The organism is Mesorhizobium sp. M1163 (genome assembly GCF_040318415.1).
Lineage (GTDB): Bacteria > Pseudomonadota > Alphaproteobacteria > Rhizobiales > Rhizobiaceae > Mesorhizobium.
In genome coordinates this window covers 1-55962 of the sequence record NZ_JAMYMF010000002.1, presented here as the reverse complement: position 1 = coordinate 55962, position 55962 = coordinate 1, and the positions used below count along the sequence as shown (strand labels likewise).

General features: G+C 63.6%; 52 protein-coding genes and 2 pseudogenes. 26 read left to right on the top strand and 28 right to left on the bottom strand.

Translation table 11 applies throughout. The features are described from left to right. Positions 1–67: 67 nt before the first annotated feature. Together NKH43_RS02320 and NKH43_RS02315 are read right to left on the bottom strand one after the other, a co-directional pair. Positions 68–1162: an ABC transporter ATP-binding protein gene (locus tag NKH43_RS02320; RefSeq protein ID WP_352494433.1), complete on the bottom strand. Its 1095-nt coding sequence runs from the start codon at positions 1160–1162 to the stop codon at positions 68–70. A gap of 123 nt (positions 1163–1285) precedes the next feature. After that, entirely contained in the window at positions 1286–2176 is an 891-nt protein-coding gene (locus NKH43_RS02315; RefSeq protein ID WP_352641004.1) for a LysR substrate-binding domain-containing protein, read from the bottom strand. Between the two features lie 75 nt (positions 2177–2251). Here NKH43_RS02315 and NKH43_RS02310 point away from each other — a divergent pair, with 75 nt between their 5' ends. Continuing rightward, positions 2252–3844: a zinc-binding metallopeptidase family protein gene (locus NKH43_RS02310; RefSeq protein ID WP_352856630.1), complete on the top strand. Its 1593-nt coding sequence runs from the start codon at positions 2252–2254 to the stop codon at positions 3842–3844. 33 nt (positions 3845–3877) lie between these two features. Next, positions 3878–4810, top strand: coding sequence for a dimethylarginine dimethylaminohydrolase family protein (locus NKH43_RS02305; protein ID WP_352856390.1), 933 nt, complete (start codon positions 3878–3880; stop codon positions 4808–4810). 80 nt (positions 4811–4890) lie between these two features. Here NKH43_RS02305 and NKH43_RS02300 read toward each other — a convergent pair whose 3' ends face one another. Then, a complete protein-coding gene (locus tag NKH43_RS02300) occupies positions 4891–5898 on the bottom strand; it encodes an ornithine cyclodeaminase family protein (protein WP_023720585.1) in 1008 nt (335 codons plus the stop codon). A gap of 158 nt (positions 5899–6056) precedes the next feature. On the opposite strand from NKH43_RS02300, the gene NKH43_RS02295 reads away from it, so the two are divergent. After that, complete coding sequence (locus NKH43_RS02295; RefSeq protein WP_352856388.1) at positions 6057–6518, top strand: Lrp/AsnC family transcriptional regulator; 462 nt, start codon at positions 6057–6059, stop codon at positions 6516–6518. Positions 6519–6624: 106 nt separating this feature from the next. On the opposite strand, the gene NKH43_RS02290 is transcribed toward NKH43_RS02295, so the two are convergent. Both NKH43_RS02290 and NKH43_RS02285 read right to left on the bottom strand, forming a co-directional pair. Next, complete coding sequence (locus tag NKH43_RS02290; RefSeq protein ID WP_352856386.1) at positions 6625–7008, bottom strand: YybH family protein; 384 nt, start codon at positions 7006–7008, stop codon at positions 6625–6627. A 160-nt stretch (positions 7009–7168) separates the two neighbouring features. Further along, positions 7169–7918, bottom strand: a complete 750-nt coding sequence (locus tag NKH43_RS02285; RefSeq protein ID WP_352856384.1) for an SDR family NAD(P)-dependent oxidoreductase — start codon at positions 7916–7918, stop codon at positions 7169–7171. A gap of 97 nt (positions 7919–8015) precedes the next feature. Between NKH43_RS02285 and NKH43_RS02280 the strand changes: the two genes are divergently transcribed. After that, a complete protein-coding gene (locus tag NKH43_RS02280) occupies positions 8016–8909 on the top strand; it encodes a LysR family transcriptional regulator (protein WP_352856382.1) in 894 nt (297 codons plus the stop codon). Positions 8910–8981: 72 nt separating this feature from the next. Here the strand turns inward: NKH43_RS02280 and NKH43_RS02275 are convergent, their stop codons facing one another. After that, entirely contained in the window at positions 8982–9413 is a 432-nt protein-coding gene (locus tag NKH43_RS02275) for a VOC family protein (RefSeq protein WP_352856628.1), read from the bottom strand. A gap of 208 nt (positions 9414–9621) precedes the next feature. Between NKH43_RS02275 and NKH43_RS02270 the strand changes: the two genes are divergently transcribed. Next, positions 9622–10824 carry an MFS transporter gene (locus NKH43_RS02270; RefSeq protein WP_352856381.1) on the top strand — a complete coding sequence of 401 codons (1203 nt, stop codon included), beginning with the start codon at positions 9622–9624 and terminating at the stop codon, positions 10822–10824. A 95-nt stretch (positions 10825–10919) separates the two neighbouring features. Here NKH43_RS02270 and NKH43_RS02265 read toward each other — a convergent pair whose 3' ends face one another. Further along, positions 10920–11822 (bottom strand): sigma-70 family RNA polymerase sigma factor, encoded by a 903-nt coding sequence (locus NKH43_RS02265; RefSeq protein ID WP_352856379.1) that lies wholly within the window; start codon positions 11820–11822, stop codon positions 10920–10922. A 206-nt stretch (positions 11823–12028) separates the two neighbouring features. Between NKH43_RS02265 and NKH43_RS02260 the strand changes: the two genes are divergently transcribed. Next, positions 12029–13435 carry a DHA2 family efflux MFS transporter permease subunit gene (locus tag NKH43_RS02260; protein WP_352856377.1) on the top strand — a complete coding sequence of 469 codons (1407 nt, stop codon included), beginning with the start codon at positions 12029–12031 and terminating at the stop codon, positions 13433–13435. 56 nt (positions 13436–13491) lie between these two features. On the opposite strand, the gene NKH43_RS02255 is transcribed toward NKH43_RS02260, so the two are convergent. Then, positions 13492–13716, bottom strand: coding sequence for a hypothetical protein (locus tag NKH43_RS02255; RefSeq protein WP_352856376.1), 225 nt, complete (start codon positions 13714–13716; stop codon positions 13492–13494). A 270-nt stretch (positions 13717–13986) separates the two neighbouring features. Here NKH43_RS02255 and NKH43_RS02250 point away from each other — a divergent pair, with 270 nt between their 5' ends. From NKH43_RS02250 to NKH43_RS02225, 6 genes and pseudogenes are all read left to right on the top strand, one after another. Continuing rightward, entirely contained in the window at positions 13987–15180 is a 1194-nt protein-coding gene (locus tag NKH43_RS02250) for an acyltransferase family protein (RefSeq protein WP_352856374.1), read from the top strand. Between the two features lie 3 nt (positions 15181–15183). After that, entirely contained in the window at positions 15184–16287 is a 1104-nt protein-coding gene (locus NKH43_RS02245; RefSeq protein ID WP_352856372.1) for a glycosyltransferase family 2 protein, read from the top strand. 63 nt (positions 16288–16350) lie between these two features. Then, positions 16351–17322, top strand: a complete 972-nt coding sequence (locus NKH43_RS02240; RefSeq protein ID WP_031195092.1) for a glycosyltransferase family 2 protein — start codon at positions 16351–16353, stop codon at positions 17320–17322. A gap of 9 nt (positions 17323–17331) precedes the next feature. Next, positions 17332–19116, top strand: a complete 1785-nt coding sequence (locus NKH43_RS02235) for an ABC transporter ATP-binding protein (RefSeq protein WP_502895814.1) — start codon at positions 17332–17334, stop codon at positions 19114–19116. A gap of 1075 nt (positions 19117–20191) precedes the next feature. Beyond that, on the top strand, positions 20192–20410 hold the full coding sequence (locus NKH43_RS02230) for a hypothetical protein (protein WP_051409764.1): 219 nt from the start codon (positions 20192–20194) through the stop codon (positions 20408–20410). Positions 20411–20522: 112 nt separating this feature from the next. After that, positions 20523–20677, top strand: a pseudogene (locus NKH43_RS02225) (SOS response-associated peptidase); the annotation flags it as partial. A gap of 326 nt (positions 20678–21003) precedes the next feature. On the opposite strand, the gene NKH43_RS02220 reads toward NKH43_RS02225, so the two are convergent. From NKH43_RS02220 to NKH43_RS02180, 9 genes are all read right to left on the bottom strand, one after another. Continuing rightward, on the bottom strand, positions 21004–21153 hold the full coding sequence (locus NKH43_RS02220) for a hypothetical protein (RefSeq protein WP_023722376.1): 150 nt from the start codon (positions 21151–21153) through the stop codon (positions 21004–21006). A 3-nt stretch (positions 21154–21156) separates the two neighbouring features. Beyond that, positions 21157–21486 (bottom strand): DUF2934 domain-containing protein, encoded by a 330-nt coding sequence (locus NKH43_RS02215; RefSeq protein ID WP_023722375.1) that lies wholly within the window; start codon positions 21484–21486, stop codon positions 21157–21159. Positions 21487–21635: 149 nt separating this feature from the next. Then, positions 21636–22265 carry a BA14K family protein gene (locus NKH43_RS02210; protein WP_023722374.1) on the bottom strand — a complete coding sequence of 210 codons (630 nt, stop codon included), beginning with the start codon at positions 22263–22265 and terminating at the stop codon, positions 21636–21638. A 174-nt stretch (positions 22266–22439) separates the two neighbouring features. Next, on the bottom strand, positions 22440–23201 hold the full coding sequence (locus NKH43_RS02205) for an ABC transporter ATP-binding protein (RefSeq protein ID WP_023722373.1): 762 nt from the start codon (positions 23199–23201) through the stop codon (positions 22440–22442). A gap of 32 nt (positions 23202–23233) precedes the next feature. Next, positions 23234–24232 (bottom strand): ABC transporter substrate-binding protein, encoded by a 999-nt coding sequence (locus tag NKH43_RS02200; protein WP_352856370.1) that lies wholly within the window; start codon positions 24230–24232, stop codon positions 23234–23236. 60 nt (positions 24233–24292) lie between these two features. Then, positions 24293–25141, bottom strand: a complete 849-nt coding sequence (locus NKH43_RS02195) for an ABC transporter permease (RefSeq protein WP_023722371.1) — start codon at positions 25139–25141, stop codon at positions 24293–24295. A gap of 40 nt (positions 25142–25181) precedes the next feature. Further along, a complete protein-coding gene (locus NKH43_RS02190; RefSeq protein WP_352494425.1) occupies positions 25182–26546 on the bottom strand; it encodes an LLM class flavin-dependent oxidoreductase in 1365 nt (454 codons plus the stop codon). 52 nt (positions 26547–26598) lie between these two features. After that, on the bottom strand, positions 26599–27156 hold the full coding sequence (gene msuE, locus NKH43_RS02185; RefSeq protein ID WP_023722369.1) for an FMN reductase: 558 nt from the start codon (positions 27154–27156) through the stop codon (positions 26599–26601). A 722-nt stretch (positions 27157–27878) separates the two neighbouring features. Next, a complete protein-coding gene (locus NKH43_RS02180) occupies positions 27879–29171 on the bottom strand; it encodes an Nramp family divalent metal transporter (RefSeq protein ID WP_023722368.1) in 1293 nt (430 codons plus the stop codon). Positions 29172–29407: 236 nt separating this feature from the next. Between NKH43_RS02180 and NKH43_RS02175 the strand changes: the two genes are divergently transcribed. Together NKH43_RS02175 and NKH43_RS02170 are read left to right on the top strand one after the other, a co-directional pair. After that, positions 29408–29713, top strand: coding sequence for a hypothetical protein (locus tag NKH43_RS02175; protein ID WP_352856368.1), 306 nt, complete (start codon positions 29408–29410; stop codon positions 29711–29713). 468 nt (positions 29714–30181) lie between these two features. Next, positions 30182–32293, top strand: a complete 2112-nt coding sequence (locus tag NKH43_RS02170) for an alpha/beta fold hydrolase (RefSeq protein ID WP_352856366.1) — start codon at positions 30182–30184, stop codon at positions 32291–32293. Between the two features lie 120 nt (positions 32294–32413). Here NKH43_RS02170 and NKH43_RS02165 read toward each other — a convergent pair whose 3' ends face one another. After that, positions 32414–33268: an aldo/keto reductase gene (locus tag NKH43_RS02165; protein ID WP_352451452.1), complete on the bottom strand. Its 855-nt coding sequence runs from the start codon at positions 33266–33268 to the stop codon at positions 32414–32416. Positions 33269–33497: 229 nt separating this feature from the next. On the opposite strand from NKH43_RS02165, the gene NKH43_RS02160 reads away from it, so the two are divergent. From NKH43_RS02160 to NKH43_RS02145, 4 genes are all read left to right on the top strand, one after another. Continuing rightward, on the top strand, positions 33498–34133 hold the full coding sequence (locus NKH43_RS02160) for an ankyrin repeat domain-containing protein (protein WP_352856364.1): 636 nt from the start codon (positions 33498–33500) through the stop codon (positions 34131–34133). Between the two features lie 145 nt (positions 34134–34278). After that, complete coding sequence (locus NKH43_RS02155; protein WP_352856626.1) at positions 34279–34668, top strand: ArsR/SmtB family transcription factor; 390 nt, start codon at positions 34279–34281, stop codon at positions 34666–34668. Next, on the top strand, positions 34665–35198 hold the full coding sequence (locus NKH43_RS02150) for an SRPBCC family protein (RefSeq protein ID WP_352592691.1): 534 nt from the start codon (positions 34665–34667) through the stop codon (positions 35196–35198). The genes NKH43_RS02155 and NKH43_RS02150 overlap by 4 nt, the downstream gene beginning before the upstream one ends. A 101-nt stretch (positions 35199–35299) precedes the next feature. Then, a complete protein-coding gene (locus tag NKH43_RS02145; protein ID WP_352856363.1) occupies positions 35300–35875 on the top strand; it encodes a dihydrofolate reductase family protein in 576 nt (191 codons plus the stop codon). 112 nt (positions 35876–35987) lie between these two features. Here NKH43_RS02145 and NKH43_RS02140 read toward each other — a convergent pair whose 3' ends face one another. Continuing rightward, a complete protein-coding gene (locus tag NKH43_RS02140; RefSeq protein WP_352856361.1) occupies positions 35988–36788 on the bottom strand; it encodes a class I SAM-dependent methyltransferase in 801 nt (266 codons plus the stop codon). A gap of 157 nt (positions 36789–36945) precedes the next feature. Next, on the bottom strand, positions 36946–37935 hold the full coding sequence (locus NKH43_RS02135) for a DUF930 domain-containing protein (RefSeq protein WP_352856359.1): 990 nt from the start codon (positions 37933–37935) through the stop codon (positions 36946–36948). A 202-nt stretch (positions 37936–38137) separates the two neighbouring features. Here NKH43_RS02135 and NKH43_RS02130 point away from each other — a divergent pair, with 202 nt between their 5' ends. Then, positions 38138–39571, top strand: a complete 1434-nt coding sequence (locus NKH43_RS02130) for a coiled-coil domain-containing protein (RefSeq protein ID WP_352481675.1) — start codon at positions 38138–38140, stop codon at positions 39569–39571. Between the two features lie 172 nt (positions 39572–39743). Further along, complete coding sequence (locus NKH43_RS02125) at positions 39744–41267, top strand: serine hydrolase (RefSeq protein ID WP_023722354.1); 1524 nt, start codon at positions 39744–39746, stop codon at positions 41265–41267. 30 nt (positions 41268–41297) lie between these two features. Here the strand turns inward: NKH43_RS02125 and NKH43_RS02120 are convergent, their stop codons facing one another. After that, positions 41298–42233, bottom strand: coding sequence for a hypothetical protein (locus NKH43_RS02120; RefSeq protein WP_023722353.1), 936 nt, complete (start codon positions 42231–42233; stop codon positions 41298–41300). A 285-nt stretch (positions 42234–42518) separates the two neighbouring features. Between NKH43_RS02120 and NKH43_RS02115 the strand changes: the two genes are divergently transcribed. After that, positions 42519–42959, top strand: a complete 441-nt coding sequence (locus NKH43_RS02115) for a lipid-binding SYLF domain-containing protein (protein ID WP_023677323.1) — start codon at positions 42519–42521, stop codon at positions 42957–42959. Positions 42960–42977: 18 nt separating this feature from the next. Here the strand turns inward: NKH43_RS02115 and NKH43_RS02110 are convergent, their stop codons facing one another. Beyond that, positions 42978–43610: a TetR/AcrR family transcriptional regulator gene (locus NKH43_RS02110; protein WP_023722352.1), complete on the bottom strand. Its 633-nt coding sequence runs from the start codon at positions 43608–43610 to the stop codon at positions 42978–42980. 670 nt (positions 43611–44280) lie between these two features. Between NKH43_RS02110 and NKH43_RS02105 the strand changes: the two genes are divergently transcribed. Genes NKH43_RS02105 through NKH43_RS02095 form a run of 3 tightly spaced genes read left to right on the top strand, consistent with a single transcriptional unit; the run spans position 44281 to position 48064 of the window. Further along, positions 44281–44766, top strand: a complete 486-nt coding sequence (locus NKH43_RS02105; protein WP_023722351.1) for a (2Fe-2S)-binding protein — start codon at positions 44281–44283, stop codon at positions 44764–44766. After that, complete coding sequence (locus NKH43_RS02100; RefSeq protein ID WP_352856356.1) at positions 44763–45746, top strand: FAD binding domain-containing protein; 984 nt, start codon at positions 44763–44765, stop codon at positions 45744–45746. The genes NKH43_RS02105 and NKH43_RS02100 overlap by 4 nt, the downstream gene beginning before the upstream one ends. Further along, complete coding sequence (locus tag NKH43_RS02095; protein ID WP_352856354.1) at positions 45743–48064, top strand: xanthine dehydrogenase family protein molybdopterin-binding subunit; 2322 nt, start codon at positions 45743–45745, stop codon at positions 48062–48064. Before NKH43_RS02100 ends, NKH43_RS02095 begins: the two co-directional genes overlap by 4 nt. Before the next feature lie 235 nt (positions 48065–48299). Here NKH43_RS02095 and NKH43_RS02090 read toward each other — a convergent pair whose 3' ends face one another. Further along, complete coding sequence (locus NKH43_RS02090; RefSeq protein ID WP_352856352.1) at positions 48300–49310, bottom strand: zinc-dependent alcohol dehydrogenase family protein; 1011 nt, start codon at positions 49308–49310, stop codon at positions 48300–48302. 106 nt (positions 49311–49416) lie between these two features. Here NKH43_RS02090 and NKH43_RS02085 point away from each other — a divergent pair, with 106 nt between their 5' ends. After that, positions 49417–50346: a LysR family transcriptional regulator gene (locus NKH43_RS02085; protein ID WP_352856350.1), complete on the top strand. Its 930-nt coding sequence runs from the start codon at positions 49417–49419 to the stop codon at positions 50344–50346. Positions 50347–50387: 41 nt separating this feature from the next. On the opposite strand, the gene NKH43_RS02080 is transcribed toward NKH43_RS02085, so the two are convergent. The 4 genes from NKH43_RS02080 to NKH43_RS02065 form a co-directional block, all read right to left on the bottom strand. Then, positions 50388–51146 (bottom strand): slipin family protein, encoded by a 759-nt coding sequence (locus NKH43_RS02080; RefSeq protein WP_023722913.1) that lies wholly within the window; start codon positions 51144–51146, stop codon positions 50388–50390. Continuing rightward, positions 51143–52534, bottom strand: a complete 1392-nt coding sequence (locus tag NKH43_RS02075; RefSeq protein ID WP_352856348.1) for an NfeD family protein — start codon at positions 52532–52534, stop codon at positions 51143–51145. Before NKH43_RS02075 ends, NKH43_RS02080 begins: the two co-directional genes overlap by 4 nt. A 101-nt stretch (positions 52535–52635) precedes the next feature. Further along, complete coding sequence (locus NKH43_RS02070; protein ID WP_352856347.1) at positions 52636–53400, bottom strand: pseudouridine synthase; 765 nt, start codon at positions 53398–53400, stop codon at positions 52636–52638. Between the two features lie 93 nt (positions 53401–53493). Continuing rightward, a complete protein-coding gene (locus tag NKH43_RS02065) occupies positions 53494–54933 on the bottom strand; it encodes a LuxR C-terminal-related transcriptional regulator (RefSeq protein WP_352856345.1) in 1440 nt (479 codons plus the stop codon). Between the two features lie 132 nt (positions 54934–55065). Between NKH43_RS02065 and NKH43_RS02060 the strand changes: the two genes are divergently transcribed. Then, positions 55066–55374: a hypothetical protein gene (locus tag NKH43_RS02060; protein WP_352856344.1), complete on the top strand. Its 309-nt coding sequence runs from the start codon at positions 55066–55068 to the stop codon at positions 55372–55374. A 407-nt stretch (positions 55375–55781) separates the two neighbouring features. On the opposite strand, the pseudogene NKH43_RS02055 reads toward NKH43_RS02060, so the two are convergent. Further along, positions 55782–55962, bottom strand: a pseudogene (locus NKH43_RS02055) (AhpC/TSA family protein); the annotation flags it as partial.

Genomic DNA, 55962 nt, shown 5'->3' with positions numbered 1-55962 from the left:
GTCAGTTCCCCTTTTTTGTCGTTGGTATTTCCTGAAAGTCAGCTTGGCGAATTCGCCACGCCGATCGTCATTGTCCTCCATCCGGAAGGAGGAAACCTTTCTCCGCCGGCCAGGTCAGCCAGACGGAATTGCCTTGGCTGAGCGCGGAAGCGGCAACCTCGTTCGGCACCGAGACCGTCATCTTGGCGCCTTGGCGCGTCGTCAGATCGAGCCGCGTTGCAGCGCCGAGATAGGTCGAGGCGACGGCAGTCGCGGCAATGCCGTTCTCGCCTGCGGCGGCTTCGCGGGCGATCGACATGTATTCGGGCCGGATCGCCAGGATGGCGTCGCCCCGGACCTTCTCGGCCTTGCAGCGCATGCTGATCGCGCGGTCTTCGCAGAGGCCCGTCGAGCCATTGTCGGCCGGGCGCACGCCCTTCAGCGGCAGCATGTTGATCTCGCCCAGGAACTCGGCGACGAAGCGGTTGTCCGGCCGATCATAGACCTCGTCCGGCGCGCCGACCTGCAGCAGTTTGCCATGGTTGAAGATGGCGACGCGAGACGACAACGCCAGCGCCTCGCTCTGATCATGGGTGACGAAGACGAAGGTGGTGCCGGTCTCCTGGTGCAACCGCTTCATCTCGGCCTGCATCTGGCCGCGCAGGCCCTTGTCGAGTGCCGAAAACGGCTCATCGAGCAAAAGTACGCCCGGCTCGAACACCAGCGCCCGCGCCAACGCCACGCGCTGCTGCTGGCCGCCGGACAATTGCGACGGCAGTTTCTTCTCGTGGCCCTTGAGCCCGACGCGCTCGATCATTTCGCCGACGCGGCGTTTGATCTCGGCCGCCGGTTTCTTGCGCACCTTGAGCGGGAAGGCGATGTTGGCCTCGACGCTCATATGCGGGAACAATGCGTAGCCCTGGAAAACCATGCCGGCGGCACGCTGCTCGGCCGGCCGCTCGGTGATGTCGACGCCGTCGCTGTAAAGGCGGCCGTCGGTCGGCTGAATGAAGCCGGCAAGGATCATCAGGAAGGTGGTCTTGCCGGAACCGGAGGGGCCGAGCAGGGTGAGGAACTCGCCACGGCCGATATCGAGCGTCAGATCATCCAGCGCACGGAACGAGCCGAAGCTCTTGCCGATCCCGATTGCCTTGATCTCTGCGGCCCGGCCGGGTTGCTGCATCCTGCCCTTTCCTTAGCGTAGGCGAAATCGTAGGCAGGGCGGCGGCTCACCGCAACCGAATAGTTTTCGCCTGATCGGCAAATTTGATTCATCTATGCGCCAATCTCCTCCTCAAGGGGGAGATTAGCGCTCCTTGTTCTCCGACAGCTTCGACCTCAGCCATCGCCCAAACGCCTCCAGCACCGGATGCGCTGCCTTGGCGTGCTCGGAAACCAGAAAATACGAGCGCGGCGAATTGATCGCGATGTCGAAGGGACGCACCAGCCGGCCTTCGCTCAGCGCCCGGCGACTGGTCAGCTCGTCGCCCATGGCGATGCCCTGGCCGGCAATCGCCGCCGAAAAGACCAGGTTCATGTCGGAAAAGAAGATGCCGCCTTCCGGGTCGGGGTTCTCGACCTTGGACAGGGCCAGCCAGCGCGCCCAGTCCTCGGTGTCACCGAGATGCAGGAGATTGGCGCGCAGCACGTCTGCCGGCTTGGAGAAGCCGCCGATCTTGTTGAGCAGCGTGGGGCTGCACAGCGGCGTGAAGGAGATTTCGCACAATGGTTCGACCACGCGGTTCGGCCAGTTGCCGACGCCGAAGGCGATGAAGGCGTCGGCCTCGGCATTGCTGACGTCGTCGAGGCGCCGCGGCGTCAGGATGCGCAGTGCGACATCGGGGTACATCTGCCGGAACTCGCCGATATGGGTGCACAGGAACAGCGAGGCGAAACCCGGCGTACAACTGACACTGAACGAGCCGCCGATGCCGGTGCCGGCATGGCGTGTCACCGCGTCGCCTAGCACCGTCAGCGCCTTGCGCACGTCGCTGGCATAGCGTTGGCCGCGTGGCGTCAGCGCCACGCCCTTGCCGATGCGCGCGAGCAGGTCGAAGCCGAGATCGCGTTCGAGCAGGCGCAATTGATGACTGACCGCACTGCGGGTCAGATGCAGTTCGTCAGCGGCGCGCCAGACGCTGCCGTGGCGGGCAAAACTGTCGAGCGCGCGCAGCGCCTGCGTCGAGGGAATTCTCAAGAGGTGAACCGAATTTGCATGAGTCGGGAAAACATATCACTTTTTGGCGAGGCGCTTCACTGCTTTCTTTCCGCCATGGAGAAACCGGTGACCTCGGCGCAAGCGACCGCGCTTGCCTGTCTGGACGACATCCAGCCGTCGCTGTCGGCGTGGACGCGGACCATCTTCGACTTCGGCGAGACCGCCTGGCGCGAATACCAGTCGGCCGCCTGGTATGTCGAGCGCCTGAAGCACGAAGGCTTTACCGTTGAAGAGGGCTCTGGCGGCATGCCGACCGCCTTCTGCGCCCACTGGACCAACGGGACCGGCCCGACAATCGGCATGTATGCCGAGTACGACGCGGTGCCTGGCAATTGCCAGGATGCGGCGACGGTGAAGCGACCGCGTCCGGGCCTCGGCGAACAGGCCGGCGGCCACACCGATCCGCATTCCGGGCTCGGCATTGCCAGCCTCGGCGGGCTGCTGGCGACCAAGGCGGCGATGCAGCGCCACGGCGTATCGGGCACGCTGCGCTTCACCGGAGAGCCGGCGGAGAAGGTGAGGGGATCGAAGCCGATCCATGCCGCGAAGGGCTATTACGATGGGCTGGCGGGCATGATTTCCTTCCATCCTTTTTACATGCTGCCGCTGTGCAACACGGCGCGCTGGGACACGCATTGCGGTGCGGCCTATGCGATGATCTACCGCTTCATCTGCGACGAGCCGGAACATTGGGCGAGGGCGGCAGGCAACGCGGCGCCGATCCCGCAGGCGCATTCGGCGGTCCGGGCGCCGGGCGCCAACGACGCGCTCATGATGATGTACATGGCCTCGAAGGCGCTACGCGATTCCATGCTGCCGCATCAGGGCGGCTGGTCGATCAGCGAGGCGATCCTGACGGCGGGGCAGGCGACCGCCGACAATCTGCCGGCCGGGCTGGCCGAGATCCAGTACATGATCCGCGTGCCGACGCTGGCGATGGCCGAGCAGGTCACCGCCGTGCTTGACCGCAATGCGGAAGCCGTCGCGGTGATGGGCGGCTGCCGCTATGAGCGGCACTGGGTGTCGAAGTCGCGGCCGGGGCTCGCCAATCACGTAATGGCTGGCATTGCCTTCGACGCGCTGGCGGCGGTCGGGCCGCCGCGCTGGGACGAGACGGCTAAGGCGATCGCCCGCGAAATCCAGGTCAATGCCGGCGGGGTGGCGAGCGAGGAGCCTTTCATCGAGGAACTGGAACTGCTGATCGAACCTCGCGAGGCAGAAGCGATCCTGCGCCGCGACCTGGCGCCGTCGCAGGTGAATTCGACGTCCGACGACTACACCGACATGTCATGGCATACGCCGACGGCGCGGTTCTATGTCGCTCGCCCGGCATTGCGCTCGGAGAACGGTCACGCCTTTCCGTCCTGGGCGATGAATGCGCTGGGCGGCATTTCTGCCACCATCGACCCGATGGTCATCTGCGCCGCAAAGACGGTCGCGCTGGCAGCACTTCGCCTGTTGGAAGACGAGGCCGCGCGCGACGCGGCGATGGACGAATTCGTCGCCCGCACCGGTGGCGGCATCGGCGGCTCGAACTGGATCGCGCCGCTCTGCGACTACGAGCCGCCAATTGGATTTCGCTGGCCGGAATACATCACCACCCCGCGCGGACGGGACTGGTGGATACCGAGCAACCAAGCCGCATGACTCAACCAAGCCGCCCCTTCACGAGGAGAACCCATGACCGTCCATGACCGCATCGTCACCGAGCCGTTTTCGCTGCAGCGCCGCAACCCGGCCGGCGGCACCAAGAAGCTGACCGCCTGGGGCTTCGCCAACGAGACCGACGTGCTGACCGACGTGCTGCTCGGCTCGCCCAATTTCCTGCGCCATCTCTCGACCAGCTCGCTATCGCGAAAACATCTGCGCGAGGCGCCTTGCAATGTCCAGATCGCGCAGGCGCAGCACAAGGACCTTGTCGCCGCCTATGAGCATTTCGGCGTCAACATCCACTGGCATGAGCCGACGCCGGAACTGCCGATGCAGGTCTATTCACGCGATTCCAGCGTGATGACGCCATATGGCGTCATCATCACCGCGATGGCCAACTGGTGGCGGCGCGGCGAGAACTACGCGGCGATCCGCACCTATGAGAAGCTCGGCATCCCGATCTATGACATGGTCACCGCCGGCACATTCGAAGGCGGCGACTTCAACGTCATCGAGGACGGCGTGGTGCTGATCGGGTGCGGCGGCGCCCGCACGCAGGAGGAGGGCGCCCGCCAGGTGCAGGCCTGGTTCGAGAAGGAGGGCTGGGAGACCCGCATCGCGTTCATCGACGAATATTACGTCCATATCGACCTGATGGTGGTGCCGATCGCCGAGAAGCTGACCGCCGTCTGCCTCGCCTGCACGGAGCCGGGCATCGTCGACTGGCTGAAGGGCAAGGGCCACGAGATCATCGACGTGCCGTTCCAGGACACGATGGCGCTCGGCTGCAACTTCATGTCGCTGGGCAAGGACAGGGTGATCGCGCCGACGTCCAGCCAGGCGCTGATCGGCCAGCTCAAGGCACGCGGCTTCGAGGTCGCGGCCATCGACATGAGCGAGATCTCGAAGACCGGCGGCGGCATCCACTGCATGGCACAGGCGCTGAAGCGCGAGCCGGCCTGAGGGGCCGGCCTTTAGCCCCAACGCTCCCACGAAAGCGCCATTGTCAGCAACGTCGAACCCGCCTGGCTCGCGGCACGCGCCTACAGCACGATGAGCTTTCCCTTGCGCAGACGCTTGGCGCAACGATAGGCGAGGTCGGCGGCGACCATGTCTTCCATCGCAATGCCCATCGCCTTGTAGGTGGTGATCTGTTGATTCGAAACGCGACCCGGCGCGCGGTCGAGCAGCATGGCGCCAAGCTCGGTGCCGAAATCCGGGTCGAAGCCGGCAAGCTCGCAAGAACCGACCGGGGTCGGTTTGAACGCATCCTTGGTTTCGACAAAAAGACTGGATTTGCCGATGAGCTCGATCGGCATTTCTCCGCCGGGCGGCGCCACCCCGACCGACGAGACATGCGTGCCCGGCTGGACCCAGCCTGCGTCGATCACCGGCTGGTAGGAGTGGGTCGCCAGGCACACCACGTCCGAACTGCGCACTGCCGCCTCGAGGTCGGCGACCGCCACCACCGACGGATGCAGCCGGGCAAGCGCTGCCGCATCGTCGAAGCTCTTCGAAGCGACCCGGATTTCGGCAAAGTCGCGCACCAGCGGCAACAGATGCAGGTGCTGGTTGGCCTGCACGCCGGCGCCGATCACTGTCGCTATCCTGGCATCCCGGCGGGCAAGCGCGCGCACCGACAGCACGGCGGAGCCGGAGGTTCGCACCGCGGTTATGAAGGTGCCGTCCATGATGCAGACCGGCAGGCCGGACAGAGGATCGAACAGGCTGATGGTGGCGAGATGGCTGGGCAGGTTCTTGGCCAGGTTGCCTTCGAAGACATTGACGATCTTGACGGTCAGGTTCATGTCCTCCATCCAGGCCGGCATGGCGAGGCTGTAGCCGGCTCCGGGGATGTCGAGCTGTGGTCGGGGTGGATTGACGACCTTACCTTGTGACAGCGCCTTGAAGCCGTCTTCCAGAACGTCGAGAAGCTGGCTGAGGTCGATGCACGCCATCACGTCGGCTTCGCTCAGCACCAGGATCTCGGTCGCTCCCTTGCTGATTTCCGCCGCACTCTTGCCGGCTGGGCTGCACGCTTCCTTGGTCATCCTGCACTCCTGTGTTCGTCGAAATCGGCTCACCACATCTGCTTTGAGTGGGTGAGGGAAGCGCAGGCTATTGCGAGGTTTTATGTGATGAAATACGTTGATTTTGGCATCTGTGCGTGAATTAAGCACACAAATCCCTGAGATAGAGTGGATTGTGAATGGACGATCTCGACCAGATAGACCGCAGCCTGCTCCGGCTGCTGCAGGAGGATGGGCGCCGGACGACGCTTGATCTTGCCGGGCGTGTCGGGCTGTCGCCGACCGGAACCAGCCAGCGGGTGAAGCGCCTGTTCCGCGAGGGGTTCATCACCGCGGTCAGGGCTATGCTCGATCCGCGCAAGGTCGGCAGGGGAACGCTGGTGTTCATCGAGGTCAGGCTTGACCACACGGCGCCGCATGTCTTTGACCGCTTCGCCGAAGCCGTGGCGAAAGCTCCGGAGGTTCTGGAGTGCCATATGGTGGTTGGCGGTTTCGATTATCTGGTCAAGGCGCGGATCGCTGAAATGGCGGTGTTCCAGGATTTCCTGCAGCGGGTCATCCTGCCTTTGCCCGGCGTGCGCGAAACGCACACTTTCGCCTCCATCGCCGATGTCAAGCCGAACGCCCTCTTGCCGGTGTAATCAGATGGAGGAGGGGAATGCTGTTCAGGGCGACGTTGAACGCATCTTCGCCACCTTGTCGCTCCCCCTAGCGCGCCTCCTGGTGCAGAGATGCCGGAGACCGGCTCTAGCCTTGCAGGGTCAGCAGGTTAGCGTCGCGCGCGAGCCGCCACTCACCATCTGGCTCCTTGCGCAGGAGCGTCAGCGCATATCCCGATCGATGGACCGGCTCGCCATTCGGCGGGGTCGCGGTCATGTCGATGCGGCTGCGGATGAAGGCCCAATTGCCGAGAAGCTGTAGTTCCACGATATCGCTCGTGCCGTCGATATGAACGCCGGCCGTCTCCTGCGCGGCCGCCGCGAAGATCTCCTTGTCGAAGGGTTCCCGGCCGGGAACCATGAAGACCGCATCGTCCGTCATCAAGCTGAGGACAGTCGCGATGTCTCCACGCTTACTCGCATCCATCCACGTCTCGACCAGCTTTCGGATTGCTGTTTCGTCGCCCGTCATCCGTTACCTCCCTGGCATCTCGCCGTCATCGATAGCGCACGGCGCTCCTCCGTCGCTGAAACATAGGGCTTAGATCGCTGTCGTCATCGATTGCGGTGGTCCTCGACGTCGCGCGGCGTGGGGCATGGTCCGCGAAACGGCAGGTCCTGGCCCTCGATGCCTATCGCCAGCCACCCGAGGCGGTGATGCGCTCGCCGGTCAGCCATGACGCCTCGTCGGAAGCGAGGTACACCGCGACGCGGGCGACGTCATCGGGCAGGCCGAAGCGACCGAGCGGGGTCATGGCGATAATCTGCTTCTCGAATTCGCTGCCGACGATGCCGATGCGCGCGAGGCCTTCGGTATCGATGCCGCCGGGCGCGATCGCGTTGACGCGGATGTTGCGTGCGCCGAGCTCCCGCGACATCGACAGCGTGATCGTGTCCACCGCTCCCTTGGTGGCGGCGTAGACGAGCGAGTTCAGCTGCGGATTGCGGCTGGCAACCGAGCTTATGTTGATGATGCTGCCGCCGCCCGGGCCAAAATGGCTCACTGCTGCTTGCGTGGTCAGAATGATGCCCAACACATTGGTGTCGAACTCACGGTGGAACTCGGCCTCGGTAACCGCTTCCAGCGGCTCGAACGCGAAGACGCCGGCATTGTTGACCAGGATGTCGAGCCCGCCAAACTCCGATTTCGCCGCCTCGAACAGGCGGCGCACGTCGGCCGCTTGCGACACGTCGCCCTGGACGGTGACGGCGCGGCCGCCACGGTCCTCGATCTCGGCGACGACGCGGTCGGCGCCTTCCTGTGACGAGGCGTAGTTGACGACCACCGCGGCGCCGGCCGTGGCAAGACCCTTGGCGATGGCAGCGCCGATACCCTTGGAGGCGCCGGTGACGATGGCGACCTTGCCGTTCAGCTTGCTCATCAAATCTCTCCTTTGTCGATGATGAGCGGTATTTAATGATGATCAAAAATCGTATTAGGATCATCATGATCCATTCTTTCGTGCCTGGAATTCCGGAATGACCACCATCCTCGAAAAGACCGCCGGTCTCGTCGCCTTCGTCCGCACGGTCGATGCCGGCTCGTTCCATGCCGCCAGCCGGCTGGTCGGCTCCAGCCCATCGGCGGTGTCGAAAAGCGTGGCGCGGCTCGAGCGGCGGCTGGGCGTCAGGCTGATCAAGCGCTCGACGCGCCGGATCGGGCTGACCAGTGAAGGCATCGCTTATTACGAGCGCGTGGCGCCGCTGCTCAGGGCGCTGGACGATGCCGAAGACATCGTCCAGCTGGCCGATACAGCGCGCGGCCTGCTGCGCGTCACAGCGCCGGTCGAACTCGGCCGCGGCCTGATCGCGGCATGGGCGCAGGCGTTCCTTTCGCGGCATGGCGCAGTCAAACTAGAGCTCAGCGTCACCGACCGCCACGCCGACCTGATCCGCGAAGGCTATGACGTTGCGGTGCGCATGGGGCCGCTCTCAGACACCGGGCTCATCGCCCGCAAGATCGCCAATCTGCCGATCGTGCTGGTGGCCTCACCGGCCTATGTCGAGCGGCGCGGCCGTCCGGCATCGGTCGAGGATTTACGGAACCACGAATTCGTCCGCTATCAGATGGCCGGTCGGCCCTATCCCGTCACTTTTGCCGACGGTACGATGATCGTGCCGGATGGGCGGCTCGATACCGATGATGGTGGTGCCATCCGCAATGCAGCACTTGCCGGCGCCGGCATCGCGCATCTGATGCGGTTCGCGGTGCATGACGATCTCGACACGGGCCGCCTGGTCCGCATCCTGCCCGAGGTGGTGATGCCGACCATGCCGGTGCACATCGTCCATGCGTATGGGCGACAGCTGCCGGTCCGGGCGCGGCTGTTCGTCGACTTCCTGGCGGGCCAAATGGCGGCACTGACGCGATAGGGCGGGGCGGAATGACCTCCGCAGCCGATCCGACGCCGTCGCAAGCAAGATTCTTGCCCCATCACCCGATCATCAGAACGTGATCTTCACTGAATCGGCGCTGCGGTTCGCCGGGCCGTGGTGGACGGCCTCGATGTTGTTGCCGTCGGGATCGAGCAGGAAGGCGGCGTAATAGCCGGGATGGTAGTGCTGCCGCTCGTCCGGTGCGCCATTGTCGGTGCCGCCGCCGTCGAGGCCGGCCTTGTAGAAGGCGTCGACCATGGCGCGATCCTTTGCCTGGAAGGCAAGATGGTGGCGCCCCGTCAGCTTTCCCTGGGCTGCCGGGCTGTCGGGGCTCGAGATGAACAGCTCGTCGGCCCAGAAATAATCCTCGGCGCTGCCGCCGATCGGAATATCGAGCACCTTGAAAACCGCCTCGTAGAAGCGGCGGCTGGCCTTGAGATCCCTGACCACCAGCTGGACGTGGTCGATGAGACGGCCGCGATGAAGTTCCATGCCTGTCAGCTCCTGATCGCCAGGCTGGAAATCTAGCTCAGCACGGTGCACCGTCAATGCAATGGAGCAATTGAGCGGCGCAATTTCCTGACTGGATAAAAAATGCAACCGGATTGTCGGATTCAAAACATCTCCAACGTCCTTCGGACGCAAGCGGCTCGGCGAAGCTCGAAAAGGTCGTGCCGTATCAACGCTTCCGGCATGGGAGAAAAGTGAAATGAGCCTTTCCTATCGTTGGGTTATCGTCGCGGCTGGCGCGCTGATGACCTGTGTCGCCCTCGGGGCGATGTTCTCGCTGGCAATCTTCCTCGAACCGATGGCGCTCGACACACAATGGTCGCGCGCCGGCATATCGAGTGCGATGACGCTGAACTTCCTGGTAATGGGCCTCGGCGGCTTCGCCTGGGGCGCCATTTACGACCGCTTCGGCGCTCGCATCGTCGTCATGACGGGCGCCGTGCTGCTCGGCCTGGCGCTGGTTCTGGCCAGCCGCACCGGCTCGCTGCTCGTTTTCCAGCTGACCTATGGCGTGCTCGTCGGCCTCGCGGCAAGCGCCTTCTTCGCGCCGATGATCGCGCTGACTTCCGCCTGGTTCGACACGAACCGCAGCCTTGCGGTCTCGCTGGTCTCGGCCGGCATGGGCGTGGCGCCAATGACCATCTCGCCCTTCGCGCGCTGGCTGATTTCGGCCTATGACTGGCGCACCGCGATGTTCGACATCGGCATAATCGCGTGGGTGCTACTACTGCCGGCCGCCTTGCTGGTGCGCCAGCCGCCCAAGCCCGCTGCCGACGGCGCTACGCCAAGCGTTGCAGCCGAGGGTGTCGGCATGACGGTTCCGCAGGCGCTGCGCTCGCCGCAATTCATCGTGTTGGGACTGACCTTCTTTGCCTGCTGCGCGGCGCATTCGGGGCCGATCTTCCATATGGTGAGCTATGCGATGCTGTGCGGCATAGCGCCGATGGCGGCGGTCAGCATCTACAGCATCGAGGGCCTGGCAGGGCTGGGTGGCCGGCTGCTTTACGGCGTGCTTGCCGATCGGCTGGGCGTCAAGCCGGTGCTGATCACCGGGCTGGCCATACAGGCCGTGGTCATCGCCGCCTATCTCGCGGTTAGTGAGCTTGGTCAATTCTACACGCTCGCCGTCATTTTCGGCGCCACCTATGGCGGCGTCATGCCGCTCTATGCGGTGCTGGCGCGCGAATATTTCGGCCAGCGCATCCTCGGCACGGTGTTCGGTGCAGTAACCATGCTGTCCAGCCTCGGCATGGCTTTCGGCCCGCTCGCCGGCGGCATGGTGTTCGATGCCTATGCCAGCTATTCCTGGCTGTTCATCGGCTCGGCCCTTGTCGGGCTTGGCGCGATGGCGATTGCGATCGCCTTTCCGCCGCTGCCGCGCCGGAAGTTGCAGCCGGCTTAAAGCAGGATCGGCGGAAAAGGGGGGCCGCTTGGATGGCAAGCGGCCGCGATCCAAAATGGCGGGTTTCAGGACTTGGTATTATGAAACGCGAATTGCTATGCCCGCAGAGGCACCACCTCGGCGCCGTCAAGCGTGTAGCGCGCGTAGCGGAAATCGCGAATTCTCGCCAATCTGTCGCCCGCCCATTCCAGCAGGATAAAGTATCTTGGCCCTCCGGCTGAGTCGTCCGGATCGATCACCAGAATGGCTGGGCGCCGATCCACCAGGCCTGGAAGCAGCCGCCAATCGTGGATACTCGCGTAATTGTGGAAGTACCGGCCCACTTTCGTGCGGCCGCTCGCCCGGAGCCGGTTGACGAGGTCAAGCCGCACGTCCTCGGCCAGCATGTCGCGGATCGTATCGAAGTCGCGGGCGTTGAACCGCTCCACATAGGCTGCCAGACGCGCCCGCTCGGGCTCGGCCAACACCGGCACAGGCCGATCGTCAGGCTCGCCGGCGACTTCGCGCAGGCGCAGACGGCCGCGATGCAGTGCGGCTTTCACCGCCGGAACGCTGCTGTCGATAATGTTGCCGATCTCTTCGATCGTATAGCCGAGCACATCCATGAGGATGACGCTGCTACGCTGCGCCGCGGGGAGGCGCATGAAGGTCTGCAGGCTTGCGGCTGCAGTGTGTCGACCCTCGGCCGACATGCCGGGGTCAGGTATCATGTCGATATCCTCGATGGCATGCGCGGCATCCACCCTGGCGCGACGGCGCAGGTGGTCGAGCGCTGCATTGTGCGCGATGCGGAACAGCCAGCCCTCGACATTGGCTATCGGTTCGGTCCCTGGGAACGCCTCGAGCGCCTTGACCGTAGCTTCCTGGACGACATCCTCGGCATCAATCACCGAACCGGTCATGCGGGCACAATAGCGGTGCAGTTTCGGCCGCAATTCGCCGAGCAGCCGGTCAAATGGCTCCCGTCCTTCTGGCGTGCCGGATGCTGATCCGGTCATCGCACAAGGATCGATTTCATTGCGTATCTCCCAGGGCAGGCGCGCCCGCCATGAGGCGCAGCGTCTTATAGACGCTCGACGATGGCAAAAGGATTCGGTCGAAAAAACTTTCTTTAGCTGGAATCCTTTGGTGGTGCCTCCGCGTCTCTGGATCATGGGACCGCGAGACTGGCGGGCCCTCTGTTCAAGCCGGAGGCGCCATAATCATGAGCAAGCAAAGTGCGGGATCAACGAAGGTCTGGGTTCTCGCCCTCACGTCGATAGGCTCCTTGATGGTCGTTCTCGATGCGATGGTCGTGGCGACCGCATTGAGCACGATGCGGGTCGAACTCGATGCCTCGCTGGAGACGCTGCAATGGACGATGAACGCCTATAATTTGAGCTTTGCCGTCCTGCTCATGACCGGGGCTGCGCTCGGTGACCGGTTCGGTCGCCGCCGTACGCTCGTTGCCGGATTGGCGTTGTTCGTCGCAGCGTCGGTTGCCTGCGCGCTCGCTGGAAATGCCGGATTGCTGATTGCGGCCCGTGCGGTTCAGGGCGCGGGTGCTGCAATGGTCATGCCGCTGGCCATGGCGCTGCTGAGCGTCGCTTTTCCCCCGGAGGAACGAGGCAAGGCGCTGGGTATCTTCAGCAGCATCACCGGCCTGGCCCTGATCATCGGTCCGATGGCGGGCGGTGCGATCTCCGAAGGCCTCTCCTGGCACTGGATCTTCTGGCTCAATGTTCCGGTCGGCATCGTTCTCATCCCGCTGGTGCTGCGTCGGATTCCGGAGAGTCACGGGCCGGGCACGGCTATCGATGTCCTCGGCGTCGTGCTGGTGACTGCGGCGGCATTTGGAGTGGTCTGGGGTCTGATGCGCGGCAACATCGTCGGCTGGAGCAGCTCTGAGGTGCTGTCGGCGCTGACGGCCGGGCTGGTTCTGGCCATCGCATTCGTCCTTTGGCAGCTGCGTACCCGTGAGCCCATGCTGCCTTTGCGGTTCTTTCAGGCGCGCGCATTCTCCTCGGGCGTCGGCGCGAACTTCCTGCTCTGCGCCGCCATGTACGGCCTCGTATTCCTGCTGCCGCAGTTTCTGCAGTTTGCCCAGAGCCGTGGGCCGCTCGGCGCCGGCATGGGATTGCTGCCCTGGACCGCCACGCTTTTCGTGGTCGCACCGATCGCCGGCAGCCTGATCAACCGCGTCGGCGAGCGCTGGCTTGTGGTGGCCGGATTGATCCTGCAAGCGGCTGGAATGGCCTGGCTGGCGCAGATCGCAGCACCTGATCTGCCCTACATCCAGCTAGTCGCGCCACTGATCATTACTGGTGCCGGCGTGTCGATGGCCATGCCTGCCGCGCAGAATGCGGTTCTCAATGCGGTCGCGCGGCTGGAGGTCGGCAAGGCTGCCGGCACGTTCAATACATTCCGCTTTCTGGGCGGCGTATCCGGGATCGCGATCGCCGGTGCGGTGTTCGCCGGGACTGGGAGCTTCGCGTCCACCGACGCGTTCAGCGATGGTTTCACCGCGGCGATCGACGTCTCCGCTCTGCTCTCGCTCGCCGGCGCGCTCGTCGGAATGGGGCTTCCGGAGCGTCGCACAGTGGCGCTCGCGAATGCCGGCAAGGAGGCGTAATTGTCGCTCGGAGGCGGGAAGCTCGCGCGAAGCGGGTCCCCGCTTCAAAACGCCTTCTACTGCCCGGCTGATGCGAGGGTGCCGCTCGCCATCAGGCCCCACAACTGGTCGGCGCTCAAGTGCCTGGCGGATGCGTTATAGGCCACGCGTCCGAGGCTGAGAACCACGATCCTGTCGGCCAGCGCCCGCACCGTGGAGAGATCGTGTGTGACAAGGATGACGCCGGTGCCGCTGGCGGCGATCGAACGGATCAGCTGCGCGGCGCGGCGAACATGCTGCATCGCAGCACCCTGCCGCCGATATCGGCGGGCCAAGGCAGCGCGCGAAAATCGTCAAAAATGGACAATTCGGGCTGGTTCCCGCTGTTTTTTGGCTTTTATTAGCCGCGCCTCACGTTCCTGTTTCAAATATGTCAACTTTTTGTGTTGCGTTGCACAATGGTGGCGCCTTATCCTGCGTGAGGGGGGCGCTTCCGATTGGAAATGCGCCGTGAACGACGCCGCTATGTTGACCGATTGGCAGTTTCGCCGTCCCGCCGGCGCACGCCGCTAATGGGAAATGCGCGCGACACCCAATTGGACGCGCTGAGGGCCATCGCCGTGACGATGGTGCTGTACGCCCACTTCTTCGCGGCCGGAGGATCCTCGTTCTGGGGCCATATCGGCGTACGTCTGTTCTTCGTGCTGAGCGGCTTTCTGATTACCCGCCTGCTGCTCGAAGCCCGCTCGGCCGCCGAATTCGAAACCGGACCGGCGCTGAGATCCTTCTATATCAGGCGGGCGCTGCGGATATTCCCGCCCTATTTCGCCGTGCTGGGTTTCGTCTGGCTGACGGACATGGAGCAGTCGAGAGGATCGCTGGCCTGGCACGCGCTCTATCTGTCGAATTTCTGGTACGCAGCGCAGAATGAATGGACGCCCTGGCTGCTCTGCCATTTCTGGAGCCTGAGCATCGAGGAGCAGTTCTATATCGCCTGGCCGTTGATCGTGCTGCTGGCGCCGCGCCGGCGCCTCGAAGCGATCTGTATCGGCGTTATCGGGCTGTCGCTGGCCTACCGGTTTTATTGGCCGATCGCGGGAACACCCGGTTTGTCGCGCGACCTGCTGCCGCCGGCGTCGATGGACGCGCTGGCGTCAGGGGCGCTGCTTGCCGCTTACCGGTCAAGATCCGCTGGCCTGCCGCAATGGCTTCGAGCTGGCTGGCCGTGGCTCGCCGTGGCGTTTTTCGTTCTGCAGTGGTTTGCGCCGGCGCCGGCAAATCCGCTGCAGGAATGGGGCCTCTGGCTGCTGTTGCAGATCCTGCCTCTCGCGCCGCTGGTGGTCATCGTTGCAAGCTGTTCGACAGGGGTTGGCGGCTATATCGGAAAACTTGTCGAACTGCCGCCGCTGCTTGGCCTTGGCCGCATCAGCTACGGCGTCTATCTCTACCATCCGATAGTGCTGTCGCTCATCGTCAAGTCGCAGCCCTGGATCCCGCTCAACGTCTCGGAGCAAGGGCCAGGGCGGTTCCTGGTGGCGGGAACGGTGACGCTCATGCTGGCTTCGGTTTCATGGCTGCTTTTCGAGAAGCCGCTCAACAGCCTAAAGCGCCACTTCCCCTATGTTGCCCGGAGAGGCCGAGCCGGCTTCCCGACAGGCATCGATACGACCAACAGCGGTTGGCTCGCGGCAGGAGCATATCCGAGCAGGCCGCTTGATGGCGCATCGCGCTTGCCACGCAAGTTGCAACGAAGCGGTCGGGGCTGACCAATGGCTGCTCCCTTAGTCTCCGTTCTGCTGCCGATCTACAATGCGGGACCTTATCTTGCCGCTGCGCTGGGTAGCATCCTGCGGCAGGATTACGATCGTCTGGAGGTCATCGCCATCGATGATGGCTCGACCGACAACTCGCTGCAGATCCTGCAGAAATATCGCCAGGCCGACAATCGCATCTCGATCATCTCACGCGAAAACCGTGGCTTGATCGCAACGCTCAATGAAGGCCTGGCCGTGGCCCGCGGCGATCTGGTCGCCAGGATGGACGCCGACGACATCGCCTATCCCCAGCGCCTGTCGCGGCAGATCGCGCTGTTCAATCAGCAGCCTGACCTTGCGCTGTGCGGTGCAGGCTTCGACACCTTGCTCGGCACCCGCGTCGTCAGGGGATCGCCCGATCCGATATTCCAGGACAATAGCCTGCGGATATTGTCGATGTTCTTCACGATCTTCATGCATTCCACCGTGGTATACAACAGGAATGTTATAGAAGAAGACGTTCTATATTACGATACCAGCTATAAGCACGCCGAGGATTTCGACCTGTTCAGGCGGCTGACCGACCGCTACCCGGCAGCCATGATCCCCGAAAGTCTGATCGCCTATCGTATCCATGACGACAGCGTGACCAACAGGCACAAGCGCGAAATGCGCAGGACGCATTTGAAGATCGTCGCCGAGAACCTCGAGCGCGAGGGGCTTGCACAAGAGACGCAAGACCTCCGCGACATCGGTGAGGTCCTGTCGATGGACACGGTTCGCCGTGCCGCCGAATGGATCCTTGCGCTGGAAGAAAGGATTGCCGCGCTGCCGGCCGAGACGAGGCCGAGCTACCAGGCCGGCACGCTGAACCTGTTCTATTTCGTCTATCAGCTGATATCGGGAGAAAGACAGCCGCTGCTGATGCACGAGTTTCTGACACGGACCGCGAAATGGAAGCTCATCCGGCGCCGCGAGCAGTACGTGTTTCGCACCGGTGCCTTCGCGCCGCGTTTCAGCCTCGCCTCGATGTCGGTCACTAGGCAGGTAGACGCCCTGTCGCGGTATCTGCAATCCGTGCCGGCCGCGGCGGTTTTGCCTTCGAACCAGTTGAGCTAGCAACGCATGTTCGTCAAATCGCACCAGCTCCAGCAGCGCGGCCACTCGACGGTGCCGGCGGCCATGTCGCCGCGGCCGCAGCATGGACCGGCGCCGGCGGTCAGCTTCATCGTCTGCACACGCGACCGCGTCGCCGTGCTCGAGCCCTGTATCAGGTCGATCCAGGCCGCGTGTCGTGCCCATGCCGACTTTGCCGCCGAGCTGGTGGTTGTCGACAACGGCTCGACCGACAGCACCGCCAAACGGCTGGCCAGCATCGCCGAACTGTCGGACATCCCGTTCACCGCTATTCGCGAACCACGACCTGGACTGGCGGCCGCGCGCAACGCCGGGCTGGAGCGGGCGCGGGGCCGCGTGCTGGTCTTCGTCGATGATGATTGCGCAGTCCACAAGGATTATCTGCACGATCTGCAACGGCACTATTCGGCCGGCGAACGGGTCATCCGTGGTGGCCGCGTCGAGATCGGCGATCCCCGCGACCTGCCGTTCACCATCAAGCGGTCGCCGGTGCGCGCGCGGCTTACGCCGGATGTCCATCCCGGTGGCTTCGTGCTTGGCTGCAACATGACGATGCACCGTGATGTTGCAGCCCGCATCGGCCGTTTCGACGAACGCTTCGGCGCCGGCGGCCCGCTGCGCTCGGCCGAGGATACGGACTATCTCGTGCGGGCGGTGCTGCTTGGGATTCCGGTCGAATATGTGCCCGACATGACGATTTACCACCATCATGGTCGGCGCGATCGCAAGGCCATAGAAAAGCTGCACCGCGACTACAGCATGGGCAATGGCGGGCTTTGCCTGAAACATATCCGGCACGCGCCGTGGCTGCTTCGCCATTTCTACTGGTCCATGAGGGCGGCCTTGCGCGAACTGAGGAAAGGCCCTCTGTTCGACCGTGAACTCAAGCTGTCGCACTGGCCGATCATCGGCATGAACTTGCTCGGCGCGGCCAAGTTCGCGGTGCTTTCGCTGGTGAAATCGCCGCAGCCGGCGCAAATGCGACAGGAGCAACAAGCAAATGCCGAGGCGAGGTGATCCGCAATCATGCGATTGATGCCGCCCAGCCTGCCGATGCTGCGCCGCGCGCTCGGGCAAAAGCAGTTGCGCCTGCTTCCGGCCGTGGTGGTGCTCGGGCTGCTCAGTGCGGCGCTTGAGGGGTTCGGCATCGGCCTGATCATCCCGTTGCTGAACATAATCATGGGGCAGGGGCAGACCGGCATGGCTGGCTTTTCCGCCGTCTTCCAGCATGTCGGATCCAGCCTGAGCGAGCGCGACCGGCTGATCGTCATATCCGTCGCCATCCTCGGCTCGATCGTGCTCAAGAACCTGTTCGCCTACGCCAATACGCTGCTGACCACCTTCATCTACGGCAAGGCAAGCCATTCGATCCGCAGCGCGCTGTCGGAGCAGCTGCTGCGGGTGGGCTACCCGTTCTTCCTGCAGCAAAGCCCTGGACGGCTGCTCAACATCATCTCCAACGAATCCTGGCGGGCCTCGGATGCCATCCAGATCACGCTGGGGGCAATCGTCAACGCATCGGCCGCGATCATCCTGCTGACCTTCCTGCTGCTCCTGTCGTGGCAGATGACGCTGCTGGTCACGCTGGGCCTGGCGCTGGTGCAGGTCGCGCACGCCATGCTGTCGGCCAATCTGAAGGCGCCGAGCCGCAGCGTCGCCTCCCGCAACAGCCAGCTCGCATCACAGATGCTGCATCTGGTGCATGCCGGACGGCTGATCCGCATCTTCGGCCAGGAGCAACGCGAGAAGGCGGCATTCGACCAGGCATCGGATGCAGTGCGCCGGGCGGCGTTCGTGCTTTTGACGCGTCAGGGAGCGTTGCCGCCGCTGACCGAGGTTCTGCACGCCATGCTGTTCCTGGCGGTGGTGATCGGCGCCTGGTTCGCCAATGTCAGCTTCCCGCTGATCGTCGCCTTCGTCATCCTGCTCTACAGGCTGCAGCCCTACATGCGGTCGCTGCAAATGGCCTGGAGCCAGTTGCAGGGCCTGAGCGGATCGCTTGAAGAGGTGACGTGGATGCTGGACCCATCCGGTAAGCCCGAGCCGCCGCAAGGTGACGCGGCGTTCCCCGGGCTCAGCCAAGGCATCAAGTTCGAGGACGTCACCTTTACCTATTCTGGTTCGGAACAGCGCGCGGTGGTGCTGCATGCGGCGAATTTCGACATCCGCAGCGGCCGCTCGACCGCGCTGATCGGCCGCTCTGGCGCCGGCAAGACGACGATCGTCAATCTCCTGTGCCGCTTCGTCGAACCGGATAGCGGCAGGATCCTCGTCGATGGATCGCCTCTGGACCGCATCGACCCCAGCCAATGGCGAAAGCACATCGCGCTCGCCAGCCAGGAGCTGGAGCTGGTCGACGGCACGATTTTCGACAACATTATCTACGGCCAGGACGCGGCCTCGGCCGATGACGCCGAGCGCGCGGCAAAACTGGCCGAAGCGCATGGCTTCATCGAGCAACTGCCGCAAGGCTACAGGACCGTCGTCGGCTACCGCGGCGTCAACCTCTCGGCGGGACAGCGGCAGCGGATCGCGCTGGCCAGAGCCCTGGTGCGCGATCCCGATATCCTCATCCTCGACGAAGCCACCAATGCGGTGGACGGGCTGTCGGAAGCGGCGATCGTCGAGACGCTGAAGTCGCGCGCCGGCCGCCGCACCACCATCGTCATCAGCCACCATCGCAGCACCATCTCGTTCTGCGACGACGTGGTGATCCTGAGCCACGGCCGCGTGAAAAAGCAGGCGCCCTTCGCGGCGCTCGCGACGCTCAGCATGGACGAGCTTTACCAGCACGAGGCGCTGGAGGGCTGAGGGCGCCCCCCGCTGCGTGCGCGCGCTGGGAGGTCGTCTCGGATGTCAAGCCAGGTCAAGCATCTCAGGGCGAGGAGCCCTCCGCCATGCTCTCTGCAGGATTTCTGGGATGATGAGTGATCCCGAGCTTACCCGCTTTCGATCTGGAGCGTACAGAACCAAGGGTCCGCCTGCCAAATCCATCAATGGCAGGCGGACCCTAATCAGCGCTGAAGGGACTGATTCTGCGCCGATCTCTCCTCGAGGAGGTGACGCCATCAACTGAAGACGGGCGCAGTTGTTCCCGGCGCCGGCCGTACACGAGACCATTGCGCAGGCAGGTCAGACTTAGGTCCTATAAACGGGCATCGCTGGCTGGAGTGAACATCGGGTCTGCTCGGTGGTAGCGAAACTTCGGCCGGAGGTCGACGCAGCCATTGGGTTCCGGGGCATGGCTCGGCGCTGATCATAGGCGGCGATCGATCCCCGCACGCCTGATGGAGGGGCGCTTGCATTCCTGCGGAATGCCCATCCACCGGCGCCAAGTGAAGTTCTCCAAGCGGTACGGGCTCAGCGGTCGTCAAGCTGTTGCTAATATGCAGCACAGGCAGCGCTCTATGAACAGCGTCGCTTGGAACCGCTACCTCCGACCAACCGTTAGTGTCACAATGACGAACCAAAAAGTGAGGCTGACGATGGACCCGCTGCAAAACAACACGTTGGAGATCTGGTGTCTTGCGGCTGTTCCGCTGTCACTGCTCCTTACGGTGTTATTAGCCGGATTTATTCTTTAGCTGACCCAACGAGGCCGGCTTTGCGGACCGGGCCAGGAAGATGAAAATGACGGCCATTAGGCACGGTAGGGTCGCGGACACCCCGTGGCACCAGGCCGTGGCTGCCTTTTCCAACGTGCCCCCATAATCGGCTCTTTCGAGCGGTCCGGCTCGCGGCGATTGCTCGCGGCGCCGTGGCGAGGGCGAGCATCCGAGCTCGTACGTTTTTTACACAATCTCTGATTGGTGGACTCGCCCGACGCCATCGACGTTAATTTTGCGTTAGCGACAGGAGGGGGAAGATCGCTAACGGGAGGAAGAAAATGAAAGAAAACTACGATCTGACGATCGACTACGACGACGTGCCTTACGACAACAAGCCTTACGATCTAGCCACATTCGCAAGGAAGCACGGGCTCAACATTCGAGCCGCCGAGCTTCTTCTTTTCGCCAAGGGCCCGTCTCGAGCGGCCTGCGATGCCGCGGCGAGGGCTTTTCTGGCGGCAGTCGCCGCACAAGCTATGAGACAATCGGCGCGGTAGGTCTCACAAAGCCATTGCTGACACGGCCTGCCGTGTCAGCAACCTAACGGACAGCGCTGGAAATTCCGGGCCGTTTCCAACAAGATGCCTAAGCATCCGGGAACGGCCTGAAATGTGCAATCTTTACAATATCACGACCAGCAGGAGGCCATTCGCCAGTGGACCCGCGCCTTGCGGGATATCCTCGGCAATCTCGAACCCTCCATCGACATCTATCCCAACCAGCCAGGCCCTGTGGTGCGCAACACGCCGGACGGCGAACGCGAATTCAATTCGCCCGTGACATTTTTGTTCCCGTTTTGTTCAATTTGACCAGAAACTAGTGGAGGCATCGCCCACATTGCAAGCGAACGCTTCGTCACTGAAAGGTTTATGCCGCTTGCGCGAGGTGCATCAGGTACGGTTCTGAACAATTTGCATACCGTGCTAAAATCCGCGGGCGACCGCGATGGGCGTCGTTACCTGCTTCTGGACGCACCATGTTCTCGTAAACTGTCCGGCGCAGAGATGCGTGGCCGCCGTCTTCGCAGGCTCAGGTTCCGTCAGGCATCCGGCGCGGCTGCCTGGCAAGCGACAACACGCCCAACGCCGCCTCAATGCTTCTTGAAATACTGCACCTCACGTTCGTGCTTCTCCGCAGCCTCGCGGCTGTCAAACGTCCCGAGATTGCGGCGCTTGCCGGTCTTTTCGTCCTTCTTGCGCGAATAGAGGCGGTATTTTCCGTCTTTGAGTTTTCTGATCATCTGTCACTCCCCGAGCCGCTGCTTCCCCTTGAGGTTGCGCGCGGCTTGTTCGATCGCCGCCCGGTCGTTGCCCAGCCTGTCGATCAGCTCCTGTGCCTGTTCGCCCGATATGCCGGTGCGCACCGCCAGGGCCTCCACCGTCAAGACGTCGGAACTCGCGAACTCGCGGGTTTCCGGCAGGGCATCGCCTGCCGTCAGCGGCAGGGCTGCCTCCCTGTCGATCTCGGCCTCAGCCCGGTGCCAGTGCCGCTCGGGATCGCCATGGATCCCGCCTTCGCGTTCCCAGATCTGGTATGCGCGCTCACGAATCTTGTCGTCCCGTTCGTCGCCCATCTTAATTCCTCCTTTGCCTGTCGGATGAACGCCGCGCCGATCCGAACGATCCAAAAAAATTTGCGTGATCGTTGGTTAGCCGCTCGAGGGTGGGATCGCACAAGACACCATGCCCTTCGGTCCGCTAGCCCGCCATCCGGCGCGCCAGCCTACTCGCACTGCCGACGTGGCCCGCCGGAATACGGTTGATAGCTGTTGTCCTCCGGCCGGTACGAGCGGTAGCGGCTGAAGCAGTATTGGACGTGGTCGGATGAGAACTCGGCGCCGCCGGGTTCATCCGGTGGCGGGTAGCCCTCCACTGACGACGTATCGCTCGCCTCGACGTAGCTGCCGTCATCGGCGGCGTCGAGATAGGGCGATATGCAGGGGCGCTGTTGGCCGCTGTAGGATGTGTAGCGGTTGTCGCCTGGCCTGTAGGAGCGGTAGCGGCTGGCGCACCATTCGACATGGGCGGCGGGCAGCGTCTGCTGCTCTTCCACCGCCGGCTTGATGGAGCCGGTGGTGTCGGGTGTCGAAGCTGCGGCGGTGTCGGCGGGTTTCGAGCTGCGATCAACTTCCGAGGTGCGAACGGGAACCGGGCGGGCCGGGAGGCGCTCGAGGCGCTGCGAGGCCGGGTTTACCGGGCGCGGATCCTTGGCCCACAGTTCGGCGACGCTGGAGACCGGGGCGGGCGGCCGCACCGGCTTGGCTATCAATAGCCAGGTGGCGAATGCGAGGCCGCTGGCGAATACGGCGAGCGTCAGGACGAAGCCGCCAAAGATTGCGAACAAAGCTTTCATGCCGCGCTCCTTCGCCTCCCGGTTAAGGAAATGCGGGGGCGGGGAATCCGGTTCCAGGAAAGAGCGCGGGGGGAGAGGATTTCAAAAAAGGAAGACCCCTCTCCGTCTCGGCATCGCCGAGCCACCTCTCCCCGCTTTGCGGGGCGAGGAACCCAAGATCGCGTAGGGGGCCTTTCAGTGCAGGCCGAATTCGCGCAGCAGTTCTTCGCGGTAGCGTACGAAGCGGCTTTCGCTGCGCTCGCGCGGGCGGGGCAGGTCGATGTCGATCAGCCGCGCCGCGCCGCCTTTCTCCTTGGGCAGGATCAGCACCCTGTCGGCCAGGTAGATCGCTTCCTCGAGGTCGTGCGTCACCATCACCATGGTGACGTTCTCCTCGCTCCAAATGCGCGCCAGTTCCTCCTGCATGCCGATCTTGGTCATCGCGTCAAGCGCGCCCAGCGGCTCGTCGAGCAGCAGGATTTCGGGCTGCACGGTCAAGGCGCGGGCGATGCCGACGCGCTGCGCCATGCCGCCCGACAGCTGCCTCGGGAAAGCATCGCCGAATTCGGCGAGGCCGACGAGCGCGATATAGAAGCGCGCCCGTTCCTCGGCCTCGGCCTTCGGCACGCCGCGCACTTCGAGGCCGAAGGCGACATTGCCGAGCACGGTCAGCCAGGGCAGCAGGCGCGGTTCCTGGAAGATCACCGCGCGCTCGGCGCCGACGCCGTGCACCGGCTTGCCGTCGATGGCGACGCCGCCGCTGTCGGCGGCCTCCAGCCCGGCAAGAATGCGCAGCAGCGTGGTCTTGCCAGATCCGCTGGCGCCGACGATGACCAGGCATTCGCCCGAGCGGATGTCGAGGTTGAGGGTCCTCAGCACGGCAAGCGAGCGCCCGCCGATGCTGAACGATTTGGACAGGTCGCGTATGCTGACCTCACCGCCGCTTGTGCTGCTCATCGCGCTCGTCTCCCAGCTGCCGGTTGGCCTTGTCAGTTGGTCTTGGTTTCGCCGGGCCGGTAGAGGATGTCTGTTGCCTTCAGCTTACCCTTTGGCAGGCGACCGTCGCGCTCGAGCACGCTGACCCAGAAGTCGATGTCGCGGTCCGCCGCCTTGGCCCCCTGGCGCAGCCCGAAGCCGGTCCAGTAGCGCGCCAGCTCGCCGTTTTCGCCGCGCTTGTCGAGGATTGTCGCGAGCACCTTGCGCGCTTCGTCGGGGTTCTGCAGCGACCAGTCGGAGGCGCGCGCCGATTGCTCGACGAAATTGCGGGCGGCGTCGGGATGCGCGGCGATGAAGTCGCGCCTGAGCACGACGAAGCCGCCGGCCAGTTCGCCCAGCACGTCGGTGTCGTTGAACACGCCACGCACGCCGCCATTGTCGACCAGCGCGCCGGCAAAGGTCGCCTGCCAGTAGCCGAGCGCCGCGATGTCGACCTGGCGGGAGCGCAAGGTCTGTTCGAGTTGCGGTCCGGGCACGACGACGAGATTGGCGGCGTCCGGCGACAGGCCGACGCTGTGCAGCGCCTCGCGCACGGTGTAGTCGAGATGGGCGCCGAGCGTGTTGACGGCGATTGTCTTGCCGGCAATGTCGGCGATCGATTTGATCGGGCTGTCGTCGAGCACGTAGAAGACGCTTCGCACCTTGCCGTTGATGCCGTTGCTCGGATAGGCGGCGACGAAGTCGTTGCCGCCGGAGATCGAATTGATCACGGCGGCGGTTGCGGCCGAGCCGATATCGACGCTCCCGGAGGCCAGCGCAAACAGCGATTCCGGGCCGCCGCCGGAATAGCCGACATTCTCGACCTCGATACCGAGGCCTTTGAAATAGCCGAGCTCGCCGGCAAGCTCATGCGGAGAGATGCTGCCGCGGCTGGCGAGGGAGCGGAACTTGACGGGTGCCGCTTCGGCAAAGGCGAGGCGCGGCAGGCCGGCGGCGAGAAGGCCGGCGGCAAAGGGCGCGCCGGCAAGCAGGGAACGGCGAGTGATTTTCATGGTCCGGTCTTCCTTGGTTCTGGCCTGGCTTGGCCTGGTTGGGAGATGGCGAAGGGGTGGTCAGTCGACGGCATTGCTCCAGCGGCAGAGCCGCCGCTGCAGGCTGACCAGCGCCTGGTTGGCGATCAGGCCGAGGCCGGCGAGGATGACGATTGCCGCAAACATCAGCGGGATCTGGAAATTGTACTGCGCGTTCATCACCTGGAAGCCGATGCCCTTATTGGCGCCGATCATTTCGGAGGCGATCAACAGCAGCAGCGCCGTGGTGGCGCTGAGCCTCAGCCCAACGAAGATCGAGGGCACGGCACCGGGCAGCACGACGCGGCGGAAGACGGTGAGCTGCCTGGCGCCATAGACGCGGGCCATCTCCAGCAGTTTCGGATCGACCTGCTTGACGCCGCCGATGGTGTTGAGCAGCAGCGGGAACAGCGTCGCCCAGAAGATGACGAACACCTTGGAGGCTTCGCCGAGCCCAAGCAGCAGGATGAATACGGGATAGAGCGCCAGCGCCGAGGTCTGGCGGAAGACCTGCAGGATGGGATCGAGCGCGGTCTCGACCGCGCGCACCTGGCCCATGAACAGGCCAAGCGGGATGGCGACCAGCACGGCGGCCGCGAAGGCGAGACCGGCGCGCTGCAGGCTGATGGCGATGTCACCGAGCAGAGTGCCGCCGGCCAACCCCTTCCAAAGTGCCGCGACAATCATGTCGATCGGCGGCAGCACGGCCGTGTTGACCCACCCGGCGCTGCTCGACACTTGCCAGATTGCGAGGAAAGCGATGAGGGCGCCGTAGCGCGACAGGAAGCGGATGCCTGCCCGGCCGCCGAGGCGCAGGAAGTCCGTGCCCAGGCTTGTCGTGCCGTCACGCGTGCCGAGGCTGGCGGCCTGTTCGATGTGCTGCAAGGTCATCGTCTTGCCTCTCGCTTCGAGGGTAGTGGGCTTCTCGGGATTATTCGGCGGCCAGCACGGCCGAGCGGGCGGCGGTCCACGGGTTTTCAGGCCGCCTGAGGCCGAGGTTCTCGCGCAGCGTCCTGCCTTCATAGGCGGTGCGGAACAGGCCGCGGCGCTGCAGTTCGGGGATCACCAGCTCGACGAAGTCGTCGAGCCCGCCGGGCAGCCAGGGCGGCAGGATGTTGAAGCCGTCGGCGGCTTCGTTGCCGAACCATTCCTCCAACTGGTCGGCGACCTGCACTGCGCTGCCGATGACGGTGTAATGGCCGCGGGCCGTCGCCACCCATTGGTAGAGCTGGCGGATGGTGAAGTTGTGCTCGTCGGCAATCTGGCGGATCAGCGCCTGGCGGCTCTTCATGCCTTCGGTTTCCTTGCTCGGCGGCAGCGGGCCGTCGAGCGGATAGCCCCTGATGTCGAGCGTCTGGCCTGCCAGCCCGTTGAGCAGGGCGACGCCGTCTTCGGGCAGGATGAGATCGTTCAGCTGCTGGTATTTGGCGCGCGCTTCTTCTTCGGTACGGCCGACGAAGGGTGCTACGCCGGGCATGATCAGCACCTGCTCGGGATCGCGGCCGACGGCCGCCACGCGGGCCTTGATGTCGCGGTAGAATTCCTGCGCCGACGCCAGGTTCTGATGGGCGGTGAAGATGACTTCCGCCGAGTGGGCGGCGAGCTTGCGGCCGTCCTCCGATTGCCCCGCCTGCACCACCACCGGGTGCCCCTGCACAGGGCGCGGCACGTTGAGCGGACCCTTGACGCTGAAATGCGCGCCCTTGTGGTCGATGTCGTGGAGCTTGTCCTTGTCGTAGAAGCGCCCCGATTTCTGGTCGCGGATGAAGGCATCGTCCTCCCAGCTGTCCCACAGCGCCTTGACCGTCTCGACATGCTCATGCGCGCGGGTATAGCGCTCGGCGTGGGCAGGCTGGGTATCACGATTGAAATTGCGCGCGGTTTCGTCGCCGGCCGAGGTGACGACGTTCCAGCCGGCGCGGCCATTCGACAGATGATCGAGCGAGGCGAATTTGCGGGCGAGCGTGTAGGGCTCCTCGTAGGTGGTCGAGGCGGTGGCGATGAAGCCGAGATGCGTGGTGAGCGGCGCCAGCGCTGCAAACAGCGTCACTGGCTCGAAGCCGGCGATCTTGGCATTGCCGCCTTCGCGGGCGCCGAGCCCGACCGTCAGATTGTCGGCGAGGAAATAGGCGTCGAACAGGCCGCGCTCGGCGGTCAGGGCAAGCTGCTTGTGGAACTCGAAATTGGTGGCACCGTCGGCCGGCGCCTCGGGGTGACGCCAGGCGGCGATATGCTGTCCGCCGCCGGGCAGGAAAGCGCCCAGTTTGATCTGCCTGGATTTCTTGGATCTGGTCATCGCGGCGTGCTCCTGGATTGGTCGGGGAGGGGATCTCGGGTCAGTAGTGCGTTCAGGCGGCAAGGCCGACGCGATAGGGCACTCCGGTTACCCGGCATGCCTCGGCGACCGCCTGCCGGGCGCGGGCATGGATCGCGTCCGACACCAGCACGCCATTGGCAAAGTCCTTGTCGGAGGCGTAGATCGCGGTCGGCACGGTCAGCGCCTCGAAGAAGCCGAACAGCGGCCGCAGCTGGTGCTCGACGATCAGCGAATGGCGCTCGCCGCCGCCGGTCGCGGCGAGGATGACGGGCTTGCCCCTCAGCGATGACGGATCGAGCAGGTCGAAGAAATGCTTGAAAAGCCCGGTATAGCTGCCTTTGAAAGTCGGCGAGCCGGCCACCAGGATGTCGGCGCCTAGCAGCCGTTCGACGATGTTGCGCGCCGCCGGGTCGAGGTCGCCGAGGCGCCTCGCCTGCGGCAGGGACGCGCCGAGATCCTCGATGTCGAAGACGGCCGAGGCCGCGCCAATGCTTTCGGCGGCCTGTCCGACAATGTGGCTGACGAACGCCTTGGTCTTCGATGGCCGGGTCAAATTGCCCGACAGCCCCACCACGAGCTTTTTCGACATTCCTAGCTCCCTCTCAAGCGCTCCACTTCAAGCGATCTATGTTAAGTCTAGAGAGTTTGTAGAATTAAAAGAGCCAGAAAATTTCAAAAGCAGGACGGTGAGCGAACTGAGTTTGCGGCACATCGCCGGCAATTGGTTCATTCAACGCGCCGTACCGCGCTGAAAGATCGCTGCAGCGCCTGCAGCCGCGATAGCGCAGCGCGTCGGACAGAGCGCATGAACAGCTGGCCGGACATATCAGGCAAGTCGCCCTCGGGCGCTCCGGCGCGACGTCGGGGAACCATGTCCTGATGCCACGATCCTGGATGGCCTAGCGGCCCTCGGAGAGGACGCGGCGCGGGCACAGGCCAAGGTGCTGGCGTGGGGTCCGCGGCATGTGGCGAGTCAGGCCAATTTGATTCAAATCCGGCTGTGGATATTTGCTTTTGGGTAAATCGAGGCGGTCATCTTGCCGGCCGGCGGGCAACAGGGAGAAGCCTATGACAAGCGACTTTGCCGCCGCACACCTCCACCTCGAACGAGCCTGCCATTATTTGAGCGGCGAGGACGAGACGAGCCGCACGGCTCGTGCGGCTCTGGATCTCCTGATCGATGCAATTGTCGCGGCGCAATACAAGCGGCCCACGGGCGACGTTGTGGAATTTCCAAGACCGGCAAAGCTGGGACAATCCGCAAGCGGGAACGGGTAATCCAACCGGCGGCGTCGCTTTGCTTCCGCCGGATCACATGAACCAGGTCGCCACCAGGCCGATCGTCGCCGAGAAAATAGCGGCGGTCGTTGCCCAACCGAGTATGTTGGTGCTGCGGCTGTTCACCTGGTCGCCCATGATCCTGCGGTTGTTCGTCATCAGCATGATGAGCAGCAGCAAGGGCGGCGTCGAGAAGCCTTGAACGATGCCGGACCAGACCAGCGCCTTCATCGGATTGAAGCCAAGGAAGTTGAGGCCGGCGGCGATCGCGGTAAAAAATCCGATGGCGAGATAAAATTTGGGCGCCTCTCGAGCCCGGGCGTGCAGGCTGTTTTTCCAGCCGATGGCTTGCGCCACATCATAGGCAGCGCCGGTGGTCATGACAGGAACCGCGAGGAAACCGACGCCAATCACGCCTGCGGCGAACAGAACGCTTGCGGCCTGGCCGGCGAGCGGCCGCAGCGCCTCCGCCGCCTGCGCGGCCGTGTCGATATCGTGGTGGCCCGCCTTGTAGAGCGTAGCACCCGTCGACAGGATGATGAAATACATGATGAGATTTGAAAACATCATGCCGATGAGGATGTCCCGGCGAGAGCGACGGAGTTCGCTGTCGGTGGCGCCCTTCCTTTCCCTGAGCGTTGTCCGCCCCTGGGCAATCTCCTCCTCGACCTCCTCATTGGACTGCCACGTGTAGAGATAGGCGGACAGCGTCGTGCCGATGATGGCGACCAGGATCGACAGGAACTCACGGTTGAATTCGATCCTGGGGAGCAGCGTCCCGCGCAGCACCGCCGCGGCGTCCGGCTTGGCCAGAATGGCGGCACCGACATAGGCGAGCAGCGCCAGCGCCAGCCAGCGAAAGATGTTGCGGATCAAAGTATAGGAGCCGAAGACCTGGAGGGCGAAGATGAGGGCGGCGACGAACAGCACGATCAGCGGAATGGGAAGCGGCACGAATATGTTGATCGCCGCGGCCATTCCACCGAGATCCGCCGCTGCCTCGATGGTGTTGCCGACGAGCACACCCAAAAGCACCGACCAGAGCAGCCACCGCGGGTAAAAGTCCTTGATGACGTGGAACAATCCGCGCCCCGATACCTGGCCGAGCTTCGACGACAGGTAGACGACCGCGTACATCATCGGCAACGTCACCGGAGCCGTCCAAAGCAGGTCGGGTCCGAAACGGGCGCCGGCGCTGGCATAGGTGCCTATCGCGGAACAATCGTCGTCGGCCGCCCCTGTTATCAGGCCGAGGCCGAGCGCGCGGCCTATGCCGCCTTTACCCTCCTCCGGTGGGGTGGAACGATCGGAACCGGCCTGCCTCATTGCGATCGGACCGGGTTGGGAACGAAGGGCGCGGCCTGCCATGCAACAATGCTAACGATCGGTCGGCGCGCTGGTCTCATTTTGCTTCCTTCAACAACTTGCCCAAACCCGGCGCGCCATGACTTGTTCCTCGACGACGGGGCAGGGATTTTGCCTCAGGCAAAAAAGTTCGGGTTGACCGCTTCCGAACGCGAAGCGACTATCCGCGCGAGGCGAAGATCGCAGGAGGAAGTGCAATGGACGAGCCCGATCAGTGGCGCCACATGTCGAGCGCGCCAAGGGACGGCAGCAGAATCCTTGTCACGGTTCGGCCTTCCGAACAGGGGCCGGCCGAGGTCGACATGGCTTACTGGGCCCGCGCCGATCAGTTCGACAGCGAAGGCTGGCGCGCTTCCGATTCGTCTCCAGGACGCATCGTCGAATATGCCGAACCCGAACTGAAGTGCTGGATGCCGCTGCCGTCGGCCAATCTCAGCAAAGGCTCAATGCCGAGCCCGTGGGAAGGCGAAGATGTGCCGCTGGTGGATGGCTCGGGGATATGAAAGGGCCGAATGCCCAGGACCTCCAAGAGCCGATATCCACGGCCACCCGCATTCGCCAAAAGTGCGCGCAAGCTGACCGCGGCGGTCCGGAAATCGAACCCCTGGATCATTGACGCCCGGCGGGCCCGCTGGTTCTCAAGATAGCGCGCGAGCGCAATGTCGTGGCGCAGTGGCCCGCCGCGCGGCTGCGGGTCCTGCCTTGAATCATCATGCCAGATGGGCCATTCCGTCGGGGGTAGCACAGCGTCCTCCTGAGATACCAGTCTCCCGACACTTGTCTTCCCTGCGTCGTGAGAAACGCGGTGGAGCCAGCGTGAAGGATTCGTGAAAAACACCAGGCCGGGCGAAATGACGGTTGAAATAGAGGCAAGTACAGGAAAGGATCGCAAAGAAGCTGTGGCTGTGGCGGATCCGATGGCGCACCCTCATCTCTGTCTGTTAGGCGGCTTTGACTTTGCCGGAGGAGCGGTGGCCCCGGTTTTCAGCCGCAAGGCTCGCGCCATGCTGGCTTATCTCGCCCTGCAATCCGGACACTCCCAATCGCGCGAGAAGCTCGCCGCGCTTTTGTGGGGCGGCAACAGCCAAACCCAGGCCCGAATGAACCTTCGACAGGCCCTATCCGCCATAAGGAAAGGAATGGGCGCATCCGATGGCGAAAGGTTTCTGAGCGACGGCGACAGCATTACGCTCAATCTCGACGATCTTGATTTCGACGTCGCGCGGTTCGAGTCGCTGGCCGCCGGCTCCGACCCGGAGCAACTCGAGCAAGCGCTCGTCGTCTATCGTGGCGACCTCCTGGACGGGTTCGGCCTGAAGGAGGAGCCGTTCGAAGATTGGCTCAGAGTGGAGCGCGAGCGATTGAGGGCAATCGCAACCATCGTGCTGGAGAAGCTCGTCGCGCACTATTCGGCAACGAATGATCTTCCATCATGCCTGCGGGCGGCGGTGCGCCTGCTGGCTTTGGAGCCCTTACGGGAGGATATCCACCGAGCCCTGATGCGGACCTATGCCGCCCAGGGCCGCTTTAACCTCGCGCTGAAACAGTATGAGCGCTGCCGTGATGTGCTGCAACTGCAGCTCCGCTTGCAGCCCGAGCCGGAGACCCGGCAACTCTATGATGACCTGCGGACGCGCCGCGTGACGCCGCAAGCCGCTACCCGGATAGCCGCCTCGGTGTCGCCTTCCCAGACACCGCCAACGTCGGCAGCCCGAACAGGTGAGCGGCCGGCGTCCCGGGCCGAGCCGATGCGCCCCGCGACCCACTATGTCAAATCGGCCGGAATCAACATCGCCTATCAGGTAACCGGCGACGGGCCGGTCGACCTGATCTATGTGCCTGGGTGGGTCTCCAACCTCGACCTTGCCTGGTCATCGCCGCGGCTGGCGCATATGCTCCAGCGTCTCGGTTCCTTTGCCCGCCTGATCCGTATGGACAAGCGAGGCACCGGACTGTCCGATCGCAATGTTGGTTTGCCAACGCTGGAAGAGCGGATGGAAGACATGCGAGCGGTGTTGGATGCGGTCGGATCAATGCGAACGGTTCTGTTCGGCAGCTCCGAAGGGGGGCCTATGTGCATGCTTTTCGCGGCGACCTATCCCGAACGAACAGCGGCTGTCGTGCTCAACGGAACCTATGCCAGCGGCCGATGGTCGCCGGATTATCCATGGGCAAGGACAAGCGAGCAGGTAGAAGAAGATCTGACCGCCGTCGAGAGACAGTGGGGGGAGCCGGCGGACATGAGCAACGCCGCGCCCAGCCTGATGAACGACAGTTTCGAGAGAGAATGGTTCGCCGCCTATCTTAGGAATTCAGCCTCGCCTGCCGACGCGGTCGCGCTCTGGCGCTGGGGCACTGAAATCGATGTTCGCGCCCTTCTCCCAACCGTTCACGTCCCGACACTGATCGTGCAGACGGCGGGCGACCGCTGGGTAAAACCGGAAGAGGGGCGCTACCTGGCAACGCATATCGAAGGCGCCAGATACATTGAGCTTGCCGGCCGTGATCACGTAATCTGGGGGGAGAATTCCGATCGTTTGGTCGACGAGATCCGGGCTTTTGTCACCGGCTCGCTGCCGGCAACGTCGAGCGAGCGCGTGCTTGTGACGGTGCTGCACATGGAAATCGTCGGGTTGCCGCCGGCTCCCGTCAACGCTAGCGACCGGGCGCGGCGCGATCTGATGCAGCGACACGACGACGAGATACGCAACGAATTGCATCTTGCTAACGGTCAGGAAATCAGCCGCACCGGAAACGGGTTTCTCGCGGTATTTCTGCGACCAACGCGGGCGATCCAATGTGCAATCGCGGTCCGTCGTCGAATGAAGAGGTTAGACCTTCAGGTTCGCGCGGCAGTCCATATTGGCGAATGCGAAAGGCGCGGAGACGACTTCGCCGGTGTTGCAATTCAACTGGCATCACATCTGCTCGACGTTGCCGGACCGGGCGAGATCATCGCGTCGCGCACGGTTCGTGATCTCGTGGCCGGTTCCGGCCTGGCTTTTGAAGAGCATGGCGAGATGGAGCTTGCAGGTGTTCCCGGCAGCCTGCAGCTTTTTTCCGTCAGTGAACCGGCTGCCTGAGGTCCCGCTGGGTTGGGATATGAGCCGGAGAGTTCAATAGGCCGGCGGGACAGCGCCCCCCTCTGTCCTGCCGGACATCTCCCCCACAAGGGGGGAGATCGGCAGCTTCACTGTCGGCCCTCAGAACAGGAATGCGGCTGTAGCGGGGTTTGGGCCGGTGCGGCCGTCGGGCGAATCCATGCCCCGGATAAGCTCGAGGTCTTTCGCTTCCAGCTCGAAATCGAAGACGTCGAAATTGGCGGCGATGCGGTCCTGGTGGATCGACTTTGGAATGACGATCAGCCCTTCCTGAAGATGCCACCTGACGATCGTCTGCGCCACCGACTTGCCGTGTTTCCTGGCAATGCTTTCAAGCGTCGGATCGCTCAACAGCCGGCCGCTGCCCAGCGGGCTCCAGCTCTCGATGCGGATGTTGTGCCTGTCATGAAATTCGCGTTTGTCACGCTGCTGGAAGCGGGGGTGGAGCTCGATCTGGTTGACGGTAGGCGTGACGCCGGTCTCGCCGATGATCCGTTCGAGATGGTCCTGGTTGAAGTTCGAAACGCCGATCGACTTTATGCGGCCTGATTGCCTGAGTTCGATCAGCGTCTTCCACGCCTCGACATATCTGTCCTGGCTGGGCACCGGCCAGTGGATCAGGAACAGGTCGATCTGTTCGATGCCGAGCTTGCTCATCGTCTCGTCGAAGGCGCGCAAGGCGGCGTCGCGCTGATGGGCGCCGTTGCGCAGTTTCGAGGTAATGAACAACTCGCTTCTCGGCACGCCGGCCGAGCGGATCGCCTGCCCGACACCTTCCTCGTTCTGATAGCCTTCGGCGGTATCGATCAGCCTGTAGCCGGCCTCGATCCCCCAGCGCACCACCTTGGCCGTGATGGCTGGATCGACCTGCCATACGCCAAGGCCGATTTGCGGAATGGCGGAGCCGTCGTTCAATCTGATCTGTTCAGGTCTATTCAGAGTAATCTGTTCAGGCATGTTCACGTCCTTCTGCATCGGTCCGCCCGGCGCACGCTCTATCTAGTCTGGATGACCGCCAAAGCGAGTCAATATCAGGAGAATGTGAGGAGACGGACGTGAAGCGCTGATCTCGATGTCCGTTCGGGCCGACAGCGTTCCAGCTTTTGACCCATTGGACTCCAGTACAGGAGCCGCCATTATCGCGGATAATGTGGTATTCTATCGACTATCCGAGGAGGCGACTGCGTTGACCAACAGCTTGGAAGCCGAAGGGGCAAGAGACTGGTCGCCTCTGCTGGTCGCGGCAGAAAACGGCGATGCGGAGGCGGTTCGATCGGAATTGGCGGCTGGCGCCGATATCAATCAGCCGGACGATGGCGGCTGGTCTGCACTTCACCTTTCAGCCCTCAATGACCACACAGCTGTGGTGGAGGCGCTGATCGAAGACCCGGAAATCGACGTGAATTCCAGAAACAAGTGGAAGAGCACGCCCTTGAGCCTTGCGTCCGCCAGGGGACATTACGCGTGTATCTCAGCCCTGGTGAAACACCCCCAAATAGAGATCAACGCGCGAGCTGACTACTACGGCAGAACGGCTCTTATCGAGGCGGCGAAGAACGGGCATCTCGAAGTCGTCAAGTTGCTCGTGGAGAATGGCGCGGAAGTAAATCTGACCGACAAGACGGGGAGAAACAACGCGCTCATCGAGGCTATCAAGGGGCGGCACTACGAGATCGCGGAATACCTGCTGGATTGTGGGAAGGTGAGCTTTATCAACAAGGAGATGAGGCTAAACGCCCTGATCTGGGCTGGCAGCTGCCACAACCCTCAGCTTATCGAAAAGCTGGAAGCCGCGATCCATGCTTTCTTCGAAGGCAAATAAGGGCCTCGCCCTTACTGTCGCGGGGCGCGTCCGTATCTCCCGTCACGTCGACGCGCTCGATGGCGCAAACAGCCCCGCAGCGCTTCACATAAATTATTCAACCAAACGGTTGACTATCTCAAAGCGTGCGCCTATATTCAACTACATGGTTGAATTAGAGACATCCCAGATGGACGCGGTTTTTCACGCCCTTGGCGACGCCACCCGCCGGCACATGCTTCGCGATCTCGCCGATGGCGAGAAAACGGTAAGCCAGCTGGCGGAACCCTTCGTGATGTCGCTCGCGGCCGCCTCCAAGCACATCAAGGCGCTGGAGAACGCAGGGCTTATTCATCGAGAGGTGAGGGGCCGCACGCATTTGTGCCGACTAGCCCCTGGACCCCTAGCCAGCGCACATCAGTGGCTCGGCTTCTACGAGCGCTTCTGGACCGGTCGTCTCGATGTTCTCGAACGCCTTCTTCGCGAAGAGGACGCACGCAAAGCCCAGGATGAGCCCAGGAAATCGCCCAATCCGAAAGAAGGAGACGAGCAATGAACCAGATGAGAACCATCGGCGCCTATGGCGAGCTGACCGAGCCCGCCACGTTCACCATCCAGCGCCTTTTGCCCGGCCCCATCGAGCGCGTCTGGGCCTATCTCACCGAGAGTGACTTGCGACGGCAATGGATGGCCGCAGGCCAAATGGAAATGAAGGCCGGCAGCTCGTTCGAGTTCGTCTGGCGCAACGACGAGCTGACCGACCCGCCTGGCCAGCGCCCCGCGGGTTTCCCCGAAGAGCATCGGATGGAGGGCCGGATCACCGAACTCGATCCGCCGCGCAAGCTTTCGATCACCTGGGGAAACACCGGCGGCGTCTCCTTCTTGCTGGAGGCGAAGGGTAGCGATGTGCTGCTCACCGTCGTCCATCGGCGCCTGCCGGAACGCGCAATCCAGCTCAACATCACTGCCGGCTGGCACATACACCTCGACCTGCTGGCCGCCCGCCTGGCGGGCAAGACACCGACCTCGTTCTGGGACGGCTGGAGCCGCCTGCGGGAAGAATACGACCGCCGCCTGCCGGCCTGATGTAACTCGCGGCGGCCATCCCTGAGGTCGCCGCCAGCCACACGAAGCAACGATGAACCGATGAAACGTGCTTGCATCCCGCAAGCCTGATGGAGGAAGTCATGCGTAAATTGATTACTGGAATGAAAATTTCCGTCGACGGCAAGATGGAGGGACCCGAGGGCTACGCTGATTGGGTCGATGCGTGGTCTGAGGAATACGGCCTGACGCCGCAAATCGATGCCTGCCTGCTTGGCAGCGTCATGTATGCCGGCTACGAGCGCTACTGGAGCGCCATCCAGAACGAGCCCGACAAGCCGCTGCCGATGACCGGCAAATTGCCGAAGCCGGCCGAGCTCGAATGGGCCCGCTTCGCCGCGCAGACGCCGCATTATGTGCTGTCGAACACAATGACTTCGGCGGCCTGGCCAAAGACGCGCTTCGTGCGGAATTTCGAGGATATCGCTGCGCTGAAACAGCAGCCCGGCAAGGACATCTACCTTATGGGCGGCGCCCGAATTACTGCGAGCCTTATCGATGCCGGGCTGGTCGATGAACTCAGGCTGATCGTCTATCCGCTGCTCGCCGGTGAAGGAAAGCCGCTGTTTGGAACGGCGAAGAATCGTCGTGGGCTCGAACTGCGCAAGGTCGAACAGCTGTCGGACGGCCGCGTCGGGCTGGTCTACGGGATCGGCTAAAGCCGTCGCGCTCGATCGGCCTCATGCGACGCTACTTTAGGTTCTTGTTTTTATGCATGTCGTTATCGCAAAACCGCTGCACACTTTTGCGCGACGTGCGTTAGCGCCAACGTCAGGCAACGATACCGCGGCAGGCCCAGGCGACATTGGCAAAGGACCTCGGGCCGTCGGGCCGGCCGGCCTCGTAGGCGTCGCGCATGGCGGCGTCGGTGCGCGCCCGCTCGTCCGGGTCGAGCGTGGCCACGTACTTGCCGAGCGGTCCTTCGCCGGCGGCAATCGGCGCCCAGTAATCGTCGAAGTTTTGATAGTCCATGCGGATCATCAGCTCAGTCTCGGCAACGTCGCGGAGACCCTGCTCGACAAAGGTCCGTTTCATTTCGCCCGGCTGCATCATCGGCTGGGTGCAATAGCGGGCGCGCAGCTGGCGTCCGCCTTCGCTGAGCACCGCCACCGTGTCGATCATCATGCGCATCCCCGGCATGCCGCCGAGATGGTCCCATACCGTCGCCGCGACCACACCGCCCGGCCGCACGACGCGACGCATCTCGGCGACTGCCTTGCCGGCTTCGGGCACGAAATGGAGCACGAGCAGCGCCAGGGCGCGGTCGAACGCGTCGTCCCCAAAGGGCAGGGCGCAGGCGTCCGCCTGGCGGATTTTTATCCGCGGATCGGTGTTGCGCCGGATTGCCTCCTCGACGAAAACGGCCGAAAAGTCGATCGCGGCGACCTCACCGAGGTCAGCGGCCTTGACGAGCGCGAAGGTCAGGCTGCCGGTGCCGCAGCCGACGTCGAGGATCGTTTCGCCGTCTTTAAGCCCCGCGAAGTCGATGAACAGAGGCGCGAGCCTTTGGCTCCAGCGGCCCATGAGCTGCTCATAGCCGGCAGCGTGATGAACGTTGAAACTTGAAGCCATCGATCCCTCCCTTAGCATAAGCTAAACCTCGACACAGCGATTGCCAAGGCGGGCATTCGTCCCACCTTGGGGCGGCCGCTGGCGAAAGCTAACCTGCGGATGCCGGGTTGTTTCGCGGATTGATGTCTCCGAGCCGACCTCGATCAGCCTAGGCTAGCTATTCGGCCGGCAGCCCGCGGCGTTTCAATTCGCTGCGCGGCACCGGATTTCCGACACGGAAGGCGAAGGAAATGACTTTCGTCACGTCCGGATCGACCTCGCAACGAAAGCTCAGGTCGTACCACTGTCCGTTGACGGGAAAGGGTGCACTGGCGACGTCGAGGACCGTGCCCTCCTTCAACCGATACTTGGGAATGCTGTCAAAAAAATAGGGGGGCGAGGCGTGGAGCAACTGCCCGCCGAGTTCCGTGGCGCAGAGCTGCCCGACCCGTTCGCCGCGCGGCAAAGCAGCCATTGCGATTGTCGCTATCGGATCACCGGTTGCTGCTTCCGAGAACAACGTCTTGGCTTGCTGAAGCTTCAAGGGTTTTTGCACCTTGGCCACGTTCGCTGGCTTGGGCTTAGGCGGCGCGGATGCGCCAGGCGGCGGAGCCGGGTCTTTGCCGTCTACCGCAGTCACGGCAGGTGGCTGCGCAAGATCCTGTTTATTGGGATCTTGCGGCGCCGTCGGTTGTTCCGAACCATCCTCCGCACTGTTGCCGTCCAGAGACTTGCGAGGACCAGCGTCCTTCTCGCCGAATTGGAAGACAGGCCTCTGAGGGTCGGCTTCAGGATGCGCCGGCGTCTCGATCTTTGCTTCCGGCGGCTTTTCGGGCTTGGGCGGTTTCGCAGGAGGCGGAGGTTTGGCTTTCTCCGATGGTTTGGGCGGCGGCACCAGATCCACCCCGATGGCCTGCTCCTTCTGCGGCTGCGGGGGCGACACCGGCAGCGCGGACAACAGAAGCGCCGCGGCGAGCAAATGCAGAACCGCGGAGGCAGGCAAGGCCCACCTGAATATCTGGCGCTGATCCCGTATCTCGTCCGTCATCGTGACCGGTGTGTGGAATGAAATATTGGCGGCATCAAGCACCGATGCCGCCAGACGTCGAAAATACCGGTTCATGTCGAGCTTCGACGGTTTTGCGGCGGCCGAGCAGATGCCGCCCAACGCGTTCGTTGGAACTGTCGCCGTCGCTACGAATCGCGCCATCGGCGACTGCCGCGAGGCGCGTCATTCAAATACACGAGGACAGTGGCCGAGCCTGTCCCTAGCGTGGCGTCGGCCAGAGCGCACGGTCAGGGGTGAACCCGTATTCGGGGGAGGCGAATGTTCGCTCCTTAACGGCGCTGCACGAGAGGGATATTCAGTCATGAATTTCAAAGGTTTGATCAAGCGTGCCGAGACTGTGGAGAGGGCGTTCAAGGAGCTCGAAACCGATTTGGCGGATGCGTTTAGCGAATGTCTCAACGTGGACGATCAGTCGCCGTTGAACGACGTCACTGTCCCGGATGAGACTGTGTCGGATGGGAATCTCGCGGCAATGGATGACAGCTCGCAACTTGAGGCCAATGCGGATGCCTTCGAGACCGCGCGACGGCTGACGCCCCACACGCAAACCCGGCTCGCTGCCTTAAGTGCGGTCGATGGGCTCTTTCACGACGCGCAGGAGTATCTTGGGGAGATCCATGCGAAACTGTCGGAGATCGCGACCTCGCATCATCTGACAGGCGAATTCCTGAAACTCCTCCACGGCGACATTCTTCGCGCCAACGAATTGGAGCTGGCAAATACCAGCTTGACCGCGCAACAAAGAGCACTATCCGAACAGCTCCACGATGCAACCAGAAAGCAGCGCGAGCGCGACAGCGCTATCGAGGCGCTGCAGCAGCATGAGGCGAGCCTGGTCGAGGACAAGGAAGCACTTCGCGGCGCGCTGGCTGCAGCAAGGCTGGAGCTCGTGGTGGCAGGCAATGCGAGCGCAAAACGCGAGGCCGAGTTCGGCGAGCTTGTCAAAACGCTCTCGGCCAGAGCGGTCGAGGCCAACAGACGCTCGCGCGAGAACGAGATGCTGCGGGAGAAACATGTTAGCCTGTCGATCGACCTCGACAAGGCGCTGAAACGGGAGGCCGAGGCCCGGCACAGGCTGGACGAACTCTCGACTGTCCACGCCAATGACGCCGCACAGGTTTCGGAACTGCTGGCCGCGCTTGGCAAGAGCGAGAAAGAGGAAATGCGGCTGCAGAAATCGCTCGACATGGCGCAGGCCAAGCTGTCGGAAATGACGGAAGCGGCCCGCATCAGGGACGGGGACAGGGAAGCCGAACTTGCACGCGGTGTCGCGGAGATGACCGGCTTGCGTTCTGAGATCGAGGATCTCCGATCGCGACTGGAAGCCGCCTCGAACCACAACAGCGAAGCCGTCAGCGAGATCGCCAGGCTCAAGGCTCAAGCGAGCGACGCGGTGGCCGAAAAGCAAATCGCCGAGGAAAAATTGTCTGCTCTCATGAAGGAGAGCGAAAGCGACAAGATGAACCTTTCCGCGGTCAGCGCGAATTTTTCGCAGCTTTCCCTGCAGCAGGCATCCGAACAGATACAGTTCGACGTCCAGCGGCAGGAATGCGAGGATCTGCGTGCCGAAGTCGCGTCGCTTCAAGCCCGGGTCAAGGAACTGTTGCCCTATGAGCGGCTCCACAAGGTCACCAACGCCAGACCGCGTGAAGACGGCGTGGTCGAGATCACCGCTGCGGTGGCGGAGAAGGCCCGCGCCAGCAGGCGGCGCCTTCGCCTGCGCGCGGCATCCTAGCTCAGGCGCGGCTGTCTAAATTTCGACTGGTGCGAAACCGACATCCGTCAATGGATGGCGGGTCGAGCGTGAGGCTGGCCTTCCCTGCGTCGGCCTGCAATAGTGCACGCCGGTGAAGCGGAGGGGGCTGAGCATGCGGCTATTCATAAAGCGGAACCACCTCCGTTGGAGGATGTTGGCCTTCATCGCTATCATGGTGCTTTTGCCGAAAGCGGCGTCGGCCGATACCATCCCACCCGACAGGATCGCCGCGGCCCTTGCGAAGCTCGAACTACTTGCCGAAGGCGTCGTCGCGGATGGTAGCGTGCCCGGTCTGGCCATCGGCGTCGTGCATGGCGACGAGGTGATCTTCCTCAAGGGGTTCGGGCATCGCGAAGCCGGAAAACCGGAGACCGTCGATGCGGACACGGTCTTCCAGATCGCCTCCCTCTCCAAGCCGGTCTCCGCCACCGTCGTGGCGGCGCTGGTCAGCAACGGGGTCGCTTCCTGGGATTCGAAGATCGCCGACCTCGATCCGGCTTTCCGGCTCGCCGAGCCCTATCCGACCAGCGAACTCACGGTCCGCGACCTGTTTGCGCACCGCAGCGGGCTTCCCGGCACGGCGGGCGACGACCTCGAGGACATTGGCTATGACCGCGGGGAGATCCTGCGCCGCCTGCGGTTCGTGTCGCCGTCGTCGAGCTTTCGTGCCGGCTATTCCTACAGTAATTTCGGACTGACCGAGGGTGCCGTCGCCGCCGCGAAGCCGACGGGCAAGCCCTGGGAAGAGGTCGCCGAAGAGAAGCTCTATCGTCCGCTTGGAATGGCCTCGACCAGTTCGCGTCATTCGGACTTCATCAAGCACGCCAACCGCGCCGAACTCCACGCCAAGATCGATGGCGCCTGGGCCGCGAAGGTCCAGCGCTATCCGGATGCGCAGGCGCCAGCAGGCGGCGTCAGTTCCACCGCACGCGATCTCTCTCAATGGATGCGCCTTGTGCTCGGCAACGGGGCCTACGCCGGCAAGAGACTCATTGCCGCCGATGCGCTGGACCAGACACATATTCCCTTGATGGTTCGCGGCAAGAACCCCGTCTCCGGAGGCGAGGCCTTCTACGGCCTCGGCTGGAATGTCGAATTCGGCCGGCACGGGCTGGTCTGGGGTCATGCGGGCGCCTTCAGCACCGGCGCACGCAGTCTGGTGATGCTCTTCCCCGAGGAGAAGCTTGGCATCGTCGTCATCGCCAACGCCTTTCCGACAGGCGTGCCGGAGGGACTGTCCGACAGCTTCGCCGATCTCGTCTTCGACGGAACGCTGGGGAAAGATAAGGTAAAGGCATGGAATGATATCTATGCAGGCATGTTCGGGCCGGTGATTGCGGCGGCCAAGGCCACCTATGCCGTGCCGCCCTCTCCGGCAAGTCCGGCCGGGCCAGCCAGTGCCTATGCCGGCCGTTACTTCAACGACTTCATCGGCGATGCTATTGTGTCGGGCGAAGGAGAGGCTCTTGTCCTCAAGGTCGGGCCCGCCGGTGCGCGGTCCTATCCACTGAAGCATTTCGACCGCGACCTCTTCGTGACCTTCCCCGATGCCGAGATGCCGGACAGGCCCTCGGCCGTCAGCTTTGTCATCGACCCCGACGGCAAGGCGTCGGCCGTGACCATCGAGTTTCTCAACGACAATCATCTCGGCACGCTGCAGCGCGAGGGTGATTAGCCGTCGCGGGGCGGGCGAGCCTTTGCCGGTTCAGGATGCCGGGCCGAACTGGAGCAATTTGAAGCAATCGCCGCTGCCCGGCGTCGCTTGCGTCAGGAAGGGTTTCGACCGGTCGATCCATTCTTGGTGCGACCTGGCATCGGCTTCGATCTCATTGGCCGGTGCAAGCTTGACGAAACCGCGCCCCTTGCTGAACAGCCAGCATGCGCGGCCGAGAAACCGCCTGCTGCGCTGGCGCAGGAGGTCGGCATCATAAAAAATGTCGAGCACCTCCTGCTTGATCTTCCGCTCCTTTTCGGGATTGGCGATCGCAACCTCGATCGCCTCGCCGCCGATCGCATCCTGCAGGTCCTTGTAATCCAGGGCGATCTGAGTGGTGGCATATTTGATGTCGCTCTCGTCCCGGACGATGTTGAACCATAGCGTTGGGTTGAGCTCGTTGACGACGAACGATGCTTCGAAATCGCGTGATAAATTCAGGGTATCGAACCCCTGAACATCGACGTCGCGTTCGACCAGAAGGATCTGCGAAACCTGCTTGGCGAGCGCCGTCCCGTGGGCGCTGACCGCGGCATTGTTGCCGCCGAGTTCCGGACTGACATAGGCGCCGCCATCATCCAGCAGCGCATCGAATTCGCCAAGGGCCTCCACGACGGCGCCGCCGCGGGCAATACGCGCCGCCAGTTTGGCGAGAACCTGCTGGAGCTCCGTTTCGCGTTTACGCTGGTCCTGATAGTTCTGCTGGAAAAAGAAGATGAACAGGGACACGCCAATGCCGATCAGGATCACGCCCAGCTGCGAAAAGATGTTGCGATAATATTCCAGCAGCTTTTCACGATGGCGTACGTCGTCACGCACACTGTGCGCCACACGGAGATTGACGATCAGCGAAACGACCAGGAGCCCGGCACCGACCAGGATCAGGCCGCCGATCAGCAGATAGCCGTAGCCAGAGTTCAAATCCATTCTTTGCCGCGCTCCCGAAACCCCAGACAGCGCAGACTAATACCGTTCGGCTTCAACACCTACGTTTTCATAGGAGCGCCGGCGAAGGATTCCCACCATTCGGCCGCTGTTCTTACAGCCAGGTCTATGCTCGCCGTCCGCCTCGTTTCGTAGCGGTCTTCTCGCAGCCGAATTCAGGCCGCGTGCTTGGAACCAATGACGGGCGAGACTGTTCAGCTATGACTTTGATACGACGCCGATGTGCCCGGTCGGCTGGGCATGCGGCGATCTTGAGGAGTTCTCATCATGAAGATTTCGTCCAGATTTCGTTCAGTCGCGGTTGCCGTCATCGCCGCCGCGGCAGTTAGCTTTGCCAGCGTCGCGCATGCCGACAGCGGTACGATCCGCTTCGCCATCTACAAGGCGGCCTTTTTCATCGGCGGCTCCGGAGGCGAGGGCACACTGACCTTCCATGGTCGCCGATATCCCATCTCGGTCGGCGGCATCTCGGGCGGCCTCGCCTTCGGCGCCTCCAAGACCTATTTCAAAGGTACCGTGCGCCACATACGCCGCGCCCGGGATGTGACGGGGGTGTACGGTGCAGCGGGCGGTGGCGGCGCGCTTGGCAAAGGAGCCCAGGTGATCGTCATGACCAATGACAAGGGTGCCCAACTCGAACTCACAGGCAGGCAGGTAGGTCTGCAAGTCAACGCCGATCTCAGCGGTATGAGCATCTCGCTGAAATAAGGGCAGTCATTGCATTCGTCATTCCCTGGATGGGCCGGATTTGGCCGCTCCAAACCGCAGCCCATCCATCAGCAGCGACACCAATCGGCGCGAGCGGTCGCGCCAGTCCTTGGTGTCCGGGGCCGAATAGATGCCGCCCAGCGCATGCAGCACGTCGGAGGCATCGACGTCGCTGCGGATCGAGCCGTTGGCGACCGCGGCATCGATCAGCCGCCGCAAAGCCAGCGTCACCCTGCCCGAAACGTCGGAGAACAGGGTGGAGTTGGTTGTGAGCAGGATGCGCAGGCTTGTCGACAGCCCGCGCTTGGTGGCGATGTAGTCGACGAAGCGCTGCATCCATTGTTCGAGCGCGACGTCGGGCACATGATCGTGGGCGAGTTCGTCGGCCGCCTGGCACAGTCCTTCCACTTCGCGCCGATAAACCACCTCGACCAGATGCTCGCGCGTTGGGAAATGCCGGTAGAGCGTGCCGATGCCGACGCCGGCCTGACGCGCAATCTCCTCCAGCGAGGCATCGACGCCATGCGCGGCAAAGGCTTTCGCCGCGACCTCGACCAGTGCGTCGCGGTTGCGCTGCGCGTCGGCGCGCAGCGGTTTTGCAGCGGCGGCTTCGGCCTTGTCTCCAGATATGACGGGCGGCTCTGCGGCCAATTTTTTCTCCAGTGTTGATCCGAATAGGGCAGGCCCCGTTTCAACAACGGAGACGCCTCCAACTTCGTTACGCCTCCGACAAATATAATCGCAAGTAAATACAATCACAGGATCGAGTCTGGGCCGGCGTTCCGCATCTTGCCTGTCCCGGTGGATGACGACGGAGGATATTTCCTGGCGCGGCCGGCACTCCTCATCTGTTCGGCCGATGCCCTGAGGCAAAAATGAGCCGACATTGAGCACGATCCCCTCAGGATCATTGGACTGTCCTGCCCCTACAGACAGTTCAGAGAGCACCACCGGCTTGGGCCGGTGGTGCTTTTTTGTCTCCAGGCATGACGGCTGGCTGCTGCCAATTTTCTCCAATTTTGATCATTTTCGATCCTGGGCTTGAACAGGGCCGAGCAGGTCCTTAGGTAATAAGCGGAGGCGCCTCCGATTGTGGAGCGCCTTTCTCATGTAATCACGGGATCGGGTATGTCACGTCTTTCGACCTCGCAAGCCGCAGCCTCCCCGAGGTCGCGCCAAGTCAGGCAGACCCCCTCTGCCCTGCCGGGCATTTCCCCCAAGGGGAAGATAGCCTTCACCTAGCCATAAGCTGACCTTGCCGCTCGCCGGCCGGGCAACAGATCATCCCCTCCCGCGTCAAGCAACTGGAGCCAGACGCCCCATGACAAGCAAAACCCGAACTCCAATCCAACTTCAAATCAACGGACATCGACATGAGCTGGAGGTCGAACCGCGCGTTACCCTGCTCGACGCCTTGCGCGACCATCTCGGCCTGACCGGCACCAAGAAGGGCTGCGACCAGGGCCAGTGCGGCGCCTGCACGGTGCATATCGACGGCCAGCGCGTGCTGGCCTGCCTGACGCTTGCCACTCAGGCTGAGAGCAGGGACATCACCACCATCGAAGGGCTTGCCGGGGAGGATGGCACGCTGCATGCGGTGCAGGCCGCCTTCCTCGAACAGGATGCCTTCCAGTGCGGCTATTGCACGCCGGGCCAGATCATGTCGGCGGTCGCCTGCATTCGCGAGGGCCATGCCGGTTCCGACGAGGAGATCCGCGAATACATGGCCGGCAATCTCTGCCGCTGCGGCGCCTATCCGCATATCATCGCCGCCGTGCGCCAGGCGGCCGTGGAGGCCGCGTCATGAGGGACTTTTCGTATCTCCGCGCCGGCTCCGTCGATGCAGCCCGTGAGGCAGCAGCACTTCCCGGCGCCATGCTTTTGGCCGGCGGCACGACGCTTGTCGATCTCGCGAAATGCGGCGTTGCCGAACCCGAGACCGTGGTCGACATCACCCATCTCAAGGGACTGAACACGATTGCCGTTGATGACCGGGGCGCCACGATCGGCGCGCTGGCCAGGATGAGCCGCGTCGCCGACCATGCCGATATCAAGAGTCGGTTCCCAGCCGTCTCGGAAGCATTGTGGCAGGCCGCATCGGCGCAGTTGCGCAACATGGCGACGATCGGCGGCAATTTGATGCAGCGTACGCGCTGCCCCTATTTCCGCGATCCGGCGAATTTCCCCGCTTGCAACAAGCGCTCGCCCGGCAGCGGCTGCTCGGCGATCGGCGGCGTCACCCGTGGTCATGCCGTGCTCGGCACCAGCGAAGCCTGCATCGCCACCTATCCCGGCGACCTGGCGGTTGCGCTCGTCGCCTTCGACGCGATCCTCCATCTCGGCGACCGTCAGGTCGCCGTCGATGATTTTTTCCTGCCGCCGGGCAGCACGCCCGAACGGGAACATGCGATCGAACCCGGCGAGATGATCACCGCGATCGGCATTCCCGCTTCGGCCGCCGCCCGCCGCTCGACCTATCTCAAGGTCCGCGACCGCCAGTCCTATGAATTCGCCGCGGCAAGTGCCGCGGTCGGTATCGAGTTCGAGGCCGACGGAAGGACGATCCGCGATCTGCGCGTCGCGCTTGGCGGCGTCGCCACCAAGCCATGGCGCGCCCGCGCCGTCGAAGAGGCGCTGAAAGGCAAGGTGCTCGAGCCGGAGGTCGTCAGGCAAGCCAGCCTGCTCGCCGTCGAGGGCGCCGTCGACCATGGCGCCAACCACTACAAGATCGAACTGGCGCCGCGCGTCGTCGCCCGCGCCATCCTCAAAATGGGGGAAACGGCATGACCGTTCACGAGTTGAGAACAAGACCTGGCGATGCCAAACGCGGCGACGCTTCGGACGGCGCCGTCCTCGCGGATCAGGTCGGCGGCCGGCTGTCGCGCGTCGACGGACCGGCCAAGATCACCGGTGCCGCCAAATACGCCGTCGAGCAGCAGCTCGAGGGGCTCACCTATGCGGTGCTGGTCGAGAGTACCATTGCCGCCGGCCGGGTGCAGTCGATCGACACGGCAGCGGCCGAAGCCGCGCCGGGCGTGCTGCTGGTGCTGACGCCCGACAATTTCCTGCCGCTGAGAACCGCCACGGACTGGCTGGGCACGCCGCCGCCGGCTGTTGCCTATTGCCCGCTGGCGCGCAGCATCACCTTCAGCGGCCAGCATATCGCGGCGGTGGTGGCCGAGAGCTTCGAACAGGCGGTCGCAGCCGCGGCGCTGGTCAAGATCGCCTATGACGAGGCGCCGGCGATCGTCGACCTCAGCGATCCGAAAGCCGGCGACGGCATTGCGGTCGATGCGATGACCAAGGAGTGGGGTGAGGCGGAGACCGCGTTCGCCTCGGCTCCGGTCAGGATCTGCAACGCCTACAACACGCCGCGCGAATACCAGGCGCCGATGGAGCCGCATGGCCTGATCGCAAAGTGGCAGGACGACCAACTCACGGTCTGGGAGCCCAGCCAATGGCTCGACGGCATGGCGCGGACCTATGCCGAATGGTTTGGCGTGCCGTTCGAGAATGTGCGCCTGGTTTCGCCCTATATTGGCGGCGGCTTCGGCTCCAAGGCGTTCGCCTATGGCTACGGCGCGGTGGCGGCGGTGGCCGCGAAAATGCTGGGACGGCCGGTGAAGCTGGCGGTCAGCAGGCCGCAGACCTTCACCGCCTATGGCGGACGGGCGGCGACGCGCCAGACCGTGGCGCTCGGCGCCAACGCAGAGGGTCAGATCCAGTCGATCGTGCATCGCGGCGTCAACGAGACCTCGGTCGACGGCATGTGGGTCGAGCCGCTCGGCTCGGTCACCTCGGTCATGTACGCGACGCCGAATTTCTCGTCGCGGCAGAACGTCGTGCGGGTCAACACGGTGGTGCCGGGGGCCTTGCGCGCGCCGGGCGAGAACCCGAGCGCCTTCGGCATCGAAAGCGCGATCGACGAGCTCGCCTATGACGTCGGTATCGACCCGCTGGAAATCCGGCTCAGGAACTATGCCGAGCAGGATCCGCATGCGAAGAAGCCGTGGTCGACGCGGCAGCTGCGCGAGGCGTTCGCGGCCGGCGCGGCAGCTTTTGGCTGGTCGAAGCGCAGCCCCCGGCCGCGCTCGATGCGCGACGGCAACCAGCTGATTGGCTGGGGTGTCGCCGCCGGCACCTACCCGGTGCGGCGCGCCTATGGCGAGGCGGTCGTGCGCATTCTCGCCGACGGCTCGGTCGAGGTCGAAAGCTCGTCGATCGATATGGGGCAGGGCACCTACACGATCCTGGCGCAGACGGCCGCCGAAGTGCTGGGCGTCCCGGCGGAAAACGTCGTCGTCAAGCTCGGTGACTCCCGCTATGCCCGCGCCGGCGTCACCGGCGGCTCGCGGCTGGCCGGGGTGATGACCGGCGCCGTGCACAAGGCGGCGAGTGCCGCGCTCGACCAGCTGGTCGGGCTCGCCATCAGCGATCCAAATTCGCCTTTCCATGCGCTGCAGGCCAACACGCTTGTCGTCGTCAATGGCCGCATTTCGTCGCCGCGCGGCGACGGCCCCGAAGTTGCCATCGCCGAACTGCTCAGCAGCGTCGGGCGCCAGCATATCGAGGCCAAGGGCGACACCATGCCGGCCAATTCGACGGTCGAGGACCGCTACAAGAACTACACCACCATAGCCATGGCGCTGCCGCACACCGAGGGCGACTATTCCCGCCACAGCTGGTGCGCGCATTTCATCGAAGTGCGCGTCGACGAGGACTTTGGCACGGTTCGTGTGTCGCGCGTGGTATCGGCGCTGGATTCGGGCCGGCTCTATAACCCCAAGCTCGCCGAAAGCCAGTGGAAGGGCGGCATCATCATGGGCATCGGCCAGGCGCTGCTCGAGGAAGGCATCGTCGACCGCCGCCACGGCCGCATCGTCAACAACAACCTCGCCGACTATCTCATCGCCACCAATGCCGACATTCCCGACATCGAGGTGATCTCGGTCGGTATTCCCGACCCGCATTCCTCGGTGCTTGGCGGCAAGGGGGTCGGCGAGCTAGGCATCGTCGGCGTGGCGCCGGCGATCGCCAACGCGGTATTCCACGCCACCGGGAAACGGGTGCGGGATCTGCCGATCACGCTGGAGAAGTTGATTTAGGCGGACGCGGTGGAACTGCCAATCTCCCCCCTCGTGGGGGAGATGCCCGGCAGGGCAGAGGGGGGCGTGAAGGATCGCCAGCGTTCAGTTCAACTTTGATGAGCTGAGAACCTTACGTACGTGCGCGAACTGCTATTGCCTGATAGGCTGGAGGGACAGTGCCCCTCTCTGTCCTGCCGGACATCTCCCCCACGAGGGGGGAGATCGGCAGCTTGATCGCTCTGCCTTTTCAGGCTCACCACGACAGACTGAACGCGAGCTTGCCGAAATGCCGGCCGCCGGCCGCCATGTGGGCGTAGGCCTCGGTCGCCTGGTGCTGGCTGTAGATTGTGTCGATGACCGGATCGATACGGGCGGCGCCGATGGCGCGCGCGGCGTCGCGCAGGTCGGATACCGAACCGGTGTTGTTGCCCACTATCTTGAGCGCCTTGATGATGATCGGCAGCAGGTTCGTGGTGGCCTCGGCGCCGGTGACGAAGCCGATGGCGAACACCGTGCCGCCGGGCGCCGCGGCATTGATTGAGCGGGCGAAGGTAGCCGAGCCGCCGGTTTCGACGATCAGGTCGGCGCCGAGGCCGTCGGTCAGCTCGAGCACCTTGGCGTCCCAGTCCGGTGTCTCACGATAATTGATGAGATGATCCGCACCCAAGGCCTTGGCGCGGGCCAGCTTTTCGTCAGACGACGAGGTGATGATGACCGTGGCGCCGGCTGCCTTGGCCAGTTGCAGGGTCAAGATCGAGACACCGCCGGTACCGAGCAGGACGACGACTGATCCGGGCCCGGCATCGGCGGCGTGGATCGCGTTCCAGGCGGTGGTGCCAGCGATCGGCAGCGTTGCTGCCGCTTCGAAGGACAAGTGAGCCGGCATCGGCACGACGGCATTGGCCGGCAGCACGACATATTCGGCGAGCGAGCCGGGCAGTGTCAGCCCGCGCATCTCTCTGGTCTCATAAGGCCGCGGACGACCGCCGATCCAGCGCGGTTTTGCATGGGCGATGATGCGGTCGTTGACGGCGAGCCTCGACACGCCCTCGCCGATGCCGACGATCTCGCCGGCGCCGTCGACGACGGGAATGAGCGGAAAGCTCGGGCCTGGATAGTTGCCGCTCGCGATCGCGACGTCGACAAAGTTGAGGCTTGCGGCGCGCAGGCGGATCAGCACTTCGCCGCGCTGCGGTTCAGGCGTGGGAACGGTGGCCGCGCGAAACGCGTCCAGTCTCGGGGCAGTCAGTTCGATCGCTTTCATGTCTCACTCCGGTTGATGGGCCGATTGACGGGCCGGGATTGAGTGAAACTAGCTGCTGCGCTATTGGTATATAATCCTTGGCTTTTACATTTGAGCTCTGCGCCAGATGCAGCAATCGCACGAACCGGCAGCATTGGCCGAAATGGCCGCCTTCGCGGCAATCGCCGAAGCACGCTCCTTCACCAAGGCGGCGGCTCGCATCGGCCGCGACGCAACGATCCTGTCGCGGCGCCTTGCCTCGCTGGAGGAGCGGTTGGGCGTGCGCCTGCTGCACCGGACGACGCGAAGCGTGTCGCTGACCGAGGCGGGTTCGGAGTTCCTCGTCCGCATCCGCGCTATCCTGGCCGCCGTCGACGAGGCCGAGGCCGCAGCGTCGGCGCATGCCGGCGGCGGGCCGCGCGGCGTGCTACGGCTGGCGCTGCCCGGCTCGTTCGGGCGCATGTGGATCGGCCCGCTGCTGCCGCAGTTTCTCACCGAATTTCCCGACATCCGTATCGAGGCCGAGTTCTCCAACCGTTTCGTCGATCTCGTCGCCGAGAATTTCGATGTCGCCGTTCGTCTCGGCGCGCTGGAGGATTCGCGGCTGGTGGCGCGCAAGGTCGCGACACGGCGGCGGCTGCTGTGCGCCGCGCCGTCCTACCTCGCCCGCCGGGGCACGCCGGCTGCGCCGGAAGCGCTGCTGGAACACAGCTGTCTCGGCTTCTCAGGCTTCCAGACCTTTCCGGCCTGGGAGATGACCGACACCACGGGCCGCCGCGTCAGTATCGAGGTCTCCGGCCCGCTGGTCACCGACGACGCCGAGGTCCTGGTCGAAGCCGCCGTGCAAGGCGTCGGGCTGATGATGAGCACGGATTGGCTGGTCGGACGCGAGCTCGCCGACGGCCGGCTGGTGCCAGTGCTGGAGGACTGGACGCTTGCCGACGAAGGGGCCGTCTATGTCGTCATGCCTTCGGCCAAGGGGCAAGCCGCCAAGACACGTGCCTTCGCCGACTGGATCGGCAAACGCTTTGCGCCGGTCCCGCCGTGGCAGAGGTGAGGGTGCTGATCTCCCCACGAGGGAGATTATGCGCTCCTCGCTCACTTCCCGCCCTGCTTGATGAAATGACCGAGCAGATCCATTGGCACCGGAAACACGACCGTCGACGAGCGCTCGCCGGCGATGTCATGGAGAGCCTCGAAATAGCGTAGCTGCATGGCTTGCGGTGCTTCGGCCAGCATCTTGCCAGCCTCGACGAGCTTTGCCGCCGCCTGTTGTTCGCCGTCGGCATTGATCACTTTCGCACGCCGCAGCCGTTCCGCCTCGGCCTGCTTGGCGATGGCGCGGACCATGTTCTCGTTGAGGTCGACATGCTTGATCTCGACATCGGAGACCTTGATGCCCCAGGCATCGGTGCGCTGGTCGAGAATCTCCTGGATATCGCTGTTGAGCTTGTCACGTTCGGCCAGCATTTCATCGAGCTCATGCTTGCCGAGCACCGAGCGCAGCGTGGTCTGTGCCAGCTGGTTGGTGGCGGTCATGAAGTCTTCGACCTGGATCACCGCCCGCTCGGCGTCGACGATACGAAAATACAGCACCGCGTTGACCTTCACCGAGACGTTGTCACGCGAGATCACGTCCTGCGGCGGCACGTCCTGGACCACCACTCGCAGGTCGACCTTCACCATCTGCTGCACGAACGGGATGAGGATGATAAGGCCGGGGCCCTTGACCCCGGTGAAGCGGCCGAGCGTGAAGACCACCCCGCGCTGATATTCCCTCAGGACGCGAATGGCCGCGGATAAGAACATGACCACGACGAGCGCTGCTGCCAGATACGCCACATAACCGATGATCATTGCCTTGCTCCATCGCTTCCCACATTGCGGCGCCGTATCGTCAGCACAAGACCCCTGACATCAGCCACCTCGACGCTGTCGCCCACCGCAAGCGGTTCGTCGGCTTTTGCCCGCCAGCGCTCGCCCCGGGCGAGCACGTGGCCCTCGCTGCCCTGCCAGTCGAGAATCTCCGCCGGCAGCCCCTGCATGGCCTGTGCGCCAACACGCGGAACGTTCTTGCGGGCCGCCCACAGATAGCTGCCGGTCAACAGCGCCAGGCCGAGCGTCAGGACGGCGGCGGTGCCGATAACGGCCCACGACATCTCGAAGCCGGGCCCCTCGATCTTGAGCAGCATGGCAGCGCCCAGCAGAAACGCAGCCACGCCTCCCAGCCCAAGGACCACTGTCGGGTTCAAGGCTTCGACGACGAGAAAGATGATGCCAAGCAGCATCAAGGCAAGGCCGGCATAGCTGATCGGCAGGAGATTGAGCGCATAGAGGCCGAGCAGAAGGCAAATCGTGCCGATCACGCCAGGCGCGACCGCGCCCGGGCTCGTGAATTCGAAGACGAGGCCATAGACGCCGACCAGCATCAGGATGACGGCGATGTTTGGGTCCGTGATGACGGCGAGAAGCCGGATGAGCCAGCCTGGTTCGAGCGTTTCAACCGGCAGCCCTTTCGTCGCCAATGCCTCTTTCTTGCCGGCGATCTCGACGGTCCGGCCGTCGGCCAGTTGAAGCAACTCGGTGGTGTCGCGGGCGACGAAGTCGATGACATGCTCCTGCAGCGCCGCGCCGGCCGACAGGCTGGCCGCCTCGCGCACGGCCTTTTCACCCCATTCGGCATTGCGCCCGCGCAATTCAGCCAGGCTGCGGATCAGGGCAACGGCGTCGTTCGTCGCCTTGGCGATCATCGCATCGCCCGCGGGTGCGTTCTTCTTGTCCTTGTCCGCCTCCGGGCCATCGTTCTTGCCGCCGGGAAACGATGGCAGCGGCCCGCCCATCTCGATCGGCGTTGCCGCGCCCAGATTGGTGCCGGGCGCCATCGCCGCTACATGGGTAGCATAGAGGATGTAGGTTCCGGCGCTCGCCGCGTGCCCGCCGGCGGGCGCGACATAGCCGATGACGGGAACCGGCGAGGCGAGGATAGCGGCGATCATCTCGCGCATGCTGGTGACCAGCCCGCCGGGCGTGTCCATCTGCAGGATAAGAGCCTGGGCGTTTCGGTCCGCGGCCACCGCCAGCGCTTCCTCGAGCTGCCTGGCACTCGCCGGACCGATGGCGCCGTCGATCTCGACGCGCAACACAATTTTCTCCCGGCCGTTCGCCTCTCCGGTTGCAGAAGGGGGACAAACGGCCGCAGCAGCCACGAAAGCCGCGGCAAGCAGGACCGCACGCGCGAGTTTCACGCTCAAAGCTCCATATCTAGGATATGGGCTGGATTTTGCCGAAATCCATGAGAACGCTCATCAAACCGGCCTGGGCACTGAGTGATGCTTCGCTCTGCCCTTCAGGCCCGAAGCAGCGCCAGCTCTTCGGCGGTCAGATGGCGGGCCTTGCCTTTGGCAAGCTCGCCGAGTTGCAGAGATCCGATCGCAACGCGCACCAGGCGCAGCACCTCAATCTCATGGGCGCCGAGCAGCCGGCGGATATGGCGGTTGCGGCCCTCGTCGAGCACGATTTCCAGCCAGGCGGTGCTGGTGCCGCCGCGCAACAGCTCGATCGAGCGGGCCGTCAGCAAGTCGCCGTCGACTGTCGCGCCAGCGCGCAACCGCGCCAGCATGGCCTCGTCGGGCAGGGCGCCAATCTGCACGTGATAGGTCTTGGCAACATGCGAGGCGGGGTCGAGCAGGCGCTGCGCGAAGCGCGTGTCGTTGGTCATCAACAGCAGGCCTTCGCTGGCCTTGTCGAGGCGGCCGACCGGCGAGACGAAGGGCAGGTCGAGGCCTGCCAGGCAATCATAGACGGTGCCGCGGTCCTGCGGGTCGTCGCGGGTGGTAACCAGGCCGCGCGGCTTGTTGAGCATCAGATAGACCTTGCGCTCGGCGGCGACGCGGCGGCCGTCGACCTCGATGCGGTCGCGGCCGGGATCGACGCGCATCGCGCCGTTGCGCACGATCTTGCCGGCGACCCGCACGCGCCCCTCGGCAACCAGAAGCTCGGCCTGCTTACGCGAGCACAGGCCAAGCTTCGACAGGGCGCGGCAGAGGCTGACGCCGGGAGGCTGGCCCGCGGGGGCAGGGCGCTGCCGGGCAATGTTCGGTCGTGGCGACATGGCGTTGGTTCTCGTTACGCGTTTCCAGTATAACCGGCTGCCGGCTGTGTCCACGCAAGGACTGGAATGTCGCCTCGGATGCATGCGGCCCTGTTAGACGAGCCTTGCCAGCCTTGCTGCGTCGCGTATGGCCAGCACGGCATCCGGATTGGTCACGGGATAGGCAGTGATGAAGCGTTCGACCGAAAATTCGGGGAATTCGGCTTTCAAACGGGCGGCAAACCTGGCCGCTTCGCCGGCCTCACCCGTGGCCGCATGCGCGAGCGCCAGAAACATCAGCACGTCTGGCGACTCCGGCGAACTCCGGCGGAGCGCCGCAATGGCTTGCCGGTGTCTGCCGGCGGCGAACAGAATGCGGCCCTGCATGCCGAAATACCAGGGCGGGGCCAGTGGGTTAAGCCGCATGGCACGCTCGATGAGCGGAATTGCCTCGGCGGGATCGCCAACGACAAGCGCCTTGCTGCCGGCAAGTAGCGGCAATATGCCGGCATGATTGAAGCCGTATTCGAGAGCGCGCCGGTGGGCGCGCTCCGCTCCTTCGAGATCGCCAAGGCATGCTCTGAGGTTGCCAAGGCACGCGTGGGCGCAGCTGTCCGTCGGGTCGAGGCGCAGTGCGTTTTCGGCCGCCGTCCGCCAGTTCTCGATCGAGGTCAGCACGTCGTCGCCAAAGCCGTTGCAGGCCTCGATCGAATAGGCATAGGCGAGTTCGGCCCAGCAGTTGGCGAAAGTGGGGTCAAGCTCCAGCGCTCGTAAAAACAGACGGATCGCCGCCGCATTGCCGGCGCGGCTGAACGTCGTGTGCTGTTCTACACCGAGCAGATAGCAATCATAGGCGCGCAGGCTGGCCGGCGGCTTGCGGCGAACCGCGTTGCGGCCGACGGTGGCGAGGGTTCCGTAACTGCCGGCGAACACATTGATGATGCTTTCGGTCAGGCTGTCCTGCAGCTCGAAAATGTCCTCGACAGGCCGGTCGTAGCGCTCCCTCCACAGGCTGACGCCGTTACGAGCATCGGCAAGCTCTATCGTCAAGCGAACCCTCTGGTCGTCGGCGCGCAACCGGCCCGAAACTATATAGGTGACGCCGAGCGTCTTACCGTCCGCGGCAAAATCGGCCGGCTTGCTGCCCAGCGATTTCATCGTGTGAAAGGCTATGACAGGCAGGCCTGCGTAGCGCGCCAGGTCGATGGTGATGTCCGACGACAGGCCATCGGCAAAGCGACGCCATCGCTCTTCGGAATTGAGGCATTCAATCGGGAATATGGCAAGCGCTGGCGGGGCTTCGGACAAAGGCAAAAGCGCTTCCTGCGACGCGCGCGGGATACCGCTAAAGTAGGTCGCAAGCCCGATCTTGGTCCGTACGCCGAGCTTTTCGTAGATGCTCGCAAGGTGAGTGCGAACTGTGGTCGGGGCAATGAAAAGCGCCTTGCCGATTTCACGGTAAGTCATACCGGACGCGAATTTTTCCGCAACCGCGCGCTCGCGACCCGACAAGGCGTCGAGCGCCCGCGCTTTCGAAGCGTCGTTGAGCATCATGCTGGAACCCCGTCCCCAGCGGAAGAATACTACAAATGGAGGAGGTCGAATACTGCATCTGCCCGATGCCGCCGCTGACGCACAAACTGCAAGATCGCCCGCAGCAACAGCTGTAGTCAGGGGAGGGCTTCCATGCGTACCGTTTCGGTCGTTATTGCACGCACGATTTTGAGTTTTTCGGCGGGTCTGTCGCCGTCGTTCGCAAGAGGATGCAGGCAGGTGCTGGAATCGGATGTGAAAATCACGAGCATGCGACTCTACGCCGACATTCTGGCCAATGCCGCTCGTAACGGCTGGGACTACACGCCTGAATCGATCGTCAGCGGCTCAAAGCGGCATTTCGAGGAGATGAAGCTCCAGTTGAACAACGCCGGCTATGAGATCGTGCCCGTCGGCGTCCGCCTGTATTGCAAACGGTCGGACAAGCTCGCCGCCCGCTAGCAACCAGTGATCCGCCCTTTGCGGCGCAAGCTTTCGGCAATGTTGAGCAGAAGTCCGCGCCGGATCCATCTTGATCCGCTCAGCGCCGTGGGCTGTCAACGCGCCCAGAAATCTTCCCGATCCTGCCGCCCGACACCGGGCGACACCTCAGGTAAACGCGCCGGGTACACACCCGGGCAGCAGACCATCCCAGTGCCCACCGGACGTCCTAACTCATGAGGGATTTTATGGGGCTCGAAGACGACCATGCGTCACTCCGCCTGGACCACGCGCTGTACCACTTGGACGGCACGCCAGCCGGCCGTTAGCCCTCCGCGCCTGAGCATCTCGACGATTGTTAAATCCAAAGAATCACCACAGGACGGTGGCCGTCGAGCGCGTTGTTAGCAGCCCATTTCCGCAGCCTGTTAATGTGCAACTTGGGAAGCTGCCGACATCAATTCCTCGGGATTCGGCGCTCTGAAGGTGTTGAGGCCATCCTCCAGAACTTCAGTGAAGTTCCGGCGTACGATGCCCGCCCGGTCGATTAGGAACTGACCGACAAGCTGCGCCTGGCTGGAAGCCATCGCCTGCTGATCGACTTCCGTA

Coding starts and splice junctions, on each gene's coding strand:
- NKH43_RS02320 (WP_352494433.1), bottom strand. CDS start 1,162: ATGCAGCAACCCGGCCGGGCCGCAGAGATCAAGGCAATCGGGATCGGC.
- NKH43_RS02310 (WP_352856630.1), top strand. CDS start 2,252: ATGGAGAAACCGGTGACCTCGGCGCAAGCGACCGCGCTTGCCTGTCTG.
- NKH43_RS02305 (WP_352856390.1), top strand. CDS start 3,878: ATGACCGTCCATGACCGCATCGTCACCGAGCCGTTTTCGCTGCAGCGC.
- NKH43_RS02300 (WP_023720585.1), bottom strand. CDS start 5,898: ATGACCAAGGAAGCGTGCAGCCCAGCCGGCAAGAGTGCGGCGGAAATC.
- NKH43_RS02295 (WP_352856388.1), top strand. CDS start 6,057: ATGGACGATCTCGACCAGATAGACCGCAGCCTGCTCCGGCTGCTGCAG.
- NKH43_RS02290 (WP_352856386.1), bottom strand. CDS start 7,008: ATGACGGGCGACGAAACAGCAATCCGAAAGCTGGTCGAGACGTGGATG.
- NKH43_RS02285 (WP_352856384.1), bottom strand. CDS start 7,918: ATGAGCAAGCTGAACGGCAAGGTCGCCATCGTCACCGGCGCCTCCAAG.
- NKH43_RS02280 (WP_352856382.1), top strand. CDS start 8,016: ATGACCACCATCCTCGAAAAGACCGCCGGTCTCGTCGCCTTCGTCCGC.
- NKH43_RS02270 (WP_352856381.1), top strand. CDS start 9,622: ATGAGCCTTTCCTATCGTTGGGTTATCGTCGCGGCTGGCGCGCTGATG.
- NKH43_RS02265 (WP_352856379.1), bottom strand. CDS start 11,822: ATGACCGGATCAGCATCCGGCACGCCAGAAGGACGGGAGCCATTTGAC.
- NKH43_RS02260 (WP_352856377.1), top strand. CDS start 12,029: ATGAGCAAGCAAAGTGCGGGATCAACGAAGGTCTGGGTTCTCGCCCTC.
- NKH43_RS02255 (WP_352856376.1), bottom strand. CDS start 13,716: ATGCAGCATGTTCGCCGCGCCGCGCAGCTGATCCGTTCGATCGCCGCC.
- NKH43_RS02250 (WP_352856374.1), top strand. CDS start 13,987: ATGGGAAATGCGCGCGACACCCAATTGGACGCGCTGAGGGCCATCGCC.
- NKH43_RS02245 (WP_352856372.1), top strand. CDS start 15,184: ATGGCTGCTCCCTTAGTCTCCGTTCTGCTGCCGATCTACAATGCGGGA.
- NKH43_RS02240 (WP_031195092.1), top strand. CDS start 16,351: ATGTCGCCGCGGCCGCAGCATGGACCGGCGCCGGCGGTCAGCTTCATC.
- NKH43_RS02235 (WP_502895814.1), top strand. CDS start 17,332: ATGCGATTGATGCCGCCCAGCCTGCCGATGCTGCGCCGCGCGCTCGGG.
- NKH43_RS02230 (WP_051409764.1), top strand. CDS start 20,192: ATGAAAGAAAACTACGATCTGACGATCGACTACGACGACGTGCCTTAC.
- NKH43_RS02220 (WP_023722376.1), bottom strand. CDS start 21,153: ATGATCAGAAAACTCAAAGACGGAAAATACCGCCTCTATTCGCGCAAG.
- NKH43_RS02215 (WP_023722375.1), bottom strand. CDS start 21,486: ATGGGCGACGAACGGGACGACAAGATTCGTGAGCGCGCATACCAGATC.
- NKH43_RS02210 (WP_023722374.1), bottom strand. CDS start 22,265: ATGAAAGCTTTGTTCGCAATCTTTGGCGGCTTCGTCCTGACGCTCGCC.
- NKH43_RS02205 (WP_023722373.1), bottom strand. CDS start 23,201: ATGAGCAGCACAAGCGGCGGTGAGGTCAGCATACGCGACCTGTCCAAA.
- NKH43_RS02200 (WP_352856370.1), bottom strand. CDS start 24,232: ATGAAAATCACTCGCCGTTCCCTGCTTGCCGGCGCGCCCTTTGCCGCC.
- NKH43_RS02195 (WP_023722371.1), bottom strand. CDS start 25,141: ATGACCTTGCAGCACATCGAACAGGCCGCCAGCCTCGGCACGCGTGAC.
- NKH43_RS02190 (WP_352494425.1), bottom strand. CDS start 26,546: ATGACCAGATCCAAGAAATCCAGGCAGATCAAACTGGGCGCTTTCCTG.
- msuE (WP_023722369.1), bottom strand. CDS start 27,156: ATGTCGAAAAAGCTCGTGGTGGGGCTGTCGGGCAATTTGACCCGGCCA.
- NKH43_RS02180 (WP_023722368.1), bottom strand. CDS start 29,171: ATGAGGCAGGCCGGTTCCGATCGTTCCACCCCACCGGAGGAGGGTAAA.
- NKH43_RS02175 (WP_352856368.1), top strand. CDS start 29,408: ATGGACGAGCCCGATCAGTGGCGCCACATGTCGAGCGCGCCAAGGGAC.
- NKH43_RS02165 (WP_352451452.1), bottom strand. CDS start 33,268: ATGCCTGAACAGATTACTCTGAATAGACCTGAACAGATCAGATTGAAC.
- NKH43_RS02155 (WP_352856626.1), top strand. CDS start 34,279: ATGGTTGAATTAGAGACATCCCAGATGGACGCGGTTTTTCACGCCCTT.
- NKH43_RS02150 (WP_352592691.1), top strand. CDS start 34,665: ATGAACCAGATGAGAACCATCGGCGCCTATGGCGAGCTGACCGAGCCC.
- NKH43_RS02145 (WP_352856363.1), top strand. CDS start 35,300: ATGCGTAAATTGATTACTGGAATGAAAATTTCCGTCGACGGCAAGATG.
- NKH43_RS02140 (WP_352856361.1), bottom strand. CDS start 36,788: ATGGCTTCAAGTTTCAACGTTCATCACGCTGCCGGCTATGAGCAGCTC.
- NKH43_RS02130 (WP_352481675.1), top strand. CDS start 38,138: ATGAATTTCAAAGGTTTGATCAAGCGTGCCGAGACTGTGGAGAGGGCG.
- NKH43_RS02125 (WP_023722354.1), top strand. CDS start 39,744: ATGTTGGCCTTCATCGCTATCATGGTGCTTTTGCCGAAAGCGGCGTCG.
- NKH43_RS02120 (WP_023722353.1), bottom strand. CDS start 42,233: ATGGATTTGAACTCTGGCTACGGCTATCTGCTGATCGGCGGCCTGATC.
- NKH43_RS02115 (WP_023677323.1), top strand. CDS start 42,519: ATGAAGATTTCGTCCAGATTTCGTTCAGTCGCGGTTGCCGTCATCGCC.
- NKH43_RS02105 (WP_023722351.1), top strand. CDS start 44,281: ATGACAAGCAAAACCCGAACTCCAATCCAACTTCAAATCAACGGACAT.
- NKH43_RS02100 (WP_352856356.1), top strand. CDS start 44,763: ATGAGGGACTTTTCGTATCTCCGCGCCGGCTCCGTCGATGCAGCCCGT.
- NKH43_RS02095 (WP_352856354.1), top strand. CDS start 45,743: ATGACCGTTCACGAGTTGAGAACAAGACCTGGCGATGCCAAACGCGGC.
- NKH43_RS02090 (WP_352856352.1), bottom strand. CDS start 49,310: ATGAAAGCGATCGAACTGACTGCCCCGAGACTGGACGCGTTTCGCGCG.
- NKH43_RS02085 (WP_352856350.1), top strand. CDS start 49,417: ATGCAGCAATCGCACGAACCGGCAGCATTGGCCGAAATGGCCGCCTTC.
- NKH43_RS02080 (WP_023722913.1), bottom strand. CDS start 51,146: ATGATCATCGGTTATGTGGCGTATCTGGCAGCAGCGCTCGTCGTGGTC.
- NKH43_RS02070 (WP_352856347.1), bottom strand. CDS start 53,400: ATGTCGCCACGACCGAACATTGCCCGGCAGCGCCCTGCCCCCGCGGGC.
- NKH43_RS02065 (WP_352856345.1), bottom strand. CDS start 54,933: ATGATGCTCAACGACGCTTCGAAAGCGCGGGCGCTCGACGCCTTGTCG.
- NKH43_RS02060 (WP_352856344.1), top strand. CDS start 55,066: ATGCGTACCGTTTCGGTCGTTATTGCACGCACGATTTTGAGTTTTTCG.